The sequence below is a fragment of the Emticicia soli genome (genome assembly GCF_037860775.1).
GTDB classification, from domain to species: Bacteria; Bacteroidota; Bacteroidia; order Cytophagales; family Spirosomataceae; genus Emticicia; species Emticicia soli.
The window spans coordinates 57,672-115,342 of the sequence record NZ_JBBEWC010000002.1; the positions used below are offsets into that span (position 1 = coordinate 57,672).

Here is a 57,671-nt window from a genome sequence, read left to right on the forward strand (position 1 = left end):
AATTCTTGGTTGACACGATGAAGTCAGGTAAATCATTTAATCAGGTAAATCAAAGTTCAAGACTTCATTTCTTACCCAACCACAATAGTGCATTAGTCAGAAACTGATTTTGGGTTGGGTTATCGAATGTAAATGAGAGTTCTTTATTGGTTTTGCCTTCGTAATCAATATCGTTGTGGCCCATATTGGCATAAATCATCTTGTATTTTTTGTTTGTCCACACAACCGGATAATAGCCACTATGCCATATTTCATGCTGTTTCGGCCCTGTACCCAACGGGAAACTCGTAGAATCGATAGATACCAGAATTTCTATATTGGGGTTTGCTTTCAGATCGTTTTTCCATCTATACCATTCATTGGGCGATGATTTAAACGTTTCGGGAAGATTTTTCATAGCCGCGTGCTTCGCAGCCTCTACTCTTAAAATAGCCGATGTTGGTCGCCATGTGTTGCTGCCATATTCGCCTGAGCCCAGAAACTCATTATGGTACCAGTCCCAGTCTTGATTAAAAGCTGATTTGTTAAGCGCAAAAGCAGCAAAATGAAATCCCATCCAGGCACCTCCCTTTTCTATGTATTGTCTGAAAGCCTCACGTTGTGCCGGTGCTTCGGGGCGAGTGTCTAAAAAGAGTACCACCTGATATTGTTTCAAAAAATCGGTATTCATGTTATCCCAGTTACTGGTCGAGTCGTAGGTGAAGTTATTTTCCTTCGCTATTTTCGGAAACCACTTATTAGCTTCATGCACATAGCTGATATGTGCTTTGTCGTTTTTAGCAGTATAAAAAGCAATTACTTTAAATTTAGGCTTTTTGTTTTGTGCCGAAGCACTCATAAAAAAGCCAAGAGAAAAGAGCAAAACAATCAGTAAACTAATACGCTTGAGATAGGTCATGGTTTTGAAAATAGAGGTTAAAGGTTGAAAATAATAGCTTGTTGCACTAGAAAATAGGCAACTATGAATATAATAGACGAGTTAAGGATTTACTTGGAAAAACATATGTTAATGGCTTTTGTTAGGAGCATCAATTTCTTTTAAATCTATAAAGATATGGAGCCTTGTTCTGTGCGCCTGTAAATTTCTTTTCAAGGCGCTCTAATACGTTCAGGTCAAGAATTTTCTTCTGGAAGTTGTTCATGGCAAATGGTTTGTCATAAACTGCCTCGTATAATGCTTGTACTTCTCGCATCGTAAAGGTTTCTGGTAGAAGATTGAAGCCAATTAGTTTTTCATCAAGATTCTGGCGAAGGGCAGTAAGTGCAAGGGTTAGAATCTCGTCGTGGTCGTAGGTCATTGGTGGAATATCCTTAACACTTCTCCATTCGAGGTACTCATCAAATTCGCCATTTTGTGGGCTTACTTTGTTTATATCAACCAAAGCATAATAACCTATACACACAAAGCGGCTTGTGAGCCATTCTATTACTGAGGGGGTAAATCGCTGCGCATCAAACTTCTTTAACTCTTCTTTCATGACCTCTTTGAAATTATGGGTGTGAATACGGTTTTCATCACCAAAAACCCGAAACTGCTCCAGATATATATTTTCTAAGCCAGTTCTTTCTTTCAGAATCCTGCTGGCAGCCTTATCGACGCTTTCTGTTTTCAGAATATGCCCACCGGGCAATGCCCATACATTTTGCCCAAATTTGAATTTAGCAATCAAAACCTTTAATTCATTGTTCTGATAACCAAAAATTACACAGTCAATTGAAAGGTGTGCTATATAATTTTCAATACCAAATTTATGCATTAAACTAAAATTGACATAAAAACAGCTACAAAGATAAGAGTTATACTCATAATTCAGTTATTGGTAAAATATAATTATTTAAATAGAAAATATGAATAAATCTTATTGCCTATCTTGTAGATAATAAAAAAATATCAATACTTACCACTTAATCTTGAATTTTACCTTCAGAATATTTTTTTATGAAAAAATCTTTTCAGTTATGGGCTGTAATGCCTTATTTTAAAATAGTTTTTGCAGCTATTGCGTGTTTGCAATCGCCATGAAGCTCGGTTGGGCAAAAGCAGAAGCCACAAGTTATATTCATACATAAACACTAGACCTTGACGATACCCCGATTATTTGCCAGATGGCAAATAGATTTATTTTAACTCGTACCGTAGAGCCACATGCAAATATGGTGTATGTTGGCAGATGGTTCAAAACCTGAACCATTTGTTTGGTAAAAATGTAAAACTGCGCCTGATGAATCTTGAGACCAAGGCTATCAAAGACATTACACCTGTGTTTTTTGGTGGGCAGGGAACAATCAATGTTCCATCGTGGAGTGCTGATAGTAAAAAAATTGCCTTTGTAAGTTATTTTTTAAATAAAATCAACCTTAATACGAAACATGAAAAACGATAGTGCATCTTCCAGAAGGAAGTTTCTACAGCAGATTGGAGCTACGAGTTTAGTGGCTGCTTCGTCGCCATTTGCTTCATTAGCTGCCCAACAAAAAGCAGAAGAGCGTATTTTAACTTATGACAGAAAAATTACAGCCAACGACAAAGTAAGAATTGGTGTAATTGGCTTTGGTGTTCAGGGACACTATGATTTGAATTCGGCCCTTAAAGTACCCGGAGTTGAATTGGCAGGTATCTGCGATTTATACCCTGGCCGACTTGAAAATGCTAAGGAATTGTATGGTAACGACCTTTTTGTAACAAGAGATTATAGAGAATTGCTAAACAAAAGTGATATTGATGCTGTATTGATTTGTACTACCGATGTTTGGCATGCAAAGATGACATTAGATGCCCTGGCAAAAGGCAAACACGTGTATTGTGAAAAACCCATGATTTATAAAATAAGTGAGGGAGCTCCGGTAGTTGCAGCCGCTAAAAAATCAGGTAAAGTAGTACAGATAGGTAGCCAGCGTGTAAGTAGCATTGGTTTAGCAAAAGCAAAAGAATTATTAGCTGCCGGAGAAATCGGTAAGCTGAATATGGTTAATTCTGTAAACGACAGACAAAGCTCTATCGGTGCATGGGAGTACACAATTCCGAAAGATGCCAGCCCTGAAACACTTGACTGGGATAGATTTATTGCTATCACCGGTAAAAAAATACCTTACGATCCGAAGAAGTTTTTCTGGTGGAGAGCCTTTAAAGAAGTGGGCACCGGTGTTGCCGGAGACTTGTTTATTCACTTGTTGAGTGGTACTCACTTCATGACTAATTCTAAGGGGCCAGAGGCAATTATGAGTACCGGACAATTCAGCTACTGGAAAGATGGCCGTGATTTACCTGATGTGATGTCGGGGGTTATGCAATATCCTGATACACCAGAGCATCCTGCTTTCCAATTGACTTTACAGGTAAACTTTATCAGTGGTACTGGCGGACAGGAACTAACCCGTCTGATAGGTTCAGAAGGGATAATAGATGTAAGGGGTAATACTATTACTGTAAAACATAGCATTATGCCGGAAGCTCCGGGCTTTGGCGGATACGACTCACTTTTCACTTTCTCGAAAGCTATGCGTGAGGAAATGCAGAAAGACTATGATGCTAAATGGACTCCTGAACAAAGAAAGAAAAAAGTAAAAGAAGATATTGTCTACAATCCACCGGCAGGTTATAACGAGCACGTAGACCATTTCACTAATTTCTTTGATTCAATAAGAACAGGTAAAGTTGTAGTTGAAGATGCTGTGTTTGGTTTCAGAGCTGCTGCTCCGGCTTTAGCTTGTAACGAAAGTTTATTAACAAAGAAAATAATCAACTGGGATCCGGTAAATATGAAGTTGAAAGCTTAATATTTTGTACCATAGGTTTCTGATATTTAGTAGAGACAAGGCATTGCGGAGACGCCGAGTCCTTGTCTCTTTCTTTGAAATTCAAATAGTACAATTCCTTCCAAAAGTATAAAAAATAAACCCCTCTATACACGTGCTATATATAGAGGGAGTTTACTTGATATTCAGTAAAGTTGCGGAAAAATAAAAGTTGTGGATTGGTAGCGTTTGTTCCCCTTAAGACACCCTAAAAATCTTTAAGCCAAAGCCCCCTCTCGTGAGAGATAGTACATGTAATTACTAATCGGTGGATCATTAAGCCCAATATGCCTGGCTATGTTTGTAATTTGTACCCTGTGGTAGGTACTGTGGTCAAAACAAAGTTGTATGAGTTCAAATCGTGGAATGTCACAGTCTAAAACATTTGGAATATATACGTGTGTGGTTTCTTTTAATTCGGTTTCTTCGAGCGATAAAATATAGTCAGCAAACTTTTCTGATTGTTCCATTAATCCCTCAAAAATATATTCTGATGATGCGTTGAAAAGTTCTTCATCGGGTAATGCAGACGAAGTATTATGCAAACAAGCAAACCACGAAAGTTCTACTTGCCAGATATGTACTAAGGTTTGTTTGAGACTATTGAAACTAGAGGGAACGGCTACGTCAAGCAATTCGGTAGGTTTGGTTTTCAACCAATTTACAATTCTTTTATTAGCTACCTGATTATAAATTGCATAGTCTTTTATAAGCGTATGTAAATTTTTATCAGTTGTTGCTGTTATTTCTTGTAGCATCGCTTTTTCCGTTTAGTGCTACAAAGTAAATACAGGCTAGTGACAGCAGTATGTCAGTAGGAAAAAAGAAATTTTTAAAATTTTGCAGAAATATTGGCAAGTATCGTTTTTAGCCTTTCTTTCAGGCTTTTTGGGGTTATAATTTCGGCCTGGTCGGCAAAAGTGATATACCAACGGGCAAAAACATCAAGCGAAGCTGTCAGGAAAGTCATCTCCATCATATCGCCCTTGTCGGTTTCAGAAACAAAACCATTAAAATATTTTTGCTCAAGCAAAAAGCGCAAAGCAGGTTTGTTTACATGTATCACTACTGTTTCAAGGTTGTCGTTTTCGGGCATTTGTTCCAGATATTCTTTCAGCGAGAAGTGTTCTTTTTTGAAAGATTCGTCAGTTAAGGCAATCTTTGAAATACGGTCGGTTCTGAAATGGCGGTAGTCGTTTCGGAGGTGGCAAAAAGCAATAGTGTACCAGTAATTAAACTCATGATAAATGCCCACAGGCTCAATTTTACGCTGAACAGGCTCGCTCGAATTGAAACTGGCATATTCCATTTTGGCTATCTTTTTTTCAGAAATACTATTCAGAATAATTTCTAGCGTATTGCTGATAGAAGTATTGAACGGAATAGTTCGTTGGCGCACTTCAATGTTTTCTTCAATGCTATCGAGCATATCTTTTTCGGCACTTTTCAGTACAGCCTTTACTTTATACATCGCCGATTTGTAGCTGGCTTTAGTCGAAAGGTCAGTAAAGGTCTCCATCAGTTTTTCGGCCGTTATAAAAGTACGAGCCTCTTCGCGCGTAAACATTACTGGCGGCAATCGGTAGCCGTCCATAATAGAATACCCTACGCCAGCTTCACCAATAATAGGCACACCTGCTTCTTCAAGTGAGCGCACATCACGGTAGACCGTCCGCAGGCTAATATTAAATCGGTCGGCTATATCTTGTGCTTTTACTATTTTTTTTGATTGTAGCTGAATTAAGATGGCAGTGATTCTATCGAAGCGATTCATAATTATGCACGAAAATGTTCTGCAAAAAACCGAAAAATTTGCAAAAGTTGGTGTAATTTTTTCTTTTTCTTCGATTTAGTGAACAAAAAAGTGATTTGCGAAAATTATTGAACGCTAAAATGTTGATTTGCAGAGGCTTAAAAAAAAATTAAAAGAAAATAAAGTGCCTTCCCAATCCAAGTGTTGAATAATCTCGTTAGTTGAGTTATAGTTTACAAATTACAATAAATAAATCAATCTAAAAAACAAAAGTAACCATGAAAACTCTAGTATGCGGCTTTTTGGCTGCCTTCATTTCTGTTGCCTCATTTGCCCAAGAGAAAACCGTAACGGTAGGTGGCGCACCAATGTATCCATCAAAAAACATCGTTGAAAACGCAGTAAATTCAAAAGACCACACAACATTAGTAGCAGCAGTAAAAGCAGCCGGATTAGTAGAAACGCTACAAAGCGCAGGTCCGTTTACAGTATTTGCTCCTACCAATAAGGCATTTGATAAATTACCAGCGGGCACAGTAGAAACATTGGTAAAACCTGAAAACAAAAGCACATTAACCAAAATTCTTACCTACCATGTAGTGTCGGGTAAGTGGAATGCTTCTGACTTGATGGCAAAAATTAAAGAAGGTAACGGAAAGGCTATGCTCAAAACAGTAGAGGGCGGAACTTTAACGGCCTGGATGAAAGGCAAAAATGTGTGGCTTACTGACGAAAAAGGTGGAATGGCAAAAGTAACGATTTCTGACGTAAACCAAAGCAATGGTGTAATACATGTAATTGATACTGTATTAATGCCTAAGTAAAAATTGTTTTGAACTTTGATTTACCTGATTAATGTGATTTAGGGAAAGGATTTAGTCTAGTAAAGGTAAAATCACAAAAATCAGGTAGATCATAGTTCAGACAATTATTTCTTTAATAAATTATCTACCGCATAGCTGTTAAAGTTCAGCGCAGAAAGAAGCACCGCAAAAAAGAACGTGTGTATTAACTGCGAGGGCAAAGCACCCCAATCTTCTATCATGCTTGAGCCAAAAATCAGTGCTACCATTGTGAGGCCACCTACAAGCAACGAAAGTCTCGTAAATAATCCTACCAAAAGCAACACCCCAATTACAAACTCTATTATAGGCAAGGCATAACTAAATGATATTACCATTGCTTGGGGTAACATAGAGTTAACAAACTTTTCGGTCATCCAGGCACTGAATTTAGGGAGTTTCACAATACGCACAAGTCCATGCCCAAACATACTCATGCCTATTGCCAGGCGAAGCAATAAAAAAGTAAGAGAGTGGTTAATCATGATTATAGTAGATAGATTAGAGATTTGAATAACAATGGCACAATCAGACAAATCTACCATGTGCCATTATGAATAACAAACATTATCAAGGTTTAATAATAACTTTTCCTCGGGTTGAGCCTGTTTCTATTTGTTCATGCGCTTTGCCTACTTCATCAAAAGAATACACGGCCGATACATACGGCTTAATAATGCCTTTTTCGATTAAATCAGCAATCTGTTTCATATCTTCACCGTTTGACTGTACCAAGAAAAAGAAACCATTTATCCCTTTGGCTTTCGCTTTTTCAACAATTCCTTCCGATGTATTAGATGGAATTGTAATAACTGTACCGCCTCTTTTTACTACTTCAAAAGAACGCTCAATGTTATCGCCACCGACGGTATCAAGCACAAAATCAATATTATTTATGGCTTCTTCAAATGGCTGTGCCTTATAGTCAAAATGCTCGTCGGCACCAAGGCTCAGCACAAAGTCTTTATTAGCGGCTGAGGCCGTACCAATTACATAAGCACCCAAATGCTTGGCTATCTGTACCGCAAAATGGCCTACACCTCCGGCAGCGGCGTGTATCAATACTCTATCTCCTGTATTTATTTTGCTATGCGTATTAAGTGCCTGCCAAGCTGTTAAGGCTGCAAGAGTGGCAGCAGCGGCTTCTTCATGCGAAATATTAGCAGGTTTTAAGGCTAAATGCGCCGCAGGAGCAGCCACATATTCGGCATAAGCCTTGCCATGCCCCGGAAAATTGACCATGCCAAATACTTCATCACCGATTTTGAAGTCTTTTACATCATTGCCTACTTCGCTTACAACACCCGAAATATCCCAGCCAAGTATAACAGGGCTATCTTCTTTTAAGCGACCGGCCATAGCCTTACCTGAGCGGGTTTTTACATCAACCGGATTAATACTTACCGCTTTTATGGCTACTAATACTTCATTATCTTGAATTGTGGGTACTGAGATTTCTTCAACCGAGAAATTTTCGACACCACCAAATGCTTTTAATACGACTGCTTTCATTGAATTGATTTGTTTTTGATACTGCAAAATTAAGATGAGCGATTAATAAAATACTTGTACAATCATTGGTTTGTCTTGTATATTTGCAGGTATGCATATAAAAAATTTATACGAACCTTTTGAGATTGAATACCTCGAAACGAGTGAGTGCCCTATTGTGGCGCACAAGCACAATTTTTTTGAACTAGTATATATAGTTGAGGGCACTGGTATGCAGTGTATTAATAAGAATAACTGGGTATATGCCCCCGAAAAATTGTTTTTGTTGATGCCGCAAGACTGCCATTCGTTTAAAGTCGAGAAAGCCACTAAGTTCTTCTTTATTCGTTTCAATGATGTGTACATTAAAGAACAGAACAAGGAGTGGATAAAAAGGTTGGAGTTTATTTACCAAAACCATAATCGTTTGCCGGGTTGTATCCTGAAAAACAAAGCCGATAAGCCTCTGGTAAAGTCACTGATAGAAGCTCTGATACGAGAGTATATAAATCAATACCCATACCAGAAAGAACTTACTCAGCAGATAGTAAATACTTTGCTTACGGTTGTGGCAAGAAACATAGCTCTTACAACACCCGAGGTACTGAAAAACACCGAGACCAAAGACCTGAGTATGCTGAGCTATATACACAGAAATATTTATTCGCCTGAGCTACTAAAAGCCGAAGAAATGGCTGCCCAGTTTAATATTTCGCCTACCTATGTAAGTGAGTATTTTAAGAAACTAACAGGCGAAAGCATGCAGCAGTATATTACAAATTACAAGCTAAAACTGGTAGAAACTCGCCTGCAATATAGCGATATGCGTATGAACGAAATTGCCTTCGAACTCAATTTTACCGACGAAAGCCATCTGAACCGCATTTTTAAGAAGTATAAAGGCATCAGCCCATCAGCATTCAGAAAACAGAAAATAGCGGCAGTAGTCAATTAATGGCTTCTTTTTTTCTGCAACCAGTTATTTACTTTATAGCTTGCCCATGCCGTGCCTGCGCCTATTAGGGCTCCTGCCAGCACATCGCTTGGGTAATGCACTCCTAAATGTAAACGTGAATAAGCTACTGTTCCGGCCCATACATAAGCAGGCACAACTACATACCATTTTCGGGCAGCGAGGCTAAGTGAAGTGGCCGCCGAAAAAGCAGCAGTAGTATGCCCCGACGGAAACGAAGGGTCGGTTTCAGTAATATAAGGATTTATAAAACTATAAGTGTCGGCAGGGCGGGGGCGGTCAACTATTTTTTTTAGTACGTAAGTAGCACCCAACGATACTACCAGCGATGCGCCTGCTGTTAAACCTTGCCTTTGCAGGTTTTTATCTTTTTTTATTAAACCTATCCCTAGCAAACCAATAGGAACCGCCGCACTAATAGGGTAGGTGGCTTTGCTGAATGTTTCGAAGGTATGGTCGAGGTTCTGATTGCGGTTTGTGTGAATGTTTTTCAGAACATTAATGTCAATATTCTGAGAAAATAGATTAAACGACAGCAAATAGGTAAATATCAGGCTAAAACTTACTTTCATAAAGCGTAGGGTTATAGGTTGATTACGATTCGTTCTTTTTCTAACAAATGTAGATTCTCTTCTAATTGAAGTTCTGAAATTTTATTGTCAAAATCGTCTTTATAATTTTCTTTCAATTGTTTGCGTCTAACAGCCTCCAGGCAACGACGAATATCGTCTTTAGATTCAAGTTCTAATTCGGGTACTTCAGTAGGCTTACCTGTGGTTTCATCTTTAGCTACCATCGTAAAATATGAAGTATTGGTATGTTTTTGCTCACCTGTTTTCACGTTTTCAGATACTACTCTTATGCCTATCACCATTGAGCTACGCCCTACATGATTAACAGAGGCATGTAGCGATAACAACTCGCCTACTTCAATAGGTTGAAGAAAGTTCACCCCATCAACCGAAACCGTTACCACATAGGTTCCGGCGTGTTTAGAGGCACAAGCGTAAGCGACTTTATCCATTAGGGAGAGTAAGATACCACCGTGAATTTTCCCTCCGAAATTGGCATAAGACGGAATCATCAGTTCGGTAATGGTTGTACGTGAATAAGAAACAGATTTAGATTTTGGCATAAGTTTTATTTTAACTACGGGTTATTACACGATTATATGAAGGCTTAATTGGAGATTGTGCTATAATAATTAGAAATAATCACTCATTTGCTTAATCGCTTACTCACTCAATCCTCGGCTCAAATATAGGAAAATTATACATGTAAAAACGCCATGATAATCAAGTACCATGGCGTTTAACAATAAACCCTAACCCATAAAAATCAATATTATGAAACTATTGATATTGCATTATTTTAATAATTAAATTATTGCAATTAGCGTGCCAGTTTTTATTCGGGACTATCCTGTGCTTCATCCTTGAAATTTGTCTTAAAAAAAAACGGGCAAAAAATGTACTTTTTTGAATTTATCGGATAGATAAAACTCACATCTATCCGATAAATACTTGTTGCTAAAGAAAAAGGATTCTAAAATTAGGAAAACACTGTCGGCTTCTTCACTCAAAAAAGAATTGTCTATTTTTGTGTTTTTTCAAGACCTGCTACTTTCTTTTCCAACTCCTTAATTTTTTTATCGGCCTCTATTAAATAGAGCGTTAGTTCTTCTATTTTTTCCATCAACTTGGCACTTGTTTCGGCCATGTCAATACCATTTTTTGCCATTTCTTCGGCCGATGGTACATTAGGCAAGTGTTGGTTGTGTTTAATAAATTTCTCAACATCGTTTAGAGGCATCAGTTTGTAGTCTGGCTGGAATACGTAGTCAGCCCAACGGTCTGAGTTAGCTAAGGCAACTCTTAGTCTTTCGGTTAAAATACCCCCTTTCACAAATAAATTGAATGCGTCAGGAAAAGAGTTAATACCAGTGCCAATCACTACTTTGCCATTGTTCGCATTTTGCAGACGGCCATCTACCAGATTCCAGTTTGAAGAACCTCCACCGCTGCTACCACCGCCATCATTTACCAGAATTACGTTACCGCTATCATCAACAGATAATACTTTTCCGTAGGCATTTCCTGCCGGAGAACCCGAATTTAATCGGTTAAATCTTAAGCCGCTTTTGTTGTTTTCGTCGCTGTTGATAAAAATACCGCCTGAATTATTATTTACAATGCCAATACCATTGTCGTTGTTTTTCCAAAGAGAATTTCCGATACCACCACCTCCTGTTGTGCTGGTAGGGGCATTTACTAGTATTACGTGTCCGTTTACATCAACCGAAAGAACTTTCGTAGAGGTAATAGAAGTAGGGGCTTCGCTGCTTAATTTTGATAAGACCAAGCCATTTGATATATAAACATTCCCGGTGTTTTTGTTAGAGATATTATTATCATTCACAGCCCATTGAGATGGTTCGGTTGATGGTATCACCGGTATTCCGCCCGGATTATTCACTGCCGCTACCGAGTCACGTACCAATATCAGGTTTCCGGCATTATCAACCGAAAGCACCTTCCCATTTGACCTCGATGCAGATGAATTTGATGTCAGTTCTGAGAGTGTAAGCCTGCCTGTTTCTATTTTAATACCATTTTTAACATTAAGGCTGTTGTTGATACTTACAAGCCCAGTGTTATTATTACTTACATTATTACCACTAAGTGTCCAGTTTATATCACTACTACCGCCACCACTTGTGGCATTGCTATTGGCTAGAATGATGTTTCCTTGGTCATCAACCGATAAGAACTTCTGGCTTGTAGTGCTTGCCGGAGTTGCGCTGGTAAGCTGTGGTAGTCTGATACCTGTATTGATTTGTACAATACCCGAGTTATTATTTGAAATAGTATTACCGTTTACATTCCAATAAGAAGGGCCGCCGCTACCGCCCGTGCCTACCGAGTCTCTTACCAGAATCAGGCGACCGTCGTCAGTAACTGTTAAAACTTTTCCGTAAGGTGTAAAAGCTGGTGAATAGGCAGTAAGGTTTTTAAGGCGAACGTTTCCTTTGAGTTCAACCGTTTCGTTTTCATAAAGATTTGATAAAACACCGTTGTTACTCTCCCAGAAACCATTGATTTCTGTTACCTGGTTTCCGCCGCCCGTACCTACCGAGTCTTTAACTAAAACCAGTAAGCCGTTTTCGTCAACCGATAATACCTTCATATTTGATCTATTCGCAGGCGAAGTAGAACGCAGGTTTTTGAAGCGGATATTACCTACAACTACGTCTCCGGCGTTTGTATTTTCAATGGCGTTACCTTTAGCTGCCCAGTAATTTGCTGATGGCATTGTAGTAATTACATTGCCAAATCCTATCGAATCACGAACCAATATTACTCTTCCTTCTTCATCAACCGATAGTACCTTCTGGTTTGGTCGTCCGGCTGGCGAATTACTTGTAAGGCGCTTAAATTGTATCCCACTCAGGTTTTCAACTTTACTATCAATAGTAAGTGCGCTTCCGGCTTGGCGGGTATTGATACCCAAGTAGCCTCGTGCCAGGTCTCCATATATCAGAGGGTCGTTTGAGGATCCATTCTCAATATAAAGTTTATTATTACCTGTTTCGTTGGCACCAGAGTTATTTCCTAAAAAAATATTTCCATCGCCTGTCGATTTCTGCCCTGCTTGTGTACCTATGGCTATGTTTTGTGACCCAAGGTTGTTATAAAATAATGAACTTGTACCTATTGCTATGTTGTCGCTACCGGTCTGGTTATTAGGTAAAGCCTGATAACCTACGGCTACGTTGTTTAGGCCTGAGCTAACTTCATGCAAAGCATATGCCCCGATAGCCACCGAGTTGAAGCCCTGGCTTCGGTAACCTGCCCTATAACCAAAATACGTATTACCAAAACGATAGTCGAGAAAGCCCGAGCGGAAATTATTTACTCTGAAAGCTAAAGACGTAGTGTCGGTAGTGCCTAAGAAATGAAAGTCTGAATTTGTGCCTGCATTACCATTAGTACCCCAGCTGGCATCGTTTGCAGCGGCATCTGTTCGCAGAGATTTGCCGATGTTGTTTGCTGATAAACTTTTCCATTCTGAGCCATCAAAGTAATAAAAACCTGCCAAAAAATCGGTTTGATAAATCATTAACCCGGTTGCAGGGCTCACAATGTTGCCTCGTTGGGCTAAGGTCATACGAGGAATTAGTAAACCTTTGGTAGTTGAAGAAAGGTCTAAGAGTGCCGACTTATTAGGGTTCGTTGTTCCAATGCCAACGTTTTCAGAGCCTGGGGCCTGAGCCATTAAAGTGAAAGCACTTAAAAGTAGAAACATGAGCGTCCCGAGAAAAGAACGGTGTCTCTTTGCGTGTAAATTAAATCCTGACATTGTGTAAACGTTAATTATGGCTAACTTTATTTTAGTAAGAGGGGTTGGTTCGTGTCGCCAACAACTTTTTAGTTTCAAATAGTATGCCAAAAAATCAGTTATGAAAACTTTGATTGTAAATAGTTGATAATGAGATACTTGCATTTTTAATGTGTCAGGGGTTAAAGGCGTGCGTGAAAAGTAAGGAAATAAATTAATCTTTAAAATATTTTTTTTGCTATTTATGTGCTTTACTTAAGCTTTTAAAGGAGATATTGTTCAAATATTTCTCGAAATAGTTATAGAAAAGAATAATGTTTTGATAAAATTACTTTTAGCAGAATAATCATTATATACTAATAACAATTAAAATTTGGGAGAAGTAAATAAAACTAATTACTTTTGCGGTAGAACAATACAACCCTTGATTAAATTATTTTTATTTTAATTCTAAGCCAAAATAAAGTACCTATATTAAGATGAAACGAATTGCAGTTTTTACCTCTGGTGGTGATGCCCCGGGCATGAATGCTTGTATTAGAGCGGTAGTGCGGGGAGCTATATATCATGGATTAGAGGTATTTGGTATCAGGAGAGGATATAGTGGAATGATTGCAGGAGATATTTTTCCGATGACATCGCAGTCTGTAAGCAATATTGTACAAAGAGGTGGAACCATGCTGAAATCGGCCCGTAGCAAAGAATTTATGACTCCGGAAGGAAGAAAGAAAGCCTACGAGAATCTGATGAACGCAGGTATTGAAGGCCTTGTGGCTATTGGAGGGAACGGAACATTTACAGGTGCAGAGGTTTTTTATAACGAATATGAACTCCCGACAGTAGGTTGCCCTGGTACTATTGATAACGACCTTTACGGAACCGACTATACTATTGGGTTTGATACAGCCGTAAATACAGCGCTTGAAGCCATTGATAAAATACGTGATACTGCCGACTCACACGACCGTGTATTCTTTATTGAAGTAATGGGCCGTGATTCTGGCTATATCGCCATTCAGTCGGGTATTGGCGGTGGTGCCGAAATTGTAATGGTACCGGAAACACATACACCGCTGAAAAAAGTAGTAAGCACATTGAAAGATGGCTGGACTCGCTCAAAGTCTTCTTCGATTGTAGTAGTAGCCGAAGGCGACGAAGAAGGTCATGCTACTGATATTGCCGAAAAAATTAAAACGCAGGTTGCCGATAAACTAGATATTCGTGTAACAACCCTGGGCCATATTCAAAGAGGGGGTTCTCCAACAGCTTATGACCGTATTCTGGCAAGCCGTTTGGGACTAGGGGCAGTAGAAGGCCTGATAAAAGGGAACAAAAACGTGATGGCTGGAATAGTAAATAATGAAATGGTATATACACCATTTATTGATACCATTAAAAAACCGAAGCCAATCCATGATGATTTGCTGAGAATGGTGCATATTTTAAGCCTGTAATCGTACCAAACGAATAATATGTTTGTCCTGACCGAATCTTACTCTATTGCCAATCATTTTTTGGCAGAGCTACGTAACCAAGAAACACAGAAAGACGCTATGCGATTCAGAAAGAATATGGAGCGTCTGGGTGAAATCTTTGCTTATGAAATCTCTAAAACCTTGACATATCAGAATTGTGATGTGCCAACACAGTTAGGAGCGAAACTTACGCAGCAGATTTCGCAACAAGTGGTTCTGGTTACTATTCTTCGGGCAGGCTTACCGCTACATCAAGGCTTATTGAATTTTTTCGATAAAGCCGAAAATGCTTTCATTGGCGCCTACCGTGGCAAGCATGATGATAAAGAATCTTTTGAAATAGAGATGGACTACATCACGAGCCCTGATATTCAGGATAAAGTCTTGATTATCAGTGACCCGATGTTAGCTACCGGAAAATCTATCGAAAAAGCTTATCATGCCATGCTTCGCTATGGGATTCCGGCCAAAACTCATATAGTATCTACTATTGCCAGCCGTAGAGGTGTGCGTTTCATTAAAGCACGCTTGCCTCAATGCCGTTTATGGATAGGCGATATTGACGAAGACATGAACAGTAAATCGTATATCGTACCAGGCTTAGGCGATGCAGGCGACCTAGCCTATGGCGGAAAAGTATAAGAATTTGTTGTGGAGAGATATTTAAAGTTGTGAAATAATAATCACTCACTCACTCACTAATTCACTATTTCGGCCTATCTAAAGTAGCTCTTAGCTGGTATTTTAATACTACTTTCTTGCCCGAAATGTTTTCTAGTATCGGTTTCAGAACCAGATTGGCGTTTTTTCGGGTCTGCTCTAATATCCCCATATCTAGTGCCGATTGTTTAATTTTTTCCTGCGCACTGCTATAAGCCTCATTCAATAAGGCTTGTTCGTTCATAAAAGCATATTGCGTATCGTAAATCCTGGAATGCTGATGGTCTATGCTATAATGGCAAAGTTCAGGGTCAGGTAAGTGTACAACCAAAGTATCGTCTTTAGTGGCAACGTCTTCGGCTCGTACTTTTGTGAGGTCAATACAGCCAATGGCATTGCCTTGCACAATCAGAACGGCTTTGGGATTAGGCAGATAGGTGAACTTTAATTCTTGCTCTACTACATCACGAAAGGTAAAATTTGCCAGTTCGATTTTGCCTAAAGCCGACATTTCTTTCAAAACTATGTTATGGGTAGTTTTAGTGTCTTCCATTCGGAAAGGATTGAAAGAATGCAGTTTCTCCCAAAGGAAAATCGATGCAAAGGCAATAAAGAGTACAATTAATATATTGAGGGGTCTACGAAGCATGGGCTATGATTTTAATCTTCAACAATTAACGACATAACGAAAAAGCATAGCTTTTTAGCCCATGTAAAACCATTTATTTCTTTTTCTCTTTGTCTTTTCTACCAAACAAAGAAAAATGTACATAGCGTTTCGGATTTGCCTGTAAGTCGGCCATTAAAGAGGCAAGATTAGCAGCAGTTTTATCCAGATTCACATAAAGCGAATCGTCGGTAGCTAACTTACCGATTGTTCCTTTCCCTTGATTTATTTCTTTCAGCATAACCTGCAAGCTAGTTACAGAACTATTGAGTTGTGCAACTGTCTGTCCTAAGCGCATTGCATTGAGCGAATCGGCAAAGGTGTTTGTTTTTTGAAGAATAGGCTTTATTTGCGAGTCTAAGTTAGTGGTAAGCCCATTCAGGTTCGATGTAAGCGTTGCAGCATTGGCCGTAATAGCCGAAAGATTTTTTGCATTAGAAGCTACAACTGCATTTACGCCATTGGTAGTCTGATTGGCATTTGCTATCAGAGCTTTTAAGGCTACACCAGTCTGGTCGAATTGCTGAACTATGCTTGTAAGCGTAACAATAAGGGAGTCGGCATTTTTTAAAACTGGCGCTGCTCTCTCGCTTAAGCCACTCATTAAGCCGCCTTCTATTTCACTTTTAAGTGTACCTTCATCTTTCAGCGGTGTACCCGATTGTATCAGTAATTTTATCATTTTACCACCCAACAAACCGTTATCAGATAGTATCGCTACCGAGTTATCATTAACTACAATGTCTCTTTTTATTGCCAACATTACTTTTACCCTGTTTCTGTCTTGCTCAGGCATTACCTCAACTACTCGTCCTATCGTTACACCATTATACATCACAGGATTTGAGGTTTGTAAGCCTTCTACGTTCGAATAATAGGCAAAGTATTCGTTTTCGGTGCGGAAAACATCTAAACCTTTCAAAAAATTAAATCCAAGATAAAAAATTGCAAATGTAACAATGCCCAGCAAACCTACTTTTACTTCTTTTTTCATACTAACTGGTGTGATTTGGTGAATTTAAGAAACGGATAAAAATAAATAACAACAATTCTTACAAAAATACATTTCTAAAATTGTGTTTCAAGGTTTCAGATTTGATATTTATTTTTCGACCTCGTCTTTATAAGTTTTTATAGCTTTTACTATCGCTTCGGCTATTTTCTTGTGTCCGTCTTCGTTTTCTAATATTTTTCTGTCGGTGGCATTAGTCAGGTAGCCTGTTTCTATATAAATGCCTGGCATGGTGGTTTCCCACAATACCTGAAAACCTGCTTGTTTTACGCCTCTGCTCTTGCGGCCAGATTTCTGAAACTGCTTTTCTACCTTCGAAGCCAGATTCAGGCTTTGTCTCATAAACGCATTCTGATAATTGGCCATTTTGATATGCGCTAGCGGAGAACTAGGGTCAAAGTCATAATTTTTTTCATAATTATCCTCTAGCAAAATTACGCTGTTCTCTCGCTTGGCCAGTTCCAGATTTTCTTCTGTTTTATGAAGCCCCATTGTGTAGGTTTCAGACCCATATATTTTTGACGAATACGGGTTGGCATTCACATGAATACAGATAAACAAGTCAGCCTTGTGCTTGTTAGCAATCGTACCACGCTCATGTAGCGGAATAAAAACATCTTTTTTGCGGGTATATACTACTTTTATGCCCTCGTCTTCAAGTAGTTTTCCTACTTTGAGTGTAATACTAAGAGCAATATTTTTCTCTTTTAATTTACCATGACTTGTACCAGGGTCTTTACCACCGTGCCCGGCGTCGAGTACAATAGTTTTTATCTTACTTCGCTGTGCTTCTGCCGAAGCAAAAGCAAAAAGCGCAATAAATAGGACTTTAAGAAATTTTAACATGATTTTACAGGCAAACGTTCTGTCTATAGTATTAATAAGCTAATTTTGTGCCATGACTTATCGTTATAGACATTATTAGAACGAATTTGTTTACAAAAGTACTATTTTTGAACTTAATAAAATATGAACTTTTGGTAAACTACTCATAATTTCGTGAGTAAGTCGCTAGTTTCGTAGGTATAATTTTTAAATTTCACAATCGCTTGAAGTTTTTCCTCATAGTCAGTTGTTTGTTTTTTAGTATTTCAGCCTTTGCACAGTTTCCGTCGATTGACCCTCTTCGGCGTGCAGGTGGTGGTAATAACGGCTTTGGACAACCGCTTCCTGAAAATACCCGAAAAGCCCGAACGGTAGGCAATAAGCTATTTGCCGAAAAACAAGATACCGTAAAGGTAATTATTGCTGATTCGTTGAAGAGCAAAGATAGTAGCCTTCAATCAACAGTAAAATATACTGCACAAGACTCGACCGTGATGGAGGTCGATGGCAAAACCGTACATCTTTATGGGCAGGCTAAAGTTACTTATGGAGACATAGAGTTAGAGGCCGATTATATAAAGCTAGATTGGGGCAAAAACGAGATTTTTGCTCATGGTTCGCCCGATACTACCAAGCAAGGCGAAAAAGTAAAAGGGAAACCCATTTTTTCGCAGGCTGGCGATAAATATAATACCGATACTATCAGGTATAATTTTAAATCCCGGAAGGCCATTATCAAAAATATTGTAACCCAGCAGGGCGAAGGTTTTGTGCAAGGAGAGAAAGTAAAAAAAGACCCCGACGATAATCTCTATCTGGTTCATGCCAAATATACTACCTGTAACCTAAAAGAGCCCCATTTTCATATAGCTGCACGTAAAATCAAACTGGTTAATAAAAAACAGGTTATATCAGGCCCTTTCAATTTTGTTTTGAGTGGTATTCCTTTGCCTATTGGGCTACCCTTTGGTTTTTTTCCTGTGCCTAAAAAGAAAGAAATTGGTACTTCGGGTATTATTATGGGTTCGTATGGTGAAGAACCCCGAAACCGTGGGTTTTATTTTCGTGATTTTGGTTACTATTTTGCCATTAACGAAAACATCGGTGCTAAAATTCTGGCACAAATTTATTCAAAAGGAAGTTTTGGTGTAGGTATCCAGTCAAGCTATTCAAAACGCTACAAATATTCGGGTAACCTCAGTTTTCAGTATAACTACAATAAACCCGTAGCCGAAGTTGTTGACCCTACCACGACGCAAACCAGTGCCAAAGATTTTAGTTTGAGTTGGTCGCACTCACCTGCCAACAAACGCCCCGATAGAAGCTTTTCTTCATCAGTAAATCTTAGAAGTAACGGTTTCAACCGTAATAACGTAAATACTGTTGATGTAAGTAATTACCTGAGTAGCACCTCAAACTCATCAATTCAGGTTGGGCGCACATTTGCTCAGAAAGTTGTAACAAGTGCAGGCTTGAATATCTCGCAGAACTTTACAACAGGCCAGATGGATGCTGCTTTAAACTATAGTATAGGTTTAAATCAGTTTAACCCTTTTGTACCTGAGAAAAAAATGATTGGCCGTTGGTTTGAGTCGTTCAGGGTTGGTTTAAACGTAAGTGGGGGATATCAGGCTACTAACAGCAAAGTAAACAGTATCACAAGTTATTCAGAGTATAAAATTGTGCGCCAGTTAGGCGATGGAACTTATCAGTCTATTGAAACCAAACCATTGACTAACGAAGAAATAAGATTGCGTGATGCAAATCCTTTGACCTTGTCGCCTGCTGAACGAGAATTACAGAAAGCTTTACAGGAGAGATTGAACAACGTAAGAAAAATAAATAGCCTAGATGCACTAGGCGATATATTGGCCGATGGACAGTTCCGTACTACTTACTCTATCCCGATTACTTTACCTAATTTCAAGATTGCACGTTATATCAACTTTACACCTAGTGTATCATTAAGAGGTGATATTTTTACACAGTCTTTGGAGTATAAATATATTGAAAGCGAGAATGCTGTGAAAATAGATACTTTACGAGGTTTTTTTCCTACTTATCAGACCTCCGTTTCGGGTAGTATGAATACCCGTGTATATGGTACTTATCAGTTTAAAGGCAAGGGGCGTTTACAAGCTATCAGGCATACGCTGGCACCATCAATCAGCGTAAGTTATGCGCCAGACTTTACCTCACGCCTTTTTGACTATAAAAAAGTTCGTATCGATGAAGTAATTGATTCTATTACAGGAGCAGTAACCAGCACAGAACTAAAAAGACTTTTGCCTAGATACCCAACATTAGGTGCTTCGGCCGGCGCATCGGGGAGTATCGGCTTTAGTTTAACTAACCAGTTAGAGGCAAAAATCAGGTCTAAGTCAGATACTGCCGCTAAGGCCTTTGAAAAAATATCTTTGTTAGATAACCTCGGTATCAATGCAAGCTATAACCTTTTAGCATTGGGTGATTCGATGAATCTATCGAATATCAACATAACCGCTAATACCAACTTATTTAAAAACTTAATTAATATTAACGTTTCGGGTAGTTTAGACCCATATTATTATAAACTGGTAGGCAATAAGGAGATAGACGATCTAAATCCTGCGGGTCGTATTACTCGTTTTTATAAAATAAGTCAAGGGAAATTTAGCTTAGCGAATCTGGCAACTTTGCGCTCGGCAAACGTGGCTATTGCCACCAGATTGTCGCCCGAAACTTTCGATAAATCAAAAGCTAAACCAAGAGAGACAAAATCGAATGACCCGGGCATGGAAGCTATGAAGAAATTTGTTGCGGCTAATCCTGAATTATATGTCGATTTCTCGATTCCCTGGACTTTAAGTTTGAGTTATAACCTTAACTACTCAAAACAAGGCTTAGCCAATGCCCAGATAACACAGGCGCTTACCGTACAGGGCGATTTCAGCCTTACACCTAAATGGAAAATTGGCTTTAATACAGGCTGGGATTTTCAGTTTAAAGCCGCTACACTGACAAACATTAGTTTGCACCGGGAATTACACTGCTGGGATATGAGCTTTAACTGGACACCTATTGCCGGCAATAACCTGCGGTCGAGCAACTACTCTTTTGATTTGCGAGTGAGAAGCTCACTATTACAAGAGTTAAAAGTGAGCCGTCGCCGCCAAACTTACGGGCAAGGTGGGTTCTAAGGTATTTTAAAAAGCACTTAACATGATACTGATTGCAGATAGTGGTTCAACCAAAACAGATTGGCGTATTATAGATAGAAGTATTGTTGTAAGCGCAACTCAAACGCTTGGTTTTAACCCATATTATCAGGATTCTGATTCGATAGCTGCCGAACTTCAAGCTAATTTACTGCCCCATTGCAAAGGTAAAATTACACAGGTTTTTTATTATGGTACAGGCATTACCAATGCCGAGAAAGCCGAGGTATTGCGCACCGCCATACTGAAAGTTTTTAGCGAAATTGCGCATATTGATGTACAAAGCGATGTATTAGGCGCAGCAAGAGCAGCGTGCGGACATCAAGCAGGTATCGGTTGTATTTTAGGCACGGGCTCTAATTCTTGTTATTTCGATGGCGAAAAAATCGCTTTTCAAGTTCCACCGCTAGGGTTTTGGTTGGGTGATGAAGGGAGTGGAGGTCATCTTGGAAAATTGTTGCTGTTGGCGTATCTGCATAAAGAAATGCCAGCTAATATCCGATTGCTATTTGAAGAAAAATATGGAGTAATGGATAGACTGATGGTATTAGATAATGCTTATCATAAACCATTCCCGAACCGATATTTCGCTTCGTATGCCAGATTTATACATGAGAATATTCATGATACTTTTTGTTATGGTTTAGCCACTCAATCTTTTAGCTTGTTTTTTGAAAAATATATTCTGAAATACCCTATGTGTTTTGATGTAAAGCTAAACTTTGTAGGTTCTATTGGGTTTTACTACAAACAGATTTTGGCAGAAGTAGCTGAAAATAAAAAACTAAGTATCGGAAATATTTTAGCAAGTCCAATTGATGGATTAGTGAAATATCACACCGAAACGATTTAAAACTATTGTACGAAATGTCTAACCCTATACCTTATTTAGTTTTACTTACGGCTATGTATGTAGCCGGCATGATAGGTTTAAATATCCCGCTGACATCGCAATTGTTTCAATGGTTAACACCTTTTAACCTGCTTGCTTCTTTGGGAATTCTGCTCTATTTTCAAAAGCAATGGAATCGGCCTTTTATTATCTTTTGTGTCATTGCTTTTCTGACAGGCTATTTTGTTGAACTGGCAGGTGTAAAAACAGGTATGATATTCGGTCAATATCAATACGAAACTACGCTTGGTTTTAAGGTATTTGATGTGCCGCTTATGATAGGTGTAAACTGGCTTTTATTGATTTATTGCGTAGGGAGTTCTTTAACGTCGTTAGCCCAACCTGTTTATATTAAAGTAATTTTGGGAGCTTTAATAATGATGCTACTCGATATACTAGTTGAACCGGTAGCCATTCGCCTCAATATGTGGTCTTGGACAACCGCAGTGCCTCCACTTCAGAATTACATTGCTTGGTTTATTGTTTCTGCGTTTTTGTTAACTTTGTTTAATGTTTTAAAATTCAGGAAAGACAATCCGATTGCCCTCTGGCTGCTTATTTTACAGATTGGGTTTTTCGGTATTCAAAACTTTATTTATTAATCTATTTGCCCCACTAAATCAATGACTATAGATTCACATCAACATTTCTGGTATTATAATGCAGTAGATTATGCATGGATTGATGAATCAATGAAAGCAATTCAGCGTGATTTCCTGCCTGCCGACCTCGAACCTGTTTTGCAGAAAAACGGCTTCGATGGCTGTGTATTGGTACAGGTAAACCAAACCGAACAAGAGAATCATGATTTTTTGAAATTCGCTAATCTTTATGATTTTATTAAAGGAGTAGTAGGCTGGATTGATTTACGAGCTGAAAACCTGGAAGAACGCCTGAACTATTTTAAGCAGTTTGATAAACTGAAAGGTTTCAGACACATAGTGCAAGGCGAACCCGTAGGCTTTATGCAGCAAGATAGCTTTATAAAAGGCATAAAAAAAATAGCTGATTTTGATTATACCTATGATATTCTTATTTACCCAAAGCAATTGAAAGATGCGCTGCATCTGGTGCGCGAATGCCCTGCTAATAAATTTGTGATAGACCATATTGCCAAGCCTGATATTAAAAATCAGGAGGTAAACAGATGGTCGAACTACATCAAAGAAATTGCCCAGCACAGTAATGTGTATTGTAAGGTTTCGGGCATGGTAACCGAGGCAGACTGGAACAAATGGAAGAAAGAAGATTTTTATATTTATCTCGATTGGGTACTGGAGTTTTTTGGTACTGACAGAATCATGTATGGGTCTGACTGGCCAGTGTGCTTGGTAGCAGGTGCTTATGAAGAACAGTTGTCTATCGTGCAATCTTATTTCGATAAACTCACTAAAACCGAAAAAGACAAGCTTTTTGGCGAAAATGCTGTCCGTTTTTATGGTTTATAACAACAAAATAACGCAGAAAAAGAGTTTTCTCCGTTTGACTTTTGTAATTTTGGTGCTTAATTAATCTCCTTAAAATCATATAGGTTTTAAAACCGACATTGCTTGATGAAAATTTCTATTGTTACTGCCGCTTATAATTCTGCCGCAACTATTCGTGATACTATTGAGAGTGTACTTTCGCAAGACTACCCCGATATTGAATACATAGTAGCCGATGGTGCTTCAAAAGACGGTACCGTAGAGATTCTGAAATCGTACGGCGACAGAATCAAATGGGTATCAGAGAAAGACAGTGGTATTTATGAAGCGATGAGTAAGGGCGTAGCAATGGCAACCGGAGAGGTAGTTGGTATTATGGGCTCAGATGATTTCTACCCTGATAATCAAGTAATCTCTAAAGTAGCTAAGGCTTTTAAAGAATCAAAAGCGGATTCGGTTTATGGAGATTTATACTATGTGGATAGTGAAGATGTAAATAAAGTAGTACGTAACTGGAAATCAGGTAAATATAATAAAAACCGTTTCCTGACAGGTTGGATGCCTCCGCACACAGCCTTTTTCTTGAAGAAGTCAGCCTATGATGCCTATGGTTTATATGATACTTCCTTCAGAAGTGCTGGCGACTATGAATTGATGCTCAGGATGTTGTACAAACACAATGTTTCATCATATTATATACCGGAAGTTTTAATGAAAATGCGTACAGGTGGTACTAGCAATGCCTCATTGAAAAACCGTATTAGAGCTAATAAAGAAGACCGCAGAGCGTGGGATATGAACGGACTTAAACCCCGTTGGTATACCATTTATGCCAAACCGCTATCAAAAATATTCCAGTGGATTATTAAGTAAATTCCCTTGTCTGAACTTTGCCCCGGCAAAGTTCAGACAAAAAATCATTCAACAGAAAGTACCTTATAATTCTTCCCTCTAAATTCAAAAGTATCGTTTTCTGTTTTGCCCATCAGTATCTGTCCGATGGGTGCTTGTGGTGAAATAACCATAATATTCTTTCCATTCAGTGCTACTACGCCTGCCCCAACAGCCACAAAGAAATCGCCCATAGTAGTTTTAGCCAAAGCCCCCAGACTAACATTTACGTGAACTATTTGAGGATTTATTTTTTCAAGTATTAGTCTTTCCTGATGTGCCTGTTCATACATACGCCCGTTCATTTCACGGTCTAACTGGCCCATTGCACGGGCAGTTTCGTATTTATCTCCTGCCGAACTTTTACCCTCTTCGTTGGCCGAATTTTTAGCAGCTTCCATGGCCTGCCAAGAGGTATCCATGCGTTTTTCTATAATTTCTTTTACTTTTTCTAGTATCTCTGCTTTCATAAATCAAAATCTACAATGTATCCGATATGGCGTTTATGCCCCCTGCAAAGTTAAGCAGATTAGTATAACCGTATTTCGTTTTTAGTAATTCAATTGCTCTGCGGCTCCTGATTCCGCTTTGGCAATGCACAACCACAGTTTTATCTGTACTTATTTTCGGAATATGTTTTTCTAGTTCCGAAAGTGGCATTAACTCTCCGCCTATATTATAAATGTCAAACTCATGCTTTTCTCTTACGTCAATTAACTGAATAGCTGATTTTCCATGAGGCTTAGCTAATAAATCAAGATACTGTTCGTATGTTATTTCACTATCTTCATAAGCAGGTGCAAGACTAACTCCGCAGAATGCTTCATAATCTATTAATTTTTCAATGGCTGGTGCATCTGGTATCTTCGGAATTTTAAGGGTTCGGCTTTGCATCGATAAAGTATCAAGCATCAATAATTTACCCGCCAGTGGTTCTCCTATTTCGGTGATAGCCTTAATGGCCTCTAGTGCCTGCATAGAACCTATAATGCCCGGTAATACGCCTAACACGCCCGCCTCGGCGCAATTAGGCGCTTGCTCAGGTGGGGGAGGAGTCGGGAATAAATCCCGATAAGTAGCTGAACCCTTATAGTTAAACAAAGCCACTTGCCCTTCGAACCGATGAATAGCGCCATAAACAAAAGGTTTGTTCAATAGAACACAAGCATCATTTACCAGATACCGTGTCGGGAAATTATCAGTGCCATCAATTACTATATCATAATCTTTAATAATATTGAGCGCATTATTTGCCGATAACCTAAGTTCGTATTTGATAATCTCAACAAAAGGATTCAGCGCTTGCAGGCGTTTTTCTGCTTCGGTCAGTTTACTCATGCCCACTTTATCTGATGTGTAAAGCACTTGCCTTTGCAGGTTACTTGTGGCAATTGTATCGTCTTCTACAATGCCCAATGTACCCACACCAGCCGCCGCCAGATACAGAAGTATAGGGCTGCCTAATCCTCCACATCCTATCACTAATACTCGGGCCTGCTTTAGTTTTTCCTGCCCCTGCAGCCCAAATTCAGGTAAAAGAATTTGTCGGTCATAACGCCTGATTTCTTCTATACTCAATGCCATGTTAAAAATTCTTAAATTAAGCAGTAAATTAATATTTTTTATAGTTTTTTTTCTATCAACTCCAATTTTTCGGGTAAAAGTACGTTTATTTGTTACTCTTAAACAAATTTAAAAAAAACAGTTTTTCTAAAAATGAAGAAAATCATAGTTGCTCTTTCAGTTAGCATATTTACCGCACATTTTGCTGTAGCACAAACTTCTAAAACCCCTGTAAAAAAGACACCAACCCCTGCGGCAAAAGCGCCAGTAACAAAACCTTCGGCAACTGTAAGCACAAGCACAACATTGAAAAATACGATGGACTCATTGAGTTATGCTATCGGAATGAACATTGCTGCTAACCTGAAGCAACAAAATATAAAATGCAATACAGAAATGCTTGCACAAGCAGTGAGTGATGTATTGAATGGCAAAACAACAATTTTAGAACCGGGTGCTGCCAACGCATATATTCAAGGCTATTTTCAGAATGAAAGCATGAAAAAAGCAATGGCTAACCAAAAAGCAGGTGAAGCATTTTTGGCTGCTAATAAAACGAAAGCAGGCGTAGTAACATTGCCAAGTGGTATGCAGTATCTGGTAATGAAAGAGGGTACCGGGCCAAAACCTGTATCAACTGATAAAGTAAAAGTGCACTACCACGGTACATTAACCGATGGAACAGTTTTTGACAGTTCGGTAGAAAGGGGCGAACCAGCAGAGTTTGGTGTAACCCAGGTAATACAAGGTTGGGTAGATGCCCTTCAACTAATGCCGGTTGGCTCAAAATGGAAATTATTCATTCCGTCAAACCTGGCTTATGGCCCACAAGGCCCGCCAAGCATTGGCCCGAATCAGGTGTTGGTTTTTGAAGTTGAATTATTAGACATAGTAAAATAAAGTAAAGAAGCGTTGTAGGAAAAGGTGGTGAAACAGGCAAGGTATCTTTTGATAATTGTTAATAATTTAGTAACTTACTTACAATTAGCGGCTTAAGCGTATAATTTTTAAAAGTATTTTTAAATTAAACTCTCCTTTAGGGGATAGGGTTATTATGTTGGAAATTATGAAAAAAATATTAGTCCTATTCACCCTGACCGGGTTGTTTGGATGCTTTGAGAACAAAGCTCAAAACAAAGTAGCTACTAATGTACCAACTTATGGTTACAAAGAGCTGATACCTACACGCACACAAGAACAAGTTGAACAGTTTGCAACACAGTTTTTGAGTTATCACCATTATCAGAAGTTCAAACTAGATGATAATTTTTCCTCAAAAGTGTGGGATAATTTTCTCAAAGATGTAGACGGAGGCCATTCGTATTTTACAGAGGCCGACGTAGAATCTTTTGAGAAGTACCGCAATGGTATTGATGAAGATTTATTAGAAGGTGATTTGACCGCCCCTTTTGAGGTGTTTAATCTGTTCAGGCTGAAATACAAAGACCGCCATGATAAAATAATGGCTTTGCTTAACAAACCTTTTGATTTTACTGTAGATGAAACTGTTGAAGTTGACAGAGAAAAAGCATCATGGGCAAAATCGGAAGAAGAGCTTGATGAAGTGTGGCGCAAAATTGTAAAAAGCCAGGTACTAGATTTAAAACTAAGTGGTAGTAAAGATAGTGCTATTGTAGCAACACTAAAAGACCGCTATCAACGTTGGGAATCGAGAATTGCCAAATGGCGCTCGGAAGATGTATTTCAGACCTTTATGAATGCATTCTCTGAAAGTATCGACCCTCACACCAATTATATGATTCCGAGTACGGCAGCTCAATTTAATATCGAAATGAGTCAGTCAGTAGAAGGAATTGGTGCTTCGCTGAAAAACGAAGGTGATTACGTAGCCATTGCAGAAGTGATTCCGGGTGGACCATTGTTTAAAAATGGTAAAGCCGTGAAAAACGACCGCATTGTGGCAGTAGCACAAGGCGATAATAGCGCATGGCAAGATATTGTAGGTTGGTTGACCGACGATGCCGTGAAGCTAATAAGAGGTACAAAAGGAACAGTGGTGCGTATTCGTCTATTACCGGGTGATGCCCCTGCTGGTGGAACTACAAAAGAGTTAAGATTGGTACGTGAAAAAGTGAAGTTGGAAGAAGCCGTAGCCAAAGGTGAAGTTGTGCCATTTAAACACAATGGCAAAGATTATAAACTTGGTGTAATAGATATTCCGATGTTTTACCGTGACTTTGAAGATGCTCGCAAAGGTGGCGATTTCCAAAGTACTACCAAAGACGTAAAAAGATTCCTGAGCGAGTTTAAAAACAAAGGTGTAGAAGGCGTTATAATTGACCTGAGAAACAATGGCGGTGGCTCGTTGACAGAGGCAATTAACCTAACAGGGTTGTTTATTACCAAAGGACCGGTAGTACAACGCCGTGATAACAACGGAGGTGTTGATGTAGAAAGCGATACTGACCCTGAATTGGTTTATAACGGGCCATTGGTGATTCTTCAAAACCGTTTCAGTGCTTCGGCATCTGAGATTTTTGCAGGTGCAATTCAGGATTACAAACGTGGGGTTATTGTAGGCGAAAAATCTTTCGGAAAAGGTACTGTGCAACAACTGGTAGACCTTGACCAATTCTTATTATCGCCACGTACAGCTTCTACTGATAAAAAAGCATCAGCCAATGTTGGATTTGACCAAAAAGAGAAATATGGTCAGTTGAAACTTACTACCGAGAAATTCTACCGTGTTACAGGTAATAGTACTCAGCGCAAGGGCGTTTCGGCAGATATTAATCTTCCGACTCCTTTTGACCCTGAAGAAATGGGAGAAAGTTCTCAACCGGCAGCTTTGCCATTCGACCAGATAAACTCGTCTAATTATGAGAAAACCAACATCATTAACGATAAGCTTATCGGTAAGCTACAGGAAAAATACAACGAACGCCTTAACTCTGACCCTGCCATGAAACAATTGGTAGAAGATTTGGCTGAATATCGTAAAATAAAAGATATAACTGTGGTTTCGTTGAACGAAGCAAAACGTAAACAAGAGAGAGAAGAGCACGAGAAACACAGAAACGCCGTGAATAAACTAAGTACAGGAGAGAAAGACGGCAAAGACCGTGACCTGATACTAAGCGAATCGGAAAGAATCTTGTGTGATTTAATCACGATAAAATAATTGAGCTATTAGCTTAATGAAAACGAGTTATGCAGTGATGTATAGCTCGTTTTTGTTTATAGGAGTATAGTTCAGGTTGCATTTAAAGAAGATATTCTACCATTTCTCCATGTCCAGTTCTGGACAAAATCTGTCCGTTTCTGGACAGCCTATTTAATCTATTTATACCAAATATTCACTAAAACGGGCCCAAAAGGTCATTTTTTATAAATGGCATACTATTTGATTTACAAAATTGTATGAAATAAATTAGTCTTACATATTTATGAGAAAAACAATATTAGGAGAGCTAGAAGAATTGGTGTTACTGATAGTTGCCTCGAGCACCGAAGAGGTGTATGGTGTGCCTGTAATGGAGGAACTCCAACAGCAAACCGGGCGAGATTTTACTATTAGCGCAGTGCATACTACGCTTTACCGACTTGAAGAAAAAGGTTTTCTGTCGTCTTCGGTTGGTGGGGCTACTGCCGAAAGGGGAGGGAGGCGTAAACGTCTATTTGCACTAACAGCCGCCGGGGGTAAAGCATTGCTGGAAATTCAGGAAATGCGTAACCGTTTATGGCAGTCTATTCCACAAAATAAGCTTCAATTACTCATTCCGAATCAAAGTATTGAAAAGTAATATAAATTTCTATGAAAAAGCAACAAGAATCCTCCTCTCAACACAAACAACAGCCTCCTCGTTGGGCTGACAAGCTTTTAGAATGGTTTGTAGCGCCACACCTACTAGAATATGTACAGGGCGATCTACACGAAGATTTTTACAACCAGGTTTCCAAGGTTGGTCTAAATAAAGCCCGACGAGCGTATATCTGGGCAGTAGTACATTGCCTTACGCCTTTCTTTATAAAGCGAAAAAAGACCGAATACAGCTATAGTTATAACAAGCAATCTCATAAATCTCCTTTATTTACTCACATGTTATCAAGCTACTTTACCATCGCATTTCGGAATTTATGGCGACACAAGGCTTTTACGGCCATTAATATTGTCGGCTTGGCTCTTGGGCTGGCAGTATGCCTGTTGATAGTATTATTTGTATCACACGAATCTAGTTATGACAGTTACCATATTGGTTCAGACAGAATGTATCGGATGACCATGAATTTCAGGATGGATGGTAAAGACATGAATTTTGCTTATGTTAGTGAACCCGCCGGGCCAGCTTTGCTAAGAGAATATCCGGGAGTTGAGGCGATTACGCTTTTACGAGATGATAGCGATATGCTTGTTAAAAATGGCAACAGTATATTTAAAGAAGAGAACATTGCATTTGTTGACTCTAACTTCTTCTCTTTTTTTGCACTACCGATGTTGAAGGGCAATGTGACTAATGTACTTACTGAACCTAGAACATTGGTTATTACAAAAACAACTGCAAGGAAATATTTTGGCGACGCCGACGCAATTGGAAAAACCTTAGAAATGGGCAACTTAGGGCTTTTTAGGGTAACAGGTGTTTGTGAAGATGTGCCTTCTAATACACATTTTCATTATGATATGTTTGGGTCTGTAAAGTCTGTAAATAGAGGTACTAAATGGCTAGCTAGTGGGGCACATACTTATGTGCGGCTTCGTTCGGGGTATTCGGTTCAGCAGTTGGTAGCACAAAGTGAGAAATTGGTAAGTAAATATGCTTCTGCCGAAATCAAGGAGTTTTTTGGAACCAGTTTTTCTGAGTTTCAGCAAAAAGGAAACCGAATGGGCTTCAGTTTTCAACCCATTACAGATATTCACTTGCATTCTAATCTGGAAGACGAACTAGAGGCAAATAGCGATGTGAAGTATATCTACATTTTCTCTGCCATTGCAGTATTTATTCTGTTGCTAGCCTGTATTAATTTCATGAATTTATCTACTGCTGGGTCGGCTGGGCGTTCAAAAGAGGTAGGTATCCGCAAGGTTCTAGGTTCTGTACAAAGTCAGTTAGTGAGTCAATTTCTGATAGAGTCTGTATTACTTACTTTTCTGGCATTAATTCTAGCTTTAGGCTTTGTTGTGTTATTATTGCCCAGCTTCAATGATTTAACAGGCAAATACTTTACACTAAGTGCAATTTTTAACTGGCAGCTACTCTTAGCTGCAATGGGAGCTTGTCTTATCATTGGCTTATTGGCTGGGAGTTATCCCGCCTTTGTTCTTTCATCTTTCAAGCCTATTGCGGTGCTGAAAGGTAAATTGCAGGCTAATCTACGTAGTGGTTGGTTACGCAATAGTTTAGTAACGGGACAATTTGTTGTGTCAATTGGTATTATTATAGCCACTATTGTTGCTAAACAACAATTGCATTTTATACAAAACAAAAAGGTTGGCTTTGATAAAGAACAGGTTTTGGTGCTGCATGATACGCAAGTATTAGGTGATAAATTAAATGCTTTTAAAACCGAATTGTCTGGCCTATCATCTGTCGTTAAGGTATCTTTAGCAGGCTTCTTACCTGCTGGAACGTCTCGCGAGAGCGTAGATGGAATTCAGTTCAGAGACGGTGCTCGAACAGGTACGCATAGAAACAAAAGTTATTTTATTGATGAAGACTACCTACCTACGCTTGGTATTCGCTTGGCGCAGGGGCGCAATTTTGTAAAGTCTTCTTCTGAAAGTTCATCGGTGTTGATAAACGAATCAGCGGCTAAAGTATATGGTTTTAAGAATCCGATTGGTCAACAAATTTCAACAATAGGCGATGGCTCAGAGGGAAGTAAGCGCACTTATACGGTTGTTGGGGTAGTAAAAGATTTTCATTTCGAAAATATGCATCAGAGCATTGCGCCTTTGGTGATGTTTTATGGAGGCGATAATACACAATTGGCATTACGGATTCAGGCAAACGATTTACCTGTTCTTTTAAATAGCATTGAAAAATTATGGAAGGCTGAAACTGATAATCCTTTTGCCTATTCGTTTTTAAACGAAAGATTTAATACCATATATCAATCTGAACAGCGAATAGGTGAGTTATTTAGTGTTTTTGCTGGTTTGGCTATTATAATTGCGTGTCTGGGTTTATTCGGTTTAGCTGCTTTTACTACTCACCAGCGCACCAAAGAGGTTGGGGTTCGCAAAGTCTTGGGAGCCTCTGTGGGCAGTATTGTTACGCTTTTATTGACAAACTATCTGAAATTGATTTTGCTAGCCATTGTTATTGCTTCGCCTATTGCCGGATACACCATGAATCAATGGTTAAAAGATTTTGCCTATAAAGTTGATTTATCATGGTGGGTATTTGCATTAGCAGGAGTAGTAGCTATATTCGTAGCGATTCTGACCGTCAGTTATCAGGCCATCAAAGCAGCCTTGGTAAATCCTGTGAAGAGTTTGCGAAGTGAATAGTATTTGTTTTCAATGAAAAAGCACCGTTTTGTGGCGGCGCTTTTTCGTTTATAGACTTTATAATGAATCTTATATAGTAGAATCTGGCTTTGCCGAATCGGCTGGAGGTAGCGGTACTACCTGTTGTTGAGGCTGTGGCAATGGCAGATTAGTTGGTATCTGTGGTTCGTCCAAAAACTCTACATCAACTATAAAATATTTGGTTTCACCATTCCACGGAAAACGGAAAAATTTCTCCTGATATTTTAGCGTTACACGTTCTCCTGTTTTTAAGGCTTGTTGTAGTTTAGGTTTAACCGAATCTAATTTACATGAAAAATCCCAGTAGCGAGGTGTGAGTGTACCGGTTTCACCTGAATAGCCTCCCTCGTTCAGAACACCTTCTAAGGTTTTAAAAACATATCCTCTTTCACTTATTTTCGAGATAGTTCCGGCTCTTTCTCCACTTGAATAATATCCAGCAGTAAGATAATAGAATATTCCCAAGACTACCAATAATAATACTATAAGAAAAATTCTAAGTTTCATTGTGTTATCGTTTATGTGAGTTTATGATGCAAATGAAACGATTTTTGAGAGAATTGCAAAAATTATGAGGTCAATATTAAATGAAATTGAAGCGTAAATTAAGCCCGATATTGTAAGGGCGTATCTTTAGATAGTTGTTAGCATCGAACGATTGCGAAAGACTATATCTGAAAGTAGGCTCAATCCAGATAGATTTTCCACCTTTCACTGGGTAAGATAAACCTACTGACGCATTTACATAATATCCAAAATCTTTATTGTTAAGCACGTGTACGGCTTCGGCGCCTGCTATGGCATAGACTTTGGTTTTTTTCTGGCTTACCAGATACGCATTATCTACTTTTAAACCAAGGGTTTGTAAAAACTGGCTCTGTGCTACTTTCTCGCCTATACCTACTAGCGTATAAGAGCCATTATCGGCCGTTTGTACCTCATACTCACCACTATTTATTTCATAGTTAGCCCACTGTTGTACACCTGTATAAGTGCCTGAAACACCGATTGAAAAACGGTTTGATAGTGGTTTCATAGCTCCAGCTCTGAGTTGCACACCCAAGCGTTGGTTGTCTATTGCATCAAGGCGGCCAACTTGTTGAATATATGCATTGTTTTGAGGCAAAACAGTAAATGCCTGGTAGGTTTGTAAAGGCATAAAGCTAGCCGAAAATACAGTTTGGCGGTATTGTTTCGGCTCTTTTTCCTGAAAAGGTTTTTCTGCGTTATAAGCAATAGCAGTGAAAGGTTTTCTGATTGCTTTTGGCTGAAATGCTTTACCTGATAATTCCTCTAATTTTAAGTCTGTTTCTGTTTTGTTATCGGTATTAGCATTAGCCAACGTACTCTCATCATCAGTAATTTTTTGATTACTGTCAGAATCTGAAACAGGAGGCTTATTGGCTGAGTCTACTTTCTTTTTGTTACTGGTATTATCTTTAGCCAATAAAGGTGCCGTATTACCTGCTTTAGTGTTTGCTTTATTGCTGATAGTTTTGTTTCTATCTGATACACCATTTTTATCTGTCGGTGTATTAGCAGCTATATTATCATTGCTTGGTGCTGCTGTTTGCGCATCAATTGTTTTTTCTGATGCTTGTGGGGTAGACTCGTTGGCTTTATTTCCGTTAACTGATGGCTGTGCTGTTGATTTTTTATTGCTATCTTTAGTGGCGGTCATATTTGCGGTTTCGTTGTTGTTTAGCAACCACCATAAGCTACCCAATAACAGCACAAGGCCAGCGGCAATGCCAATACGGTAGAATAGAGGAACAATAATGCCACGACGGCGTTTTTTAGGCTGAATAGCCTCTTGTATTTTTAGCCAGCTTATAGCTTGCGGCTCTGCTTCGTAATCTTTGAATTTCTGAGCCAGATTAACGCCTGCCTGAATCTTTGCCCATGAGTCATCTTGTGGCTCGGGCTCGTATTCTTTCATGCGTTGGCTGAGGTCTACGCTTGCACGGATTTTCTCCCACGACTCATCCTGAGGCTCAGCCTCAAAATTCTGAAACATCTGCGAAAGTTGCATAGACGCACGAATCTTCTCCCAGGATTCATCCTGAGGTTCGGCTTCGTAGTTATTAAACATTTCCGATAGTTTCTTCTTTATTTCGTCTTCCGCTTGCATATTACATTCCCGAGTGGGGAATACCTCTTTTAAATTTTAAACAGTTACACCCATTTCAATGAGCTTTCTTCTTAAATGTACTTTAGCTCTTGAGAGCTGAGACTTTGATGTACCCTCTGAAATACCTAAAATTTTAGCTATTTCGTTGTGTTCGTAGCCATCAATCAAGTATAAGTTTACTACCATTCTATAGCCGTCCGAAAGTTCGTTAATCAACGAAACAATTTCTTCGTGGCCTAGCTGCGATATAGCGCTTATATCGGCATTGCTCGTATCTTCCAGTACATGATAATCAACAAACTGTCGTTCGTTCGAATTCTGCCTGTAATGGTCAATGGCCGTTCGGATTACCAACGATTTTACCCAATACTCAACCGACTCAGGTTTTTGCAAATCCTGAATTTTATTAAAAACCTTAATAAAAGCCTCCTGAAAAATATCTTCGGCTTCCATAACCGTACGTGCGTACCGACGACAAATACCCAACAACCGACCTTTATAGAGATTATAAAAGGCGGCTTGCGCTCTGGGATCGTTCCTTTGGCATCCAAGTACTAATTCTATCTCATTGGGCATTCTAAAAAGGATTGCAGTGTTCTTAGTAATAACGTTTTAAATAGGCTAGCATTATCTGCCCCGATAACCGCAATACAGGCTTTAGCCTTTTCTTGCCGCCACAAAATTGCCACTAGCATCAAAGCTTAAAATATAAATTTCACTGCCAGCTTTGATAACTAATATATATGAAAACAATTGATTGTCGACATAATTTGTCAGACCCTTCAATAAGATCCAACTGTCATAATAGGTATTAATGTACGCCCTTATATTTTCGGTAATCTCACTTTCTTGTATAAGTTTTGCTACAATTTGCCCTGTATTAAATCTCAACAAGGTTTCTACCACACTCATTACTTTGCCTTTATCATCAAAAGAATAGTTGATGGCGAAGTTATCTTTGATGATAGCCACCCAATAAATGCTTTTGCCTTTATCGGTAATAAGCGAGGTTTGTATATAGTCAAACTCTGTATATCTATCTGTGAGAAGTGTAGTAATTGTTTCAGGTAAGTCTTTGGGCTGAATGGTCTTTATTTCATATTTCCCACTCGATGCTCCCAATGGCCCGCACACCTGCATTCCTTTTATAAATTCGCCGTGTGCATTAAACTGCAACGAAAACTGCTTTCTATTAGCAGTAATCAGAATAAAATAACCTTGCAATTTGGCATTCTGCGAAAACACAATTCCATTTTCGTAGGTCCACTCTGTAAAGTTCAAATTCAGCCCATCAATAATGGGCTGAGGTAAATCTTTTAGGGTCAATAACCGGTATTCCAGTGGATTAAAAGGGGCATTAATGCCTAATGTGCCCCACCTCAGTACATTTCCTTTTTCATCAAAGAGGTATTCAAAGCTTGTGAGTTCTTTGCTTATTACAACCGAGTAAAGTTTAGTACCACCTTGTATAGACACCGCCGCTTTAACAAAACTGTAACCCGAATGCTTACTTTCCAGGTAAGTACTTATAACATTTGGTAAATCTTTTTGCTCAATAAAATAAATTTTAGGTGGGCCACCTGTGCCTATTTGCTGAGCATCTGGTCTATCGTTTGATGCCACCATAACCAGGGTGCCTGTACCATCAAAAATAATGGCTATATCTTTGCCATCGGTAAGCGTAACAATTACTTTGTAGCCTATAACTGTTGTATGATTTAGAGCTAATTGCTGGCATACATTTCTTACAATAGCTCCCGGAAAATTTGTATTTATATAAGTTTTGGCATTGTCGGGTAATTGTACTCCAGTAGCTATTCTATAAGTTTCTGTGATTTTACCTGTATTATTGACAATAGCCGACATGCGGTCAACTTTATACTGAAAATTAGATTCCCATAGCTTGCCTTTTTCAAGCGTCGAAAATTTTATCTGAGTTGCTTCCGGAAAACCCTGCTTAATGGCATTTACTGCCATCTGCGGAACTGCCTCGCCAGGAATCACAACTGGTTGAAGATCTTTCACGCTATCGCAAGCTGAGAAAACACAGCCTACAACGAGTAGGTATATGTAGAGTTTTTTCATCTTTAGCTTTAATATCTTCTAATCGGTTCTAAAATAAAGACGTGGGGCAATAAAATTTGGTTGCATTGAAATCGTTATAAAAACTTTTTTACCAGATAAATCGCAAGATTTAGCAATAGGCTCAGAATTATCATCGTAACAACGGGAAAATAAATGCGGGTATTGCCTTTTTCGTAGCGGATGTCGCCGGGTAGGCGACCAAGCCAGTTTAGTTTGTCAGCAAAGAAATAAACGATGATACCAATTAAAATAACGGCAAGGCCAATGAAGATAAGATATTTTCCTGTGTTTTGATTCATTACTAACTATTTTTGCAGAAAAACCGGATAATTTAATTATGACCCACGAGAAACTCGAAGACGCCCACAAATTTAAGCTTTGGAAGAAGAATTTGGTAGAAAACGGATTAAAAATCAATCAGATAGACCAGCATTATACCAGATACCGCTATAATGGAGAAATATTGTTTACACTACTGATGCTAGATGCTGAAACGCCCGAAGGAGATAAAATACCACCGATATGTTTCTTAAAAGGAGAGGTTGTATCAGTTTTAGTATGCCTTATTGATAAAGATACACAAGAGAAACACCTTTTATTGGTAAAGCAAAGACGAATCGCCGAGGGCGCTTTTACTTATGAGCATCCGGCCGGAATGGTTGATAATACCAAAACCCCTTTGGAAATTGCTGTGCAAGAAGTAAAAGAGGAAACAGGATTGGCTATTACTGCTGAGCAATTGGTTGATGTAACCCCGCAGACAAGGGTTTTCCCGAGTACAGGAACAAGCGATGAAGCCATGTATCTATATTATTGTGAACTGACGATGTCGGCCGAAGAAATAGCAGACCTGAACGAAAAAGAAATGGGTACAGATTATGAATTTGAACGCATAACCACCCATATTTTGCCTTTTGCGCAGGCGCATCGTTTAATCAACAATTCGAATGCGCTTTTGCTTAATTATCTGTATCTGGCCAAAATAAAAGATTTTGCGCTGATGGCTCAGCTTTGATAAACTAAAAAATCCTGTCTCGCAAAAAGACAGGATTTTTTGTTTTATTAGACACCCAATTTATTGGGTGTCTAATAAAACAAAGGAATATTTTTATAGAAAGTGCCGACTTGAGTCGGCACTGTAATTAAAATCATCTTTGTTGAATTATACTAATTTCCAACCTTCACGGTATTGACGTTGTACAAATTGGTTGGCCTCATCAAAGTTAGTAATCTTCATGTTAGTACCATCCCAAAGTAGTTTTTTACGTCCGTCGTAGTTAAAACCATTACTGCCGTTTGGTTTACGTAGATTATAGCTACGGATAGCCAAGTTACCCATTAATACTGTTTCAGTTAGTGGGCCTGAGTAGTCGAAAGATGAAGAAAGAGCTTTGTGCTCTTTGCTGTTGAAGCCTGCTTTACAAGCCTCAGCCCATGATGCCTGGTGACCATGTTCTGGCAATGGTTTAGCGTTAGGGTCTGCTTTCGGATCTGGTTTTGGCATAAGGTCGATTTTCTCACCTGTTTTCAAATAGATTTTAGGCGTATTACCATAAGTGCCACAAGTCATTACACCCTTAGTACCAATCATCAATACACCATTCGAACTATCAGCCTCAGCAAGTGGCTCATTTGCCGGAATCCACTCTGGGTGGAACGGACGAATACCACCATCTGTCCAGTACATAGTTACAGGCACTTTGTTTCGTTTGGTAGCAGGGAATTTAATCTGAACGCTTGAAGATGGAGGGCATCCTTCCGGGTTATACTCAGGGCTCCAGTCTTTCAAGAATACTTGTCCAACACTACATTCAACTTCAGTTGGGTAGCCTAGTCCTAATACTCTGAACGCAGGGTCAATCAAGTGACAACCCATATCGCCAAGTGCACCAGTTCCGAAGTTCCACCAGCCACGCCATTTGAATGGGTGATATAGTGGGTGATAGTCAACCCAAGAAGCAGTACCTACCCACAAATCCCAGTCTTGCGGAGTCATTGAATCAATCAAAGCAGGTTTATCTGTTGGTACAGGGTTTCCTTGAGGCCATACAGGGCGGTTGGTCCAGATATGTACATCGCTTACAGGCCCGATAGTGCCTTTGTCTAACCAATCCATCATTATTTTTTGAGTAGGGTTAGATGCACCTTGGTTACCCATCTGAGACACCACTTTGTATTTACGGGCTCCTTCGGTTAGTTTACGAGCTTCATAAATATCGTGTGTCAAAGGTTTTTGAACATACACGTGTTTGCCCAATTGCATAGCAGCCATAGTAGCTACTGCGTGTTGATGGTCAGGGGTAGAAATGGTAACAGCATCAATATCGCCTTTCATTTCATCAAGCATTACTCTATAGTCTTTGTAACGCTTAGCATTCGGAAATTTCTCAAGGCTACCTTTACAACGAGCCATATCAACATCACAAAGGGCTACTACATTGTTTACACCGTTATTATAAGCGTTTGCAATGTCAGAACCACCTTTACCACCGGCACCAATAGCCGCAATATTTAATTTATCGCTTGGGGCAAGAAAACCTTTGCCTAATACATGACGAGGTACAATAAAGAATCCACTAGCAGCAATAGCACCGCTTTTGATAAAATCCCTTCTGTTCGTTGTCTTTTTGTTTTGCATTATCGAAGAGTTGAATAGTGAAAATTAGATTTAAAAAGTGTAGTAAAACGCAGGAAGGTTTTACAATTTAATAAGTTTATTTTTTACGCTTGATTTTAAACTCAAACTTACAAAAAAAACTGTTTACATGATAAATTTTGTAGAATTTGTATAAAAAATATTGAGCTACTTATATAATTAAAGACGAATTGGCCTAGCGTATATAGTATCTATAATTTATACTCAGTTTTGTTAACGAAAGACTACTGATTTTATGGCTATTTATTTGCGTAAATAAATTAAAAGCGAAAAAACTTTATAAGCGCAAAAGGCCGTTAATCATAAAAATAGTTGTGCTTTTTGTTTTAGAAAGAATGAAAACTAAATTTGTAACCTGACTGTTGATACAAAACACATTGAACACTTAAATAGAATTATATTTTAATGGCTAAAATAATAGAAAATCTTACACCACAACAGATTGTACAAGAACTTGACAAGTATATTATCGGCCAGAAAGAGGCGAAAAGGAATGTGGCTATTGCTCTGAGAAACCGCTGGCGAAGAATGAACGCCAATGAGGAAATGCAAGCCGAGATAATACCTAACAATATATTGATGATAGGTACTACCGGGGTAGGAAAAACAGAAATTGCCCGCAGGCTGGCAAAAATTGCTGATGCGCCATTTACAAAGGTAGAGGCTTCGAAGTTTACAGAGGTAGGATATGTGGGGCGTGACTGCGAAAGCATGGTGAGAGACCTTGTGGAGCAGTCGGTAAATATGGTAAGATCCGCCAAAAAAGAAGAAGTAAAAGCAAAGGCTTTGGAAACTGTTGAAGATAACCTTCTGGATATTCTGATTCCGCCTGTGAAAGACAAAAAAGATTTTGGTTTCGCTGTTGAAACTAAAAAACAGGAAGTAGAAGAGTATACCGAGAATCTACTCAACGAAAAGACCCGTGAGGCTTTCAGAGAAAAACTGCGTAATGGCGAGCTTGACCACCGTAAGGTAGAAATTGACGTGCAAGGAAACGGTATGCCTTCAATTGGCGTAATGGGTGGCCCGATTGACGATGTTTCGATGATGAACATTCAGGAAATGATAGGGGGGATGCTGCCTAAAAAAGGCAAAAAACGTAAATTAAGCATTGCTGAAGCAAGAAAAATACTATTAGAGGAAGAAGCCGCCAAATTGATAGACATGGACGAGGTAAAGGAAGAGGCGGTTTGGAAAGCCGAGAATCTGGGTATTATTTTTATTGATGAGATAGATAAAATAGCATCGTCAAGCGGTAAAGGCGGTGGGCCTGATGTAAGCCGTGAAGGTGTGCAACGTGACCTTCTGCCGATTGTAGAGGGTAGCACAGTAAATACAAAACATGGCTCGGTAAAGACTGACCACATTTTGTTTATAGCAGCAGGTGCTTTTCATGTGGCTAAACCTTCTGACCTTATTCCTGAACTACAAGGGCGTTTCCCTATTAGAGTAGAGTTAGAAAGCCTTACTGAAGAGAATTTCTTCCAGATTTTGCAGGCTCCTAAAAATGCACTTACCAAGCAATACGAAGCAATGCTTGAGGCAGAAGGCGTAAGCCTTAGCTTTGATACAGAAGCGTTAAAAGAAATCGCTCGCATTGCGTTTCATGCCAATAGCGAAGTAGAAAACATTGGTGCAAGACGTTTGCAAACGGTAATGAGCCATTTGCTAAACGAAATTATGTTTGATGTGCCTGATAAAATTGGTGCAAATGCCCAGATTGTTATCACTAAAGACTTAGTAAACGAGCGACTGGCTAATCTGGTTAAAAACAAAGATTTAAGTCAGTTTATTCTGTAACAAAATTGGCTTTATAAGCCTGAAAACAACAAAGCCTTATTGGAATATCCGATAAGGCTTTGTTGTTAAATATGGGTTTATTATTTCTTTTTAGCAAAATAATAAAGATAAGAAGGGGTGGTTTGTCCGTCGGGAGTTTCGCTATTGGTAAAATAGCCTTTCCCGTCTTTATCAAAACAAAAACCTTCGCCTTGCGATTCTCTTACGTAAGGTAAAAGCTTATCTCTTGTCCTGCTGAGTGTCTGCTGAATGCTTTCGCCATCTTTACGATACCAGTAATATAATACTTCATAATTACGAATCACGATTTCTTTACCATCGGGCGAAATACCTCCGCTCGTAATAATCTGATAAGGTAAATTCTGGATAAACTGCGCTGTTTGCATTTCGGTAACAGATTGTGGATAAGGCAAACGATAAAGTCTTACATTAAACTCACGCTTTGAAACAATATAAATATCTTTGGTGGCAGGGTCTAGCAAGATACATTCAGCATCACGGCTTCCGTCAGGATACTGAAAACTTATTCTATCATAAGCACTTACGTTTAGCCCTAAAGACTGTGGTTCTACAAAACGATAGATAAAATACGTATTATTATATACTGCAAGATTATCGCCAATATCTGCCAGATAAATATAATTTTTTCCGTCTTCCGGCCCTGGCCCTATAGATATATCTTCCCAGTCTCTATTCGGAAAAGGCATCTGTACAGCACCTTTATACTGGCCTTGGTGCGAAAACAAATAAATTCTGTTCGGATTATCTCCATCTTCCTGAACCCATACGTTTCCGGGCATACTTCGGCTATCACAAACACCCGAGGCTTCGTTGGCTATATTAACAGGCAGGGTAGCAATTGTAGGAGTAGTTTCGTATTCAGGAAGGGCATCAGGTTGTGGGTTGGGGTCGGGCTTATTAAACCAGTCACAGGAGCTTAAGAATAATGAAATAGATAAATAAATAAGTGTTTTTTTCATTCGGCTGTTGGTGAAATTCTCTGCAAAGAAAACGATTCTTGGGCTAAGATATTTGTATTAATAAATATTTAATGCCACTTGGTAAGACATTTTTTATTTTACGGTTAATTAATAATCAATCTTCTGATTTCGGGTTGCTTTTTTGTCAGAATCTATTTTTTTTGCTTTCAATCTCTTTTCTATTGCGGCTCCTGTAGGCTTTGTAGCCAATCTTTTTTTGTTTTCATGCAGTGCTTTTTCCAATGCCTTATAAAACTTCTTGACTGCCAATTCTTTATTCTGTAATTGGCTCCTTTTTTCCTGCGCAGTAATCACTACAATCGATTCTTGAACCAACTGACTTTGCAGCTTTTCAAGCAATCGCTCTTTTTGCACATCTGTTAACAATGTTGAGGTTTGTATATTAAACCTCAATTCTACTTTTGTTTCTACTTTGTTTACATTCTGCCCTCCCGGCCCTCCGCTTCTGGAGGTCGAGAACTCAAATTCGGGCATAAAATCTATATCTTTTATCATTTTATGTCTATTTTTATTTAGTACATGAGCCTATCCTTGTACAACAGTGCCTAGCATTTTAGCCAATTTTTTAATCACATCTTTGAGCTGCATCATTTTTATAAGTATCTGCTCCTGTGTTTCAAACGATTCAGCCCCTATTAATTCGGCTTCTAGTTTGGCCATATCGGCTTCATAACGACTCTTTTTTAGCCTTAATATATTGGTATAAGCCATATCAGACAGTTTATCAGCTTCAAGAGGAACGTATATCTCAAACTTTAGCCAGTTTTCGCTCAGGTGGTGTGGCGTAGACAACCAGTCAATGGCCTGTTTTTGTATCTCTGTATCTATGTGGCTTGTAAAATGCAAGGTTTGTGGAATTTCACCCCTCTGATGAAATTCCCTGCATATACTCAGTATCTTCTGATAAGTCTGATTTTCGAACTGCATATCCCGTATTTCGTTAAAAATATAGTCGGTCAGCGTAAAATCTATGTTATCAACTACATTTCTTTCTAAAACATTGCTACCATAGCAAACCAGCAGGCGTACACACTCTTCTTCATGATATGATAAAACGCTTCGCTCTTTTTGGGGTTCTACATCTACATATGCATAATCCGGCGGTTCGATAGGAGGGAAGTCATCAACCGGAATATTAATATCTGTTAGCGGTTGAACTCGCTGTTGCCTCTGGCGTTCTTTTTCAGAATCATGCGCCTTTTTCTGAAAAATTTTATTGCCTTCAGTAATCAGTATATGTTCATCAATACTTAATAAAGAAGCTACTTCTTTATAAAATACCGAGCGTTTGATAGAATCAGGAATTTTAGAAATAGTCTCAACCAAATCTTTAATTAACTCTGCTCTTCTGATAGGGTCGTTGCCAACATCTTTAAGCGAGATTTCGGTCTTGAACCTAATGAAATCTTTCTGGGTATTTTTTACATAATCTTTAAATGCCTGGCTACCTACTTTTTGCACAAAGCTGTCGGGGTCGTCGCCGTCAGGAAAAACTACTGCTTTTACATTGAGCCCTTCTTCAAGAATAATATCTATCCCACGCAACGAAGCTTTGATACCGGCAGCGTCACCATCGTACAAAACCGTAACGTTAGACGTAAAACGCCTGATTAGCTGAATCTGCTCTTTGGTAAGCGAAGTACCCGACGAGGCAACTACGTTTTCGATACCTGCCTGATTGAGCGAAACCACATCGGTATAACCTTCTACCAGATAGCAGTTTTCTTCTTGCCTGATAGGGTTTTTGGCTTGGGCAATACCATACACAATATAACTCTTATGGTAAACGGCCGTTTCGGGCGAGTTAAGGTACTTAGGTGAGTTGGGGTCTTTGCGCAGAATACGAGCACCAAAGGCAATGGCTTTTCCGGCTACATTATGTATCGGAAAAATCACCCTTCCTCTGAATCTATCAATCGGGTCTTTGCCTTCTTTTATGATACTTAAGCCCGCTTTCTCAAGAATATCAAGCGAAAAGCCATTTTTTAAGGCATGTTTCGTAAAAGTATCCCACCCATCGGGGCTATACCCTAAATCAAATTTACGGATGGTCTGGTGGTTAAAACCTCTTTCTTTAAAATAGCTTTGCCCTATACTTTCGCCTTCAGGGGTTTTCCAGAGTTGGTCCTGATAATATTTATTGGCAAAGTCAAGGGCTATGTATAGACTTTCTTTTTCGTTCTGGGTCTGTTGCTCTTCGCTGGTAACTTCTCTCTCGCTTACCTCAATGCCGTATTTTTTTGCCAGATGCCTGAGCGCCTCAGGATACCCAAGCCCCTCGATATCCATCACAAATCTTACAGAATCTCCGGCTTTACCACATCCAAAACACTTATAGATACCTTTTGATGGTGAAACAGAAAATGAAGGTGTTTTTTCGTTATGAAAAGGACAACAGGCTATCATGTTTGCTCCCCGTTTTTTGAGAGAAACATAATCGCCAACTACCTCTACTATATCGGCAGCCTGAATAATCTGTTGAACTGTATCTTGATCTATCCGCATGAAGCTATTTTTACTAAAAACATTATATTAACGTTTTCAGTCACTAATTTTGGTGCAAAATTAGGAAAACCAATGGAACTTTACACTTTTATTAATTTCGGAGGTATAATCGCTTTTGCTGCTTCGGGTACAATGGCAGCTATGCGGAAAGATTTAGATATTTTCGGGCTTATCGTAATTGCTTTGGTTACCTCAGTAGGTGGCGGGACAATCCGTGATATGCTGATAGGCCATTTTCCGGTAAGATGGATTATGGATTCTTCTATCATTCTATTAATCATTAGTGTTGCCATGATTACTGTGGTTTTCAGAAGCAGAATTGTTCACTTAGATAAAACGCTTACGTTCTTCGATTCGCTTGGCTTAGGCTTTTTTGCGCTCAGAGGTATTCAGGAAGGAATAGCAGTGCAGTTGAACACCCCTTCGTGTATTATTCTAGGAACAATTACTGCTTGCTTTGGTGGCGTAATAAGAGATATTTTGTTGAATGAAATTCCGGCACTTTTCAGAACAGGACAATTATATGCTACAGTTTGTATATTAGGCGGAATATTATTCTTTGTATTGCAGAAAATGCAGTTATCTGCCGGATTAATTGATGTAATTACAATATTATTTATTTTCGGTGTTCGTACGCTGGCAATAAAAAAGAACATTTCTTTGCCAAAAATCAATAAAATGTAAAAACTTGTTGGAAAACTGCTATTTAATACATTTATTTGTATGATGAACCGAAACTACTACTGAAAAGAATTGCTTCCATATCGCTATTGGTATTACTTGTGTGTAATATACTCGGCTCTACATTTGTTATGTTATTAGACAAATGGCACGAGCAGCGTATGGTACAACCAAGTGTATTCTTTGAAGAAAAAGGAGAGCAATTGGTTATGAAAGTTCCGATGGCTATACCTTATCTTAGCAGTTGGAACGAATCAGAAGAAACCGACGGTTTAATTATCTTCAAAGGCGATTTCTTTCGCACTTACGAGCGCAAGTTTGCAAACGACACCCTTTACACTTATTGCAAAAAAGAAAATGCCAGCCGTGAAAACGTGTTTAGTTTACTACAACAAGTGAAAAAGCACGTGAGTGAAGAGCCAACCAGCAACGGTAAAAAAACGCTTAATTTCTTTAAGAATCTCACTAAAGATTATACTCAATTCGGTAATAACACAATTGCTTATTTCTGGGTTGAAGACCTTCCGTTACAGAACTACACATATCTTGAATTTATTCCGGCTTCAACGAGCTTTATACATTCTCCTCCGCCAGATTTGGCTTAAAACAGTTTTTCTTTTCTACAATTTTTATCATACGTGGGCAAAGTATGTACTTTGACACCTGTGGTAAAGATTTATGCTCAAATCAATGCTATTTATTGGCTAATTGCACCGATTTGCCTTAGTGCTTGTATGTATCTTTCAATCAGAAGATATAGATATGCGCCTATCCTATTGTGGCAATATGCTGTTTACGTATTTGGCATAACTGTTTTTTAAACCAAAAATCTATAATTCAACAAAATGAAAGTACTTTACAAGTTTATACTTGTGTTGGTGGGTTGTGTATGCTTTAACACCTATGCCCAAATGCCTCATGATGCTATTTACATGAACAAAAACTCTATTTGTATAGCAACTACTTATGCAAATAGCCAGTGGAGCGAATACTGGGAAAATACTCTTAAACGTGAAAATCTCAACATTGGTACACATACTACCCAGAGCGTAATGCCTATGATTGCCTATGGAATCACCAAAAAATTGAATGTACTTGCCGGCCTACCTTATGTATGGACCAAAACAAGTGCAGGGAATTTAATGGGCCAGAAAGGTTTTCAGGACGCCTCGGTTTGGTTGAAATATAACATGGTTGAGTCAAAAGGAATATCACTACATGGTGTAGTTGGTGGTTCAACACCTGTAAGCAACTATGTGAAAGATTTCTTACCGATGTCGATTGGTATTGGTGCTAAAACCTTGACAGCACGTTTAATAGGTCATTACAAACATACCTCCGGCTTTTATGTTACTGCACACGCAACTTACTATTTGCGTAGCAACATAAAGGTTGATAAAGATGCTTATTTTGCCGACGACCGTATTTATAATACCAACGAGGTAAGAATACCCAATGCAACTGATATGGCTGCGCGTGCCGGGTATTATAAAAAAGGTATTCAGGCAGAAGTTTTTGTTGATAAAAACACTTGTGTAGGTGGCGATTATATCCGTCGTAACGATATGCCGTTTCCAACAAATAATATGAAATCTACAGGTGTAGGGTTTTATGGTAAATTTCAGCCTAAAAACATTGGTTTTACTGTAACTGCAAGACAAGTAGTGGCTGGCGAAAACATGGGCCGTGCTACTACCTTATCGGTAGGATTCTTGTACCAGATAAACTTTAAGACTAAGTCGGCAGACTCGGCTAAAAATTAAAAATTGTAGAAAAGATTAATCACAGAAAATTTGCCTCCCCGAGCAGTTCAGACTAGGGGCCGTAATATGAAAAATATAAAATTATCACTTATTCTTCTTGTTGCATTTAGCTTAGTTGTTTCATCTTGTAACAAAACGCTGGAAGACCCTTTAAGAGAGGCCTATATTCCTGCGAAACTAGATGAAAGAGGCGGTACCTGGAAAACATATATACTTGCAAACTCAGAAGAGATTCCGGTAGCAGAGCCTAAAGCGGCTGGTTCGGCAGAGTATCAGGCAGAAATTGCAAAACTTAAAACTGCGGTTTCTACCATTACGCCTGAAAACAAAAAAGCAGTTGCTTACTGGGGTGCAGGTGCGGTATATCGTTGGAACGAAATTGCCCGTGAATTATCGGCACGTTACAATCTTCCGCCTGCTTCTAATGCAGAAGGAAAATACCCTTTACCTGATGCGGCTAATCCTTTGGCAGACCCTAAGTTTCCGTTTGCAAATCCGCCTTATGTATCTCGTGCTTTGGCATACCTTAGCGTAGCACAATATGATGCCTTGGTAGCTGCCTGGAACTACAAGTATAAATATAACCGTAAGGCTCCATCTAAAACAGATGCTTCGGTTTCAACTTTATTGCCTGTATCTGATTTGCCTTCGTATCCATCAGAAGATGCAGTAGTGGCAGCGGCTTCTTACACTATATTGGTAGCTATGTTTCCGGGCGAAGTGCCTTTGTTAGATGCTAAACTGGCTGAAGCAAAAAATGCACGTACCTGGGGTGGTATGAACGTGGAGTCTGACTTAACTGCGGGCGATGCACTTGGTAAAGCTGTTGCTGCTAAAGTAATGGGCCGAGCAAGAACCGACGGTATGAGCGGTGCTAATAACCAGACCGTAAATGCCGCAGCCATTGCTAATGCTAAAGCACAAGGATTAACATCAGAGTGGTTGAGTCAGGAAATGCCTGCTCGTCCGCCAATGTTGCCAAATTATGGTACGGTTCAGACCTGGAACTTTGACAAAGCTACGATGATAGCTATGCGCCCGGGCCCACCGCCAACATTAGGTAGTGATGAATTTAATAAAGACCTTGATGAACTGAAAAAAATCGATAAAAACCAAACTCGTGAACAAGCGCGTATTGCCAATTACTGGTCTGACGGAGCAGGAAGTTATACTCCTCCGGGACACTGGCACAGAGCTGCCGCTAATTTGTGTTTCCAAAACAAATACAGCGAAATAGCCACTGCACGCACGTTGGCACTGCTTGGTACTGCAGAAATGGATGCCGCCATTGCTTGCTGGGATGTTAAAAACTATTATTACTATCCTCGCCCACAGCAATTTGGATTAAAAACCTCGGTTGGCTTACCAAACTTTCAGTCTTATACCTCAGGGCACTCAACATTCTCGGGGGCTGCTGCTACGGTACTGGCTTCTATCTTCCCGACAGAAGCTGATAAGCTAAAAGCAATGGCTCTGGAAGCATCTAATTCGAGAGTGTATGGCTTGATTCACTACCGCTTTGATTGTCAGGTAGGTTTAGAACACGGCGAAAAAATTGGCGAGTATGCCATTGCACGTGGCAAAGCTGACGGTTCTGGCCTATAAGGCTTACAAAAGTTTATTTTAAGCTTTTTACATTTACTTACTAACGATTATCAATGAAAAAAATATTATATTTTTTCTCATTAGCTATGCTATTGGGAACATTTAGCGCATATTCTCAAGGTTGTATTGCTGTTCGTCACATGGCTAGTGCCACAGGTAACCCAAACAGCCCTGCATCTATGATGAAAAATGGACAGTTTCAGTTTACGGCATCTTATCGTTATTTACATTCGTTCCGCCATTTTGTGGGTACAACCGAGCAAAAAGAACGTATCGAAAAAGGCACGCAGGTTATCAATACTTCGCACGCTTTCGATTTCGGTTTGAGTTATGCGGTTAATCCACGTTTAAGTTTTTCATTAAATGTTCCGTTTATTGATAATTCACGCTCGTCTTTGTATGAGCATTATGGTAACTCAATAGAAGCAAATCCAGAGCAAAAACGCTTTTTTACTTACTCAAAGGGTGTTGGCGATATGCGTGCTTCGGCTACTTATTGGTTGTTTAATCCGGCTACAAGTATCAAAGGAAATCTTGCGATAGGTGTAGGTATTAAAGCGCCAACAGGCGATGCCAACGTACAAGGCGATTTTCATAAGCTTGATAAAAACAAAAAAGATTATATTCTTCGCAAAGCACTTGACCAATCAATGCAGCTAGGCGATAGCGGATGGGGATATAGTATCGAAATTCAGGGCTATCAGTCTTTGTTTAAAAATGCTTCGGTTTACTACAACGGGTTTTATATGTTCAGCCCTAAAACGGTTAACCCTGCTACTAATTTTTCGGTACCTGACCAATTTGCAGGTCGTGCAGGTGTAAGCTACGCATTTTTACCAAAACAAGGAATCTCGTTTGCATTAGGCGGTAGAGTAGAAGGCTTGCCGGCTATTGACCGTATCGGTAGTAGCGAAGGTAACCGTCGTCCGGGTTATATTGTCTCGGTAGAGCCAAGCCTTACGCTTAACACGCATCACCATTCTGTTATTCTGGGTGTTCCTTATGCAGTAGTACGTAACCGTATTAAATCATGGAGCGACATGCAGGACCCAACGGGTAAAAAACATGGCGATGCTGCTTTTGCCGACTATCTGATTACCGCCACGTATGCTTATCGTTTCTGATAATGGCACACATAAAATTACTGAATGAAGATTTACCGGGAATCTCGGGTCTTCTGGCCAATAATCCTCGTACAGCCGCACCGCTATTAAACTTAGCCGAGGTATTGTTGCGTGGCGAGTCTACGCTAACAAGTGGCGAACGAGAATTGATTGCTTCTTACGTTTCGCATCTGAATGATTGCCATTTTTGCCATACTTCTCACGGAGCAGCGGCAGCAGCACATTTAGCTTGTGATTTATCTATAATTGATGACATAAAACAAAATTTTGTCGAAACAAGCATTTCACCTAAGCTAAGGGCTTTGCTCAACATTGCCGCCAAAGTACAAAAAGGCGGTAAAAATGTGTTGGATGCCGATGTGCAAGCAGCCCGGAACGAAGGTGCAACCGACGAAGAAATTCATGATTCGGTATTGATTGCGGCAGCATTTTGTATGTTTAATCGCTATGTTGATGGCTTAGGCACGTGGGCTCCGAAAGAAAACGAGGCTTATCGTGAAATGGGTGAGAAAATGGCCTTTTTAGGTTATAACCGCCCTCGCTAAGCACACAGATTATTCTGTCAGCTTTTCCCTGATTTTTATTTTCATTATCACCTTAATCAGCTAAAAATAGCTGGTAAGGGTTTCTATTGTCTAAAACTATGCCTCATATACCGCTTCCTGACCATCTACCCGGCATTACGGGCTTATTAGAGTTTAGTCAGGATACAGCTGCACCTATTCGTGAATTGACACAAATTTTATTAAGAGGCGAGAGCTCTCTGACCCAAGGCGAAAGAGAACTGATTGCCACTATTGTGTCTCACAATAACGAATGTAAGTTCTGTACCTCGGCGCACACTGCTGCTGCTGATTTGCTATTAGGCGAATCGGAAACCTGCGAAATGGTAAAGCATGATTTAGACAATGCACCCGTAAGTGATAAAATGAAAGCTTTGTTGACAATTGCTAAAATGGTACAAAAAAGCGGAAAGAGTGTTACGCCCGAAGCAATAGCCAATGCTAAAGCGCAAGGTGCAACAGACATGGAAATACATGATACCGTGCTGATAGCGGCTCTTTTCTGCTTATACAACCGCTATGTTGATGGCTTGGCAAGTGTAACGCCAAGCGAGCCCTCATTTTATGAGTATTTGGGTGAAAGAATCGTAAACCACGGCTACACACGTTTGCCTAAAGGTTATGACCACCTGAAGAAAGATTAAAATAAGGGCTACAATTCTAATCCTAGTTTTAACCTGACATTTTAATGAAAAATATTTTTACCTATATATTATTATTTATTTCACTAGGAGCTTTTGCCCAAAAAAGCGTAATAAAGGGCAAAGTAACCGATGCTGAAAACCAAAAACCACTCATTGGCGTTTCGGTTTCTATTAAAGGAAAAGTAGCCGGAACAATCACCAATGCTGATGGTAATTTTGAATTAAGCGTAACTACGCCTGTTACTTTAGTAATCTCAATGGTAGGTTACGAACGCCAGGAAGTAGCAATCACAAACGAAACTGCAATAGATTTTTCGTTAAAACCAAGTGCATCAGACCTGAATCAGGTAGTAGTATCTGCTTCAAGAATTGAAGAGAGTATTCTACGCTCGCCGGTAAGTATCGAAAAAATGGACGCAAGAGCCATTCAACAATCGCCTTCGGCCAATTTTTATGATGCTTTGCTAAACATGAAGTCGCTTGATATTGTAACCAGTGGCTTAACCTACAAACAAATTAACACCCGTGGTTTTAATACAACAGGAAACAGTCGTTTTCTGCAATTGGTTGATGGTGTAGATAATCAGTCGGCCGGACTAGGTTTTGCAATGGGTAACCTTCATGGCCCGCACGATATTGATGTTGAAAGCACAGAGTTGATTCCGGGTGCAGCTTCGGCTTTATATGGCCCAATCGCTTTCAATGGTATGTTGCAAATGCGCACTAAGAACCCGTTTGATTACCAAGGATTAAGCGCACAAGCAAAATTTGGCGTAAATCACCTGAACGATGGAACCGATTTTGGTGCTAAACCTTACTACGATTTAGCTATTCGCTATGCCAAAGCTTTCAAAAATCGTTTTGCATTTAAAGCAAATATTGCTTACCTGACAGGTACAGACTGGTATGCTAACGATTATACTGATATTGATGCAAATACGCCGGTAGCTAACCGTGGCCCCAACAACCCCGGTAGAAATGCAGTAAACATCTATGGTGATGAAGTAGCGCAAACTATCGATAAAGTAGGTAGAGTATCCAGAACCGGTTATGAAGAAAGAGACCTAGCACAATATGGTGTTTATAGCCTTAAACTTAATGGTGCTTTACACTACCGTATTACCGATAATCTGGAAGCTATCTATCAGGCAAACTATAGCCAGGGCATAGCACAATATACTGGTAGTAGCCGTTTTGTTATCAACAATTTCTACATGATGCAGCATCGTCTGGAATTAAAAGGTAGCAATTTCTATGTAAGAGCTTACTCAAACCAAGAAGACTCACAAGATTCGTATAATAGCCGTTCTTTAGGCCAGTTAATTAACCGTATGTGGGTAAAAGACCTTAACGGTAATACTGTTGCGCCGGCACAGGCCGATGCTACGTGGTTTCAACGTTATGGTGCAGCTTTCAATGGTACTATCAATGGCGTAACTGCCCAAAACCATGCAGCGGCCCGTGCTTTTGCCGACCAAGGTCGTATTATGCCGGGTACAGCTGAATTTGAGGCAGCCAGAGATAAACTGATAAAAACTCAGGGTTTAAGCGGTGCTGGTATTTTTAGTCGTTGTGGCTTGAAACACATCGAAGGTATGTATGATTTCAGTGAGCATCTGAAAGTAATAAATGTACAGGTAGGTGCTAACTACAGAAGATACTACCTTGATACACAAGGTACATTGTTTAACGACAAAGACAAAAATCTTACAAACGACGAATACGGTGCGTTTATTCAGGCTTCAAAATCTTTGCTCGATAATAAACTGAAAATCACGCTTTCTGGCCGTTTTGATAAAAACGAAAACTTTCAGGGACGTTTCACTCCTAGAGGTTCAATGGTTTTCTCTCCTAACGATAATCATCATTTCAGAGCATCTTATCAAACAGGTTTCCGTAATCCTGTAATTGGCGACCAATACATCAACCTGAACGTAGGGCCAATCATTATTTTAGGTGGTGCTCAGGTAAACTCACAAGGTACAAACGCTTACGAAAACTCTTTTACAGCAGCTTCGGTTGGTGCATTTGCTGGTGCAGCAGGTGCACAGTTAGGCCAAGGCGTTCCGTTCCCGACAGCAATTGCTAATAACAAAGATAAACTCGTAAAATCTAATGTACCTTATATTCAGCCAGAAAAAGTACAAAGCTTTGAAGTTGGTTACAAAGGTGTGTTCAGCCAAAAAGTATTGTTTGATATTAATTACTACTACAGCCAGTATAAAGATTTTATCATCAATACAGTTGTTATTCGTCCTGATAACCCGGTGCTTTTACCTGATGGCTCAATCAATCCGGCAGCAGCTGGCGATATTTTAGGTAGCAAAACACAGGCATTCCAGTTATATACCAATGCCGCTGACAAAGTTTCGATTCAAGGCATAAGCGCAGGTCTTTCTTATCTGTTCGATAAAGGCTATCGCCTAAATACCAACGCAACCTGGATTGACTTCAATATGTTAGATGCAAATCCGAACAACATTCCGGCGTTTAATACACCAACCTGGAAAACCAATGTAACTTTCAGCAATCCAAAAATTACTGATAAACTAGGCTTTAGTGTGGCATGGCACTGGCAAAGTGCTTTCGATTGGTACGGTACATTTACCTCTTTATTACCGGGCAGAGTTAAGGCTTATAATTTATTAGATGCTCAGGTAAGTTACAAATTACCGGCTATAAAATCTATTATAAAGCTAGGTGCATCAAATCTTACTAATAAGTATATAGTACAAGCGTATGGCTCTCCGGCTGTAGGTGGTCTATACTACCTTAGTTTGAATTTTGATGAATTATTGCGATAAACTCTTTTAGGGATACACTTGTAAGCGTAGGTGTATCCTCACACCATACACATAAAAAATCCGTAGCAATGAAAATTTTAGAATTATTATCTCAAAAACTAAAGTATTGGATTGTACTATTTATCTGTCCGATAGTATTTTCTTGTAGCAGTGATAATAGTGAAGAAATGGTAAATATTCTAGGGCAAATCCACAAAGCCAATTTTAAAAAAGAGAATCCATTTTACCCGGAAGCTGAGCTGGTATTTTTCGATTCAATGGTTGCTGTGAGTAAAAATGAGCCTTATAAAAACTTTATTTCAGAGTTCTATAAGGCCAATTCATATTTAAAAGTAGGCGAAGAAGAAAAATCTGTAGCAATTTTAGAAAGACTTTTGCCAATAGCAATGGCGCAATTTCCGGGTAATGTAGATAAAACATTGGTTAGTCTTGGAATTGCTAATCTGCGATTGGCAGAACGCCAGAATTGTGTCAATAATCATACAACTGAAGCTTGCCTTATTCCGATTGTAAATACAGGTGTACACAAAATAAAAACAGGTTCACGAAGAGCAATTGAGGTCTATAGACAAATTTTATCGAGAAATTCCAGTGACTACGAAGCGAGATGGTTGCTGAATATTTCTTACATGACCTTAGGTGAGTATCCGGCTATGGTACCACCTGAGTTTCTGATTCCGAATCTGGACAAAGATATGTCAGACGTGAGTGTTAAACCTTTTAAAGATGTAGCACCACTTTTGGGCTTAAGTATTAAAAATAAAGCAGGAGGCGAGATAATTGAAGACTTTAATAATGATGGCTACCTGGATATAGTAACCTCAGACTGGGGCTTAGATGGTTCTATGCATTACTTTAAAAATAACGCCAATAATACTTTTACTGATGTTTCTGAAAAATCGGGTTTATCTAAGTTTAAAGGCGGCTTAAACATAATGCAGACCGATTATAACAATGATGGACTGATAGATATTTTTGTGTTGAGAGGAGCATGGATGCCTGACCCTTTTGGCAAACAACCCAACTCGCTTCTGAGAAACAATGGAAACGGAACATTTTCTGATGTAACCATTGATGCAGGCTTATTATCGTTCCACCCATCGCAAGCAGGAGCTTGGACAGATTTTAATAATGATGGTTGGTTAGACCTTTTTATTGGTAACGAGAGTAAGAGCCTAGGAGAAATGCACGGGTGTGAGTTATATATAAACAATAAAAATGGCACCTTTACTAATATAGCAGCAGAAGCAGGTTGTGATGTGAATACATTTATAAAGGGAGTTACTGTTTCTGATTATGATAATGATGGCTGGCAGGATGTTTTTCTTTCGACCTTGCAAGATACTAAAGTATTATTGAGAAATAAGGGTATCCAGAAAAATGGCAAACTGGCATTTGAAGACGTAACCCATAAAGCCGGATTAGGAGAGGTTTTTCGTTTTACATTCCCTACCTGGTTCTGGGATTATGATAATGATGGCTGGCAGGATATTTTTATCTGCGGTTACCAATTTGACCGTTCTTTGAGCAATTCGTTAGCTTCTGACCTGTTAGGTCTGCCAAATTTAGCAAGCAAAATGTATTTATTCAGAAATAACCATGATGGTACTTTCAAAGATGTATCGGTAGAAGCCGGGCTCAACCACAGCATATTTGCTATGGGCGCTAATTTTGGTGATATTGATAATGATGGTTTTCTTGACATGTATCTTGGTACGGGTAATCCGGAATATCAATCGCTTGTTCCGAATAAATTATATAAAAATATTGATGGTAAAAAGTTTGCTGATGTAACAGTATCTGCAAGAGTTGGTAATCTTCAAAAAGGCCATGCGGTAGGTATCTCAGACCTTGATAATGATGGCGACCAGGATATTTTTACAATGATAGGCGGAGCTTATACTGGAGACGCCTACAACAACTCGCTTTATCTGAACCCGGGTCAAAATGATAATCGATGGATTAAGCTAAAACTAGAAGGTAAAACAAGTAATCGCCCAGCTATTGGGGCCAGAATCAAGGTTACATTCAAAGAAAACGGAGTAACACGTTCAGTTTATCAGGACGTAAACTCAGGCGGAAGTTTTGGCTCTTCATCTTTAAGAAGAGAAATAGGCATTGGCCAAGCCACCATGATTGACGAAATAATGATTACCTGGCCGGCTACTAATAAAAAGCAGATTTTTAGAAATATAAAATCTAATCAGTTCCTGAAAATAACAGAGGGTAGCAATTCCTTAGAAGAAATTAGCCTGAAAACCCTTAATTTTGAAGGAAATAATAAAACAATACCGATTTGTGTTACTCCTGTAGCTAAAGTAATTTAAGAGAGTAAAGCACGGTAATTTAAAATTTATGAAAACAAAAAATTCAGTATTGATTAATCCTTTTTCCTCAAAATACAATTTTGAAGAAAAGCTATTCTTTTGGTTGCGTTTCAGCGTATTAGGTTGTTTTGTGGGGCATGGTTTCTGGGGAGTGGTTACAAAAAAAGGCTGGTTACCGTTTTTTAAAGTTTTCTTTATTAATGAGCCCGTTGCTTACAGCTTTATGCCATTGGTAGGTGCAATGGATATTTTGCTGGGTATTATTTTATTTATTTATCCAAACAGAGCATTATTACTATGGGCATCTTTCTGGACAGTTTTTACTGCTATGTTGCGCCCTTCGGCAAGTATGGGTATGTCAGAGTTTTTTGAGCGTGCAGGTAATTACGGCGTACCTATTCTTTTCTTGTTGTTATATAGTTTGCCAACTTCTAGAGAAAAATGGTGGGAAAGGCTAAAACCCCTTGTATCAATATCGTTTCAACAGGCAAACCTTATAGAATGGGTATCACGAATAAGTTTATTCAGCCTATTGGCAGGGCACGGTGGCTTGGCAGTTTTTATGCAGCATCCAACCTTAATGAAAAACATGACTGGAATAGGCTTGCCCATGACCGTTGAAAATCTGCAAGTATTTGGCATTTTCGAGATTGTGTTAGCTTTCTTGGTGTTGCTTAAACCACGTATTCCGGGCTTGTTGATATTTATTTTTCTATATAAGCTAGGCTATGAATTGCTTTTCCCGATTGTAGGAACACCACTAGATATTTTTGAAACAATTGAGCGCATGGGCGACTACGTGTTACCTATTATTCTGTTTGAATATTACCGTTCTAGTTATTATACCCAAACCAAACATCAGTCTTCAATTTCAGGAGTCTGATAAATAAATAACCTAAACCTATGACCTTAACAGTGGAAACAACCCAAAAACAAGATGTTTTATCGGCTAATATCAGAATATTAGCATTTGTACTTTGTATTATTAGCTATGCTTTTGGCGGTACGGTTTCCACGTTGATGTCGGTTTATTTACCTGTGGCAGTACCTGAACTATTGAATGAGAAAGTTTCAGAGGCACGTTTAGGCGAAGTAGGGGCGTATATCAGTGCTATCTCATTATATGGCTGGATGATAGGAGGGATTTTATTTGGCGTGATAAGTGATAAAATCGGGCGTAAAAAAGTATTGGTAATTGTAACAGGCCTGTACGGAGTAGCTACTTTATTGACTGTTTTTGTGCCTAATTGGTACACATTAATGGTTTATCGCTTTTTTTCGGGCATGGGCGTTGGTGGTGTATTATTGGTAACAACTGTCTATATCTCTGAAATATGGGTTGAGAAAACACGACCAATTATTGTAGGTATTCTGGCAGTGGCTTTTCCGGTAGGTATTGTGGCATCAGGTGGTTTGAATGTACTTTTTTCAGAGTGGCGTCAGGCATTCTGGCTAGGGCTCATTCCTATTGTTGTGGCCGTGTTAATTGGTTTATTACTACCAGAGTCTCCAAAATGGAAAGATATACAAAATGCCGGCAAAACATCATCTAATGATTTATTTAATGAAGCTTATCGTCCGAATCTTGTTACAGGCTCACTTATTTTTGGCGCAGTGTTAATTGGTTTATGGGGAATATTCTCGTGGTTACCAACATGGATACAAACCTTGCTACCGGCCGGAGAACT

At 39.1% G+C, this 57,671-nt stretch carries 51 protein-coding genes (1 of these 51 only partly in view); 28 read left to right on the plus strand and 23 right to left on the minus strand.

Annotated elements, in window-relative coordinates:
* Positions 1-64 precede the first annotated feature (64 nt).
* The gene (locus WAE64_RS03015) at positions 65-898 is read right to left on the minus strand and encodes a ThuA domain-containing protein (RefSeq protein WP_340234429.1); all 834 of its coding nucleotides are present in this window, start codon (positions 896-898) and stop codon (positions 65-67) included.
* A 130-nt stretch (positions 899-1,028) separates the two neighbouring features.
* On the minus strand, positions 1,029-1,757 hold the full coding sequence (locus WAE64_RS03020; RefSeq protein ID WP_340234431.1) for an NUDIX hydrolase: 729 nt from the start codon (positions 1,755-1,757) through the stop codon (positions 1,029-1,031).
* A gap of 414 nt (positions 1,758-2,171) precedes the next feature.
* On the opposite strand from WAE64_RS03020, the gene WAE64_RS03025 reads away from it, so the two are divergent.
* Positions 2,172-2,384 (plus strand): TolB-like translocation protein, encoded by a 213-nt coding sequence (locus WAE64_RS03025; RefSeq protein WP_340234433.1) that lies wholly within the window; start codon positions 2,172-2,174, stop codon positions 2,382-2,384.
* Complete coding sequence (locus tag WAE64_RS03030; RefSeq protein ID WP_340234436.1) at positions 2,371-3,777, plus strand: Gfo/Idh/MocA family protein; 1,407 nt, start codon at positions 2,371-2,373, stop codon at positions 3,775-3,777. Before WAE64_RS03025 ends, WAE64_RS03030 begins: the two co-directional genes overlap by 14 nt.
* Positions 3,778-4,013: 236 nt before the next feature.
* Here the strand turns inward: WAE64_RS03030 and WAE64_RS03035 are convergent, their stop codons facing one another.
* On the minus strand, positions 4,014-4,553 hold the full coding sequence (locus WAE64_RS03035; RefSeq protein ID WP_340234438.1) for a DinB family protein: 540 nt from the start codon (positions 4,551-4,553) through the stop codon (positions 4,014-4,016).
* A 74-nt stretch (positions 4,554-4,627) separates the two neighbouring features.
* Entirely contained in the window at positions 4,628-5,569 is a 942-nt protein-coding gene (locus tag WAE64_RS03040) for a helix-turn-helix transcriptional regulator (protein ID WP_340234440.1), read from the minus strand.
* Between the two features lie 257 nt (positions 5,570-5,826).
* Here WAE64_RS03040 and WAE64_RS03045 point away from each other — a divergent pair, with 257 nt between their 5' ends.
* Complete coding sequence (locus tag WAE64_RS03045) at positions 5,827-6,372, plus strand: fasciclin domain-containing protein (protein WP_340234442.1); 546 nt, start codon at positions 5,827-5,829, stop codon at positions 6,370-6,372.
* Positions 6,373-6,476: 104 nt separating this feature from the next.
* Here WAE64_RS03045 and WAE64_RS03050 read toward each other — a convergent pair whose 3' ends face one another.
* Both WAE64_RS03050 and WAE64_RS03055 read right to left on the minus strand, forming a co-directional pair.
* Entirely contained in the window at positions 6,477-6,875 is a 399-nt protein-coding gene (locus tag WAE64_RS03050) for a DoxX family protein (protein ID WP_340234444.1), read from the minus strand.
* Positions 6,876-6,960: 85 nt separating this feature from the next.
* Positions 6,961-7,902 carry an NADP-dependent oxidoreductase gene (locus tag WAE64_RS03055; protein ID WP_340234446.1) on the minus strand — a complete coding sequence of 314 codons (942 nt, stop codon included), beginning with the start codon at positions 7,900-7,902 and terminating at the stop codon, positions 6,961-6,963.
* A 91-nt stretch (positions 7,903-7,993) separates the two neighbouring features.
* Here WAE64_RS03055 and WAE64_RS03060 point away from each other — a divergent pair, with 91 nt between their 5' ends.
* Positions 7,994-8,836, plus strand: a complete 843-nt coding sequence (locus WAE64_RS03060) for an AraC family transcriptional regulator (RefSeq protein ID WP_340234448.1) — start codon at positions 7,994-7,996, stop codon at positions 8,834-8,836.
* Here the strand turns inward: WAE64_RS03060 and WAE64_RS03065 are convergent.
* The 3 genes from WAE64_RS03065 to WAE64_RS03075 form a co-directional block, all read right to left on the minus strand.
* The gene (locus WAE64_RS03065; RefSeq protein WP_340234450.1) at positions 8,833-9,426 is read right to left on the minus strand and encodes a phosphatase PAP2 family protein; all 594 of its coding nucleotides are present in this window, start codon (positions 9,424-9,426) and stop codon (positions 8,833-8,835) included. The two genes, WAE64_RS03060 and WAE64_RS03065, sit on opposite strands and share 4 nt — an antisense overlap.
* Before the next feature lie 11 nt (positions 9,427-9,437).
* Complete coding sequence (locus WAE64_RS03070) at positions 9,438-9,989, minus strand: acyl-CoA thioesterase (RefSeq protein WP_340234452.1); 552 nt, start codon at positions 9,987-9,989, stop codon at positions 9,438-9,440.
* A 458-nt stretch (positions 9,990-10,447) separates the two neighbouring features.
* A complete protein-coding gene (locus WAE64_RS03075; protein ID WP_340234456.1) occupies positions 10,448-13,129 on the minus strand; it encodes a hypothetical protein in 2,682 nt (893 codons plus the stop codon).
* A gap of 542 nt (positions 13,130-13,671) precedes the next feature.
* On the opposite strand from WAE64_RS03075, the gene pfkA reads away from it, so the two are divergent.
* Both pfkA and upp read left to right on the plus strand, forming a co-directional pair.
* Positions 13,672-14,646, plus strand: coding sequence for a 6-phosphofructokinase (gene pfkA, locus WAE64_RS03080; RefSeq protein ID WP_340234461.1), 975 nt, complete (start codon positions 13,672-13,674; stop codon positions 14,644-14,646).
* 18 nt (positions 14,647-14,664) lie between these two features.
* Positions 14,665-15,309, plus strand: a complete 645-nt coding sequence (gene upp, locus WAE64_RS03085) for a uracil phosphoribosyltransferase (protein WP_340234463.1) — start codon at positions 14,665-14,667, stop codon at positions 15,307-15,309.
* Positions 15,310-15,373: 64 nt separating this feature from the next.
* On the opposite strand, the gene WAE64_RS03090 is transcribed toward upp, so the two are convergent.
* The 3 genes from WAE64_RS03090 to WAE64_RS03100 form a co-directional block, all read right to left on the minus strand.
* Complete coding sequence (locus tag WAE64_RS03090) at positions 15,374-15,976, minus strand: DUF4230 domain-containing protein (protein WP_340234465.1); 603 nt, start codon at positions 15,974-15,976, stop codon at positions 15,374-15,376.
* Positions 15,977-16,049: 73 nt separating this feature from the next.
* The gene (locus tag WAE64_RS03095; protein ID WP_340234467.1) at positions 16,050-16,988 is read right to left on the minus strand and encodes an MlaD family protein; all 939 of its coding nucleotides are present in this window, start codon (positions 16,986-16,988) and stop codon (positions 16,050-16,052) included.
* A gap of 108 nt (positions 16,989-17,096) precedes the next feature.
* A complete protein-coding gene (locus WAE64_RS03100) occupies positions 17,097-17,852 on the minus strand; it encodes an N-acetylmuramoyl-L-alanine amidase family protein (RefSeq protein ID WP_340234469.1) in 756 nt (251 codons plus the stop codon).
* A 203-nt stretch (positions 17,853-18,055) separates the two neighbouring features.
* Between WAE64_RS03100 and WAE64_RS03105 the strand changes: the two genes are divergently transcribed.
* From WAE64_RS03105 to WAE64_RS03125, 5 genes are all read left to right on the plus strand, one after another.
* Positions 18,056-21,010 (plus strand): putative LPS assembly protein LptD, encoded by a 2,955-nt coding sequence (locus tag WAE64_RS03105; protein ID WP_340234474.1) that lies wholly within the window; start codon positions 18,056-18,058, stop codon positions 21,008-21,010.
* A gap of 22 nt (positions 21,011-21,032) precedes the next feature.
* Entirely contained in the window at positions 21,033-21,881 is an 849-nt protein-coding gene (locus WAE64_RS03110; protein ID WP_340234476.1) for an N-acetylglucosamine kinase, read from the plus strand.
* Positions 21,882-21,895: 14 nt separating this feature from the next.
* Positions 21,896-22,522 (plus strand): carotenoid biosynthesis protein, encoded by a 627-nt coding sequence (locus WAE64_RS03115; RefSeq protein WP_340234478.1) that lies wholly within the window; start codon positions 21,896-21,898, stop codon positions 22,520-22,522.
* 21 nt (positions 22,523-22,543) lie between these two features.
* Positions 22,544-23,368: an amidohydrolase family protein gene (locus WAE64_RS03120; RefSeq protein WP_340234480.1), complete on the plus strand. Its 825-nt coding sequence runs from the start codon at positions 22,544-22,546 to the stop codon at positions 23,366-23,368.
* A 105-nt stretch (positions 23,369-23,473) separates the two neighbouring features.
* Positions 23,474-24,220, plus strand: a complete 747-nt coding sequence (locus WAE64_RS03125; RefSeq protein ID WP_340234482.1) for a glycosyltransferase family 2 protein — start codon at positions 23,474-23,476, stop codon at positions 24,218-24,220.
* A 44-nt stretch (positions 24,221-24,264) separates the two neighbouring features.
* Here WAE64_RS03125 and WAE64_RS03130 read toward each other — a convergent pair whose 3' ends face one another.
* Positions 24,265-24,708, minus strand: a complete 444-nt coding sequence (locus WAE64_RS03130; RefSeq protein WP_340234484.1) for a transcription elongation factor — start codon at positions 24,706-24,708, stop codon at positions 24,265-24,267.
* 10 nt (positions 24,709-24,718) lie between these two features.
* Positions 24,719-25,822 (minus strand): molybdopterin-synthase adenylyltransferase MoeB, encoded by a 1,104-nt coding sequence (gene moeB, locus WAE64_RS03135; protein ID WP_340234486.1) that lies wholly within the window; start codon positions 25,820-25,822, stop codon positions 24,719-24,721.
* A gap of 132 nt (positions 25,823-25,954) precedes the next feature.
* Here moeB and WAE64_RS03140 point away from each other — a divergent pair, with 132 nt between their 5' ends.
* From WAE64_RS03140 to WAE64_RS03155, 4 genes are all read left to right on the plus strand, one after another.
* On the plus strand, positions 25,955-26,701 hold the full coding sequence (locus tag WAE64_RS03140; protein ID WP_340234488.1) for a BamJ family beta-barrel-assembly machinery protein: 747 nt from the start codon (positions 25,955-25,957) through the stop codon (positions 26,699-26,701).
* A 166-nt stretch (positions 26,702-26,867) separates the two neighbouring features.
* Positions 26,868-28,943, plus strand: coding sequence for a carboxy terminal-processing peptidase (locus WAE64_RS03145; protein ID WP_340234490.1), 2,076 nt, complete (start codon positions 26,868-26,870; stop codon positions 28,941-28,943).
* 265 nt (positions 28,944-29,208) lie between these two features.
* Entirely contained in the window at positions 29,209-29,565 is a 357-nt protein-coding gene (locus WAE64_RS03150) for a PadR family transcriptional regulator (protein ID WP_340234492.1), read from the plus strand.
* A gap of 11 nt (positions 29,566-29,576) precedes the next feature.
* Complete coding sequence (locus WAE64_RS03155; protein ID WP_340234494.1) at positions 29,577-32,273, plus strand: ABC transporter permease; 2,697 nt, start codon at positions 29,577-29,579, stop codon at positions 32,271-32,273.
* Between the two features lie 69 nt (positions 32,274-32,342).
* On the opposite strand, the gene WAE64_RS03160 is transcribed toward WAE64_RS03155, so the two are convergent.
* From WAE64_RS03160 to WAE64_RS03180, 5 genes are all read right to left on the minus strand, one after another.
* The gene (locus WAE64_RS03160; RefSeq protein WP_340234496.1) at positions 32,343-32,801 is read right to left on the minus strand and encodes a hypothetical protein; all 459 of its coding nucleotides are present in this window, start codon (positions 32,799-32,801) and stop codon (positions 32,343-32,345) included.
* Between the two features lie 76 nt (positions 32,802-32,877).
* A complete protein-coding gene (locus WAE64_RS03165; protein WP_340234498.1) occupies positions 32,878-34,425 on the minus strand; it encodes a hypothetical protein in 1,548 nt (515 codons plus the stop codon).
* 36 nt (positions 34,426-34,461) lie between these two features.
* Positions 34,462-35,001, minus strand: coding sequence for an RNA polymerase sigma factor (locus tag WAE64_RS03170; RefSeq protein ID WP_340234500.1), 540 nt, complete (start codon positions 34,999-35,001; stop codon positions 34,462-34,464).
* Between the two features lie 81 nt (positions 35,002-35,082).
* On the minus strand, positions 35,083-36,510 hold the full coding sequence (locus tag WAE64_RS03175; protein WP_340234502.1) for a hypothetical protein: 1,428 nt from the start codon (positions 36,508-36,510) through the stop codon (positions 35,083-35,085).
* A gap of 74 nt (positions 36,511-36,584) precedes the next feature.
* On the minus strand, positions 36,585-36,809 hold the full coding sequence (locus tag WAE64_RS03180; protein WP_340234504.1) for a DUF2905 domain-containing protein: 225 nt from the start codon (positions 36,807-36,809) through the stop codon (positions 36,585-36,587).
* Between the two features lie 38 nt (positions 36,810-36,847).
* On the opposite strand from WAE64_RS03180, the gene WAE64_RS03185 reads away from it, so the two are divergent.
* A complete protein-coding gene (locus tag WAE64_RS03185; RefSeq protein WP_340234506.1) occupies positions 36,848-37,525 on the plus strand; it encodes an NUDIX domain-containing protein in 678 nt (225 codons plus the stop codon).
* A 147-nt stretch (positions 37,526-37,672) separates the two neighbouring features.
* Here the strand turns inward: WAE64_RS03185 and WAE64_RS03190 are convergent, their stop codons facing one another.
* Positions 37,673-39,148 (minus strand): Gfo/Idh/MocA family protein, encoded by a 1,476-nt coding sequence (locus WAE64_RS03190; RefSeq protein WP_340234508.1) that lies wholly within the window; start codon positions 39,146-39,148, stop codon positions 37,673-37,675.
* 423 nt (positions 39,149-39,571) lie between these two features.
* Here WAE64_RS03190 and hslU point away from each other — a divergent pair, with 423 nt between their 5' ends.
* Positions 39,572-40,966 (plus strand): ATP-dependent protease ATPase subunit HslU, encoded by a 1,395-nt coding sequence (hslU, locus tag WAE64_RS03195; RefSeq protein ID WP_340234511.1) that lies wholly within the window; start codon positions 39,572-39,574, stop codon positions 40,964-40,966.
* An 80-nt stretch (positions 40,967-41,046) separates the two neighbouring features.
* Here the strand turns inward: hslU and WAE64_RS03200 are convergent, their stop codons facing one another.
* From WAE64_RS03200 to dnaG, 3 genes are all read right to left on the minus strand, one after another.
* Positions 41,047-41,946, minus strand: coding sequence for a PE-PGRS family protein (locus WAE64_RS03200; RefSeq protein WP_340234513.1), 900 nt, complete (start codon positions 41,944-41,946; stop codon positions 41,047-41,049).
* Positions 41,947-42,054: 108 nt separating this feature from the next.
* A complete protein-coding gene (gene arfB / locus WAE64_RS03205) occupies positions 42,055-42,462 on the minus strand; it encodes an alternative ribosome rescue aminoacyl-tRNA hydrolase ArfB (RefSeq protein WP_340234518.1) in 408 nt (135 codons plus the stop codon).
* A gap of 30 nt (positions 42,463-42,492) precedes the next feature.
* Positions 42,493-44,472, minus strand: a complete 1,980-nt coding sequence (dnaG, locus tag WAE64_RS03210) for a DNA primase (RefSeq protein ID WP_340234520.1) — start codon at positions 44,470-44,472, stop codon at positions 42,493-42,495.
* A 72-nt stretch (positions 44,473-44,544) separates the two neighbouring features.
* Between dnaG and WAE64_RS03215 the strand changes: the two genes are divergently transcribed.
* The 11 genes from WAE64_RS03215 to WAE64_RS03265 form a co-directional block, all read left to right on the plus strand.
* Positions 44,545-45,156, plus strand: coding sequence for a trimeric intracellular cation channel family protein (locus tag WAE64_RS03215; RefSeq protein WP_340234522.1), 612 nt, complete (start codon positions 44,545-44,547; stop codon positions 45,154-45,156).
* Between the two features lie 128 nt (positions 45,157-45,284).
* Complete coding sequence (locus tag WAE64_RS03220) at positions 45,285-45,758, plus strand: hypothetical protein (protein ID WP_340234524.1); 474 nt, start codon at positions 45,285-45,287, stop codon at positions 45,756-45,758.
* Between the two features lie 240 nt (positions 45,759-45,998).
* On the plus strand, positions 45,999-46,916 hold the full coding sequence (locus WAE64_RS03225; protein ID WP_340234526.1) for a hypothetical protein: 918 nt from the start codon (positions 45,999-46,001) through the stop codon (positions 46,914-46,916).
* 66 nt (positions 46,917-46,982) lie between these two features.
* Positions 46,983-48,521 (plus strand): vanadium-dependent haloperoxidase, encoded by a 1,539-nt coding sequence (locus WAE64_RS03230; RefSeq protein ID WP_340234530.1) that lies wholly within the window; start codon positions 46,983-46,985, stop codon positions 48,519-48,521.
* Between the two features lie 53 nt (positions 48,522-48,574).
* Entirely contained in the window at positions 48,575-49,645 is a 1,071-nt protein-coding gene (locus tag WAE64_RS03235) for a hypothetical protein (RefSeq protein ID WP_340234532.1), read from the plus strand.
* A 2-nt stretch (positions 49,646-49,647) separates the two neighbouring features.
* Positions 49,648-50,190 carry a carboxymuconolactone decarboxylase family protein gene (locus WAE64_RS03240; RefSeq protein WP_340234534.1) on the plus strand — a complete coding sequence of 181 codons (543 nt, stop codon included), beginning with the start codon at positions 49,648-49,650 and terminating at the stop codon, positions 50,188-50,190.
* A 98-nt stretch (positions 50,191-50,288) separates the two neighbouring features.
* Complete coding sequence (locus tag WAE64_RS03245) at positions 50,289-50,852, plus strand: carboxymuconolactone decarboxylase family protein (RefSeq protein ID WP_340234536.1); 564 nt, start codon at positions 50,289-50,291, stop codon at positions 50,850-50,852.
* Positions 50,853-50,896: 44 nt separating this feature from the next.
* The gene (locus WAE64_RS03250) at positions 50,897-53,656 is read left to right on the plus strand and encodes a TonB-dependent receptor (protein ID WP_340234538.1); all 2,760 of its coding nucleotides are present in this window, start codon (positions 50,897-50,899) and stop codon (positions 53,654-53,656) included.
* A 68-nt stretch (positions 53,657-53,724) separates the two neighbouring features.
* Complete coding sequence (locus tag WAE64_RS03255) at positions 53,725-55,983, plus strand: CRTAC1 family protein (protein ID WP_340234543.1); 2,259 nt, start codon at positions 53,725-53,727, stop codon at positions 55,981-55,983.
* A 28-nt stretch (positions 55,984-56,011) separates the two neighbouring features.
* Complete coding sequence (locus WAE64_RS03260) at positions 56,012-56,866, plus strand: hypothetical protein (protein WP_340234545.1); 855 nt, start codon at positions 56,012-56,014, stop codon at positions 56,864-56,866.
* 20 nt (positions 56,867-56,886) lie between these two features.
* A protein-coding gene (locus WAE64_RS03265) for an MFS transporter (RefSeq protein ID WP_340234547.1) crosses the window boundary here: on the plus strand, positions 56,887-57,671 show its 5' portion. It continues 469 nt past the right edge of the window; 785 of the gene's 1,254 nt are visible here — the first part of the coding sequence; its start codon is at positions 56,887-56,889; its stop codon lies off the right edge, out of view.

Excerpts from the sequence above, each read along its gene's own strand:
- WAE64_RS03100 (WP_340234469.1), bottom strand. The coding sequence starts at position 17,852 with ATGTTAAAATTTCTTAAAGTCCTATTTATTGCGCTTTTTGCTTTTGCT.
- WAE64_RS03015 (WP_340234429.1), bottom strand. The coding sequence starts at position 898 with ATGACCTATCTCAAGCGTATTAGTTTACTGATTGTTTTGCTCTTTTCT.
- WAE64_RS03150 (WP_340234492.1), top strand. The coding sequence starts at position 29,209 with ATGAGAAAAACAATATTAGGAGAGCTAGAAGAATTGGTGTTACTGATA.
- WAE64_RS03055 (WP_340234446.1), bottom strand. The coding sequence starts at position 7,902 with ATGAAAGCAGTCGTATTAAAAGCATTTGGTGGTGTCGAAAATTTCTCG.
- WAE64_RS03175 (WP_340234502.1), bottom strand. The coding sequence starts at position 36,510 with ATGAAAAAACTCTACATATACCTACTCGTTGTAGGCTGTGTTTTCTCA.
- WAE64_RS03025 (WP_340234433.1), top strand. The coding sequence starts at position 2,172 with ATGGTTCAAAACCTGAACCATTTGTTTGGTAAAAATGTAAAACTGCGC.
- WAE64_RS03200 (WP_340234513.1), bottom strand. The coding sequence starts at position 41,946 with ATGAAAAAAACACTTATTTATTTATCTATTTCATTATTCTTAAGCTCC.
- arfB (WP_340234518.1), bottom strand. The coding sequence starts at position 42,462 with ATGATAAAAGATATAGATTTTATGCCCGAATTTGAGTTCTCGACCTCC.
- WAE64_RS03170 (WP_340234500.1), bottom strand. The coding sequence starts at position 35,001 with ATGCCCAATGAGATAGAATTAGTACTTGGATGCCAAAGGAACGATCCC.
- WAE64_RS03075 (WP_340234456.1), bottom strand. The coding sequence starts at position 13,129 with ATGGCTCAGGCCCCAGGCTCTGAAAACGTTGGCATTGGAACAACGAAC.
- WAE64_RS03140 (WP_340234488.1), top strand. The coding sequence starts at position 25,955 with ATGAAGAAAATCATAGTTGCTCTTTCAGTTAGCATATTTACCGCACAT.
- WAE64_RS03160 (WP_340234496.1), bottom strand. The coding sequence starts at position 32,801 with ATGAAACTTAGAATTTTTCTTATAGTATTATTATTGGTAGTCTTGGGA.
- WAE64_RS03215 (WP_340234522.1), top strand. The coding sequence starts at position 44,545 with ATGGAACTTTACACTTTTATTAATTTCGGAGGTATAATCGCTTTTGCT.
- dnaG (WP_340234520.1), bottom strand. The coding sequence starts at position 44,472 with ATGCGGATAGATCAAGATACAGTTCAACAGATTATTCAGGCTGCCGAT.
- upp (WP_340234463.1), top strand. The coding sequence starts at position 14,665 with ATGTTTGTCCTGACCGAATCTTACTCTATTGCCAATCATTTTTTGGCA.
- hslU (WP_340234511.1), top strand. The coding sequence starts at position 39,572 with ATGGCTAAAATAATAGAAAATCTTACACCACAACAGATTGTACAAGAA.
- WAE64_RS03225 (WP_340234526.1), top strand. The coding sequence starts at position 45,999 with ATGAAAGTACTTTACAAGTTTATACTTGTGTTGGTGGGTTGTGTATGC.
- pfkA (WP_340234461.1), top strand. The coding sequence starts at position 13,672 with ATGAAACGAATTGCAGTTTTTACCTCTGGTGGTGATGCCCCGGGCATG.
- WAE64_RS03250 (WP_340234538.1), top strand. The coding sequence starts at position 50,897 with ATGAAAAATATTTTTACCTATATATTATTATTTATTTCACTAGGAGCT.
- WAE64_RS03035 (WP_340234438.1), bottom strand. The coding sequence starts at position 4,553 with ATGCTACAAGAAATAACAGCAACAACTGATAAAAATTTACATACGCTT.
- WAE64_RS03070 (WP_340234452.1), bottom strand. The coding sequence starts at position 9,989 with ATGCCAAAATCTAAATCTGTTTCTTATTCACGTACAACCATTACCGAA.
- WAE64_RS03110 (WP_340234476.1), top strand. The coding sequence starts at position 21,033 with ATGATACTGATTGCAGATAGTGGTTCAACCAAAACAGATTGGCGTATT.
- WAE64_RS03095 (WP_340234467.1), bottom strand. The coding sequence starts at position 16,988 with ATGAAAAAAGAAGTAAAAGTAGGTTTGCTGGGCATTGTTACATTTGCA.
- WAE64_RS03130 (WP_340234484.1), bottom strand. The coding sequence starts at position 24,708 with ATGAAAGCAGAGATACTAGAAAAAGTAAAAGAAATTATAGAAAAACGC.
- WAE64_RS03050 (WP_340234444.1), bottom strand. The coding sequence starts at position 6,875 with ATGATTAACCACTCTCTTACTTTTTTATTGCTTCGCCTGGCAATAGGC.
- WAE64_RS03090 (WP_340234465.1), bottom strand. The coding sequence starts at position 15,976 with ATGCTTCGTAGACCCCTCAATATATTAATTGTACTCTTTATTGCCTTT.
- WAE64_RS03145 (WP_340234490.1), top strand. The coding sequence starts at position 26,868 with ATGAAAAAAATATTAGTCCTATTCACCCTGACCGGGTTGTTTGGATGC.
- WAE64_RS03240 (WP_340234534.1), top strand. The coding sequence starts at position 49,648 with ATGGCACACATAAAATTACTGAATGAAGATTTACCGGGAATCTCGGGT.
- WAE64_RS03260 (WP_340234545.1), top strand. The coding sequence starts at position 56,012 with ATGAAAACAAAAAATTCAGTATTGATTAATCCTTTTTCCTCAAAATAC.
- WAE64_RS03180 (WP_340234504.1), bottom strand. The coding sequence starts at position 36,809 with ATGAATCAAAACACAGGAAAATATCTTATCTTCATTGGCCTTGCCGTT.
- WAE64_RS03120 (WP_340234480.1), top strand. The coding sequence starts at position 22,544 with ATGACTATAGATTCACATCAACATTTCTGGTATTATAATGCAGTAGAT.
- WAE64_RS03115 (WP_340234478.1), top strand. The coding sequence starts at position 21,896 with ATGTCTAACCCTATACCTTATTTAGTTTTACTTACGGCTATGTATGTA.
- WAE64_RS03230 (WP_340234530.1), top strand. The coding sequence starts at position 46,983 with ATGAAAAATATAAAATTATCACTTATTCTTCTTGTTGCATTTAGCTTA.
- WAE64_RS03060 (WP_340234448.1), top strand. The coding sequence starts at position 7,994 with ATGCATATAAAAAATTTATACGAACCTTTTGAGATTGAATACCTCGAA.
- WAE64_RS03155 (WP_340234494.1), top strand. The coding sequence starts at position 29,577 with ATGAAAAAGCAACAAGAATCCTCCTCTCAACACAAACAACAGCCTCCT.
- WAE64_RS03185 (WP_340234506.1), top strand. The coding sequence starts at position 36,848 with ATGACCCACGAGAAACTCGAAGACGCCCACAAATTTAAGCTTTGGAAG.
- WAE64_RS03045 (WP_340234442.1), top strand. The coding sequence starts at position 5,827 with ATGAAAACTCTAGTATGCGGCTTTTTGGCTGCCTTCATTTCTGTTGCC.
- WAE64_RS03065 (WP_340234450.1), bottom strand. The coding sequence starts at position 9,426 with ATGAAAGTAAGTTTTAGCCTGATATTTACCTATTTGCTGTCGTTTAAT.
- WAE64_RS03220 (WP_340234524.1), top strand. The coding sequence starts at position 45,285 with ATGTTATTAGACAAATGGCACGAGCAGCGTATGGTACAACCAAGTGTA.
- WAE64_RS03040 (WP_340234440.1), bottom strand. The coding sequence starts at position 5,569 with ATGAATCGCTTCGATAGAATCACTGCCATCTTAATTCAGCTACAATCA.
- moeB (WP_340234486.1), bottom strand. The coding sequence starts at position 25,822 with ATGGCATTGAGTATAGAAGAAATCAGGCGTTATGACCGACAAATTCTT.
- WAE64_RS03255 (WP_340234543.1), top strand. The coding sequence starts at position 53,725 with ATGAAAATTTTAGAATTATTATCTCAAAAACTAAAGTATTGGATTGTA.
- WAE64_RS03125 (WP_340234482.1), top strand. The coding sequence starts at position 23,474 with ATGAAAATTTCTATTGTTACTGCCGCTTATAATTCTGCCGCAACTATT.
- WAE64_RS03190 (WP_340234508.1), bottom strand. The coding sequence starts at position 39,148 with ATGCAAAACAAAAAGACAACGAACAGAAGGGATTTTATCAAAAGCGGT.
- WAE64_RS03235 (WP_340234532.1), top strand. The coding sequence starts at position 48,575 with ATGAAAAAAATATTATATTTTTTCTCATTAGCTATGCTATTGGGAACA.
- WAE64_RS03165 (WP_340234498.1), bottom strand. The coding sequence starts at position 34,425 with ATGCAAGCGGAAGACGAAATAAAGAAGAAACTATCGGAAATGTTTAAT.
- WAE64_RS03020 (WP_340234431.1), bottom strand. The coding sequence starts at position 1,757 with ATGCATAAATTTGGTATTGAAAATTATATAGCACACCTTTCAATTGAC.
- WAE64_RS03030 (WP_340234436.1), top strand. The coding sequence starts at position 2,371 with ATGAAAAACGATAGTGCATCTTCCAGAAGGAAGTTTCTACAGCAGATT.
- WAE64_RS03245 (WP_340234536.1), top strand. The coding sequence starts at position 50,289 with ATGCCTCATATACCGCTTCCTGACCATCTACCCGGCATTACGGGCTTA.